Source organism: Streptomyces sp. NPDC097619 (genome assembly GCF_040302735.1).
In the GTDB taxonomy this organism is placed as follows: domain Bacteria; phylum Actinomycetota; class Actinomycetes; order Streptomycetales; family Streptomycetaceae; genus Streptomyces.
This window is the reverse complement of record NZ_JBEOSD010000033.1, coordinates 1-55,909: the sequence shown is the minus strand read 5'-3', so window position 1 is coordinate 55,909 and position 55,909 is coordinate 1. Positions and strand designations below refer to the sequence as shown.

Genomic DNA, 55,909 nt, shown 5'->3' with positions numbered 1-55,909 from the left:
TGCGATGACGATCGACCGGCCCGGCGGACCCGAAGTGCTCCGCTGGACCGACGTACCCGATCCGGTGCCCGGCGAGGGCGAAGTCCTCGTGGAGGTCGCGGCCGGCGCCGTGAACCGCGCCGACCTCCTCCAGCGCCAGGGCTTCTACGATCCGCCGCCCGGCACCTCCCCCTACCCCGGCCTGGAGTGCTCCGGCCGGATCAGCGCCCTCGGCCCGGGGGTCTCCGGCTGGTCCGTCGGCGACGAGGTCTGCGCCCTGCTCGTCGGCGGCGGCTACGCCGAGAAGGTGGCCGTGCCCGCCGGACAGCTGCTGCCCGTACCCGCGGGCGTGGGCCTCGTGACGGCCGCCGCCCTGCCCGAGGTGGTCTGCACCGTCTGGTCCAACGTGTTCATGGTGGCCCACCTGCGGCCCGCCGAGACCTTCCTCGTGCACGGCGGGGCCAGTGGCATCGGCACCATGGCCGTCCAGCTGGCGAAGGCCGTCGGGGCCCGGGTGGCCGTCACCGCGGGCGGCCCGGAGAAACTGGCCCGCTGCGCGGAGCTGGGCGCCGACATCCTGATCGACTACCGCGAGCAGGACTTCGTGGCCGAGCTGGAGAAGGCCACGGACGGGGCCGGGGCGGACGTGATCCTGGACATCATGGGCGCCAAGTACCTGGACCGGAACATCCGCGCGCTGGCCGTGAACGGCCGGCTGGCCGTCATCGGGCTCCAGGGCGGACGCAAGGCCGAACTGAACCTGGGCGCCCTGCTCGCCAAGCGGGCCGCCGTCACCGCCACCACCCTGCGCTCCCGTCCCCTGGACGAGAAGGCCGCGATCGTGGCCGGGGTCCGCGAGCACGTCTGGCCGCTGATCGAGGCGGGCCGGGTCCGGCCGGTGGTGCACGCGCGGCTGCCCGTCACCGAGGCCGCCGAGGCGCACCGGATCGTGGAGGCGAGCACCCACGTGGGCAAGGTGCTGCTCACCTTCTGAGCGCGGCGGGAGCGCCGGTGCCCTCCTCCCCGTCGGCGTGGGGGGAGGAGGGCACCGGCGCGATCCGGATCGGCTCAGAGGGTGCGGAGCAGGACCGCCGGGTTCTCCACGCAGTCGGCCACGTAGCGCAGGAAGCCGCCGGCGGTGCCGTCGCAGACGCGGTGGTCGAAGGTGAAGGAGAGCTGCACCACCTGACGGACGGCCAGTTCGCCTTGGTGGACCCAGGGCTTGGGGACGATCCGCCCGACGCCGAGCATGGCGGCCTCGGGGTGGTTCAGGATCGGGGTGGAGCCGTCCACGCCGAACACCCCGTAGTTGTTCAGGGTGAAGGTGCCGCCGGTCAGGTCGGCCGGGGCCAACTTGCCGGTCCGGGCCAGCTCCGTGAGCCGGGCGAACTCGGCCGAGAGGCCCTCCGGGCTGAGCCGGTCGGCGTCCCGGACCACCGGGACCACCAGGCCCCGTTCGGTCTGCGCGGCGAAGCCCAGGTGCACCGAGGGCAGCCGGACGATCTCGCGGGCCTCGGTGTCCACGGTGGAGTTGAGCTCCGGGTGGCGGGCCAGGGCGGCCGTGCAGATCCGGGCCAGCAGGGCGAGCACGGAGATCTTGGGTCCGCCGGCGGCGTTCATGGCGGCGCGGGCGGCCATCAGCTCCGTGGCGTCCGCGTCCACCCAGCAGGTGGCGTCGGGGATCTCGCGGCGGCTGCGGGAGAGCTTGTCCGCGACGGCCCCGCGCAGGCCCTTGAGCGGGATCCGCTCGGCGGTGGCCGGGGTCGGGGCGGCGGGCGAAGCGGCGGGGGCGACCGGGGCGGCGGCCTCGGCGAGGGCCCGCTCGACGTCGGCCCGCAGGATCAGCCCCTCGGGGCCGGTGCCGGTCAGCGCGCGCAGGTCCACCCCGTGGTCCCGGGCCAGCTTCCGCACCAGCGGGGAGATCACCGGCACGGGACCCGCGGGCACCACGGCCACGGGCGCCGGGGCAGGGGCGGCGGCCGGGGGGACCGGCGCGGGCGCGGCGGCCTGCGGCCGGATCCGACGGCGCCGGGCCGGGCGGGAGTGGTCGGTGCCGTAGCCCACGAGGACGTTCCCGGAGCCGGTCTCGGCCTCCGCCGCGGCGGTCTGCTCGCCGGCGGCCATGGCGGCGCCGGCGGCGGAGCCCACGGCCACCGTGATCAGCGGGGAGCCCACGGGCAGCTCGGTGCCCTCCTCGCCGAAGCGGGCCGTCACGACGCCGCCGTACGGGCAGGGCACCTCGACCATGGCCTTGGCGGTCTCCACCTCGACCACCGGCTGGTCCACGGCGACCACGTCGCCCACGTTCACCAGCCAGCGGACGATCTCGGCCTCGGTCAGCCCCTCACCGAGGTCGGGCAGCTTGAACTCCAGTACCTGGGGCATCAGTTCTCCCACTGCAGGCGGGCCACGGCGTCCAGGACCCGGTCCACGCCCGGCAGGTGGTGCTTCTCCAGCATCGGCGGCGGGTACGGGATGTCGAAGCCCGCGACCCGCAGCACCGGGGCGTGCAGGTGGTGGAAGCAACGCTCGGTGATCCGGGCCGCGATCTCGCCGCCGGGGCCCCCGAAGCCGGTGGACTCGTGGACCACGACGGCGCGGCCGGTGCGGCGGACGGAGGCGGCGACGGTCTCCTCGTCGAAGGGGACCAGGGAGCGGAGGTCCACGACCTCCAGGTCCCAGCCCTCCTCGCGGGCGGCCTCGGCGGCCTCCAGGCAGACCGGCAGGGAGGGGCCGTAGGTGATCAGGGTGGCGGAGGTGCCGGGGCGGCGGACCACCGCGCGGCCCACCGGCTCCACCGCGGCGGGTGCCGCGGGGTTCCAGTCCGCCTTGGACCAGTACAGCCGCTTGGGCTCCAGGAAGACGACGGGGTCGTCGGAGGCGATGGAGGCGCGCAGCAGGCCGTAGGCGTCCTCCACGGTGGCCGGGGTGACCACGTGCAGGCCGGGGGTGGCCATGTAGTACGCCTCGGAGGAATCGCTGTGGTGCTCCACGCCGCCGATGCCGCCGCCGTAGGGCACCCGGATGGTGATCGGCAGGGGCATGGCCCCGCGGGTGCGGTTGCGCATCTTCGCGACGTGGCTGAAGAGCTGCTCGAAGGCCGGGTAGGCGAAGGCGTCGAACTGCATCTCGACCACGGGCCGCAGCCCGTACATGGCCATGCCCACGGCGGTGCCGAGGATGCCGGCCTCGGCCAGCGGGGTGTCGGTGCAGCGGTCCTCGCCGAACTCCTTCGTGAGTCCGTCGGTGATGCGGAAGACCCCGCCGAGGGCGCCGATGTCCTCGCCCATCAGGTGGACGGTCGGGTCCTCGGCCATGGCGTCGCGCAGGGCCCGGTTGAGGGCCTGGGCCATGGTGGCGGGCTTGGCGGCGGTAGCCGTGGCGGCCATCACTCGGCCTCCGCTTCCAGTTCGGAGCGGAGGAGGGCGGCCTGCTCGCGCAGCTGGCCGGTCTGTTCCGCGTAGACGTGCGTGAAGAGGTCCATCGGGTCGAGGACCGGGTCGGCGTTCATGCTGTCGCGCAGGGCGGCGGCCATGGTCTCGGCGGCCTCCTTGGCCTCGGCGACGCCCGCCTCGTCGAGGATGCCGCGGGCGGTGAGCTCGCGCTCCAGGAGCCGGATCGGGTCGTGGGCCCGCCAGGCCTCCACCTCGGCGTCGGTGCGGTAGCGGGTGGCGTCGTCGGCGTTGGTGTGCGCGTCCATGCGGTAGGTGACCGCCTCGACGAGGGTGGGTCCGCCGCCGGCGCGGGCGGTGCGGACGGCCTCGGAGAGGACCTCGTGGACGGCGGCGACGTCGTTCCCGTCGACCAGGCGGCCCGGCATGCCGTAGCCCACGGCCTTGTGGGCCAGGGAGGGCGCGGCGGTCTGCTTGGCCAGCGGGACGGAGATGGCGAAGCCGTTGTTCTGCACCAGGAAGACCACGGGGGCCTTCCACACGGCGGCGAAGTTCAGGGCCTCGTGGAAGTCGCCCTCGCTGGTGCCGCCGTCGCCGACCAGGGCGAGGGCCACGACCTCGTCGCCCTTGAGGCGGGCCGCGTGGGCCAGGCCCACGGCGTGCGGCAGCTGGGTGGCGAGGGGGGTGCTGAGCGGGGCGATGCGGTGCTCGCGGGGGTCGTAGCCGGTGTGCCAGTCCCCGCGCAGCAGGGTGAGGGCCTGGACCGGGTCCAGGCCGCGGGCCACGGCCGCGAGGGTGTCGCGGTAGCTGGGGAAGAGCCAGTCCTGCTCCTGGAGCACCGCGGCGGCGGCGATCTCGCAGGCTTCCTGGCCGACCGTGGAGGGGTAGACGGCGAGCCGTCCCTGCCGGGTGAGGGCGGTGGCCTGGGCGTTGTAGCGGCGGCCGCGGACCAGCTCGGCGTAGAGCCGCCGCATCAGCACGGGGTCGAGGTGTTCCGCCGCGGGGGTGCCGAGGACCCGGTGGGGCTCGGGGTCCGGGAGCAGCGGCGCGGGGTCCGTGCGGGGCCTCCAGGCGGGCGGCGGGGTGGGACGGTAGTCCGCTCCGGCACCGGGCAGCTCTTGGACCGTCATGGCGGCGTACACCTCCTCGTGGGAAGCGGGCAGGTCGGCGCGTGTGTGAGGCGCCTCACCTACCGATTGTTCGGTGGGGGACGCATTTTGGCTACAGGCGGCATGAGGCTGTGGACATTCGGATATCCACAGCCTGAGATGGGTGCAGGACGTCCAGACGAGGGAGGCCGGGGGCAATGGCAGATGAACAAATGGCCGCGATGGGGGCGGGGGCGGCCGCGGCGGCTCCCGCTCCGGCCGCGCCGCCCGTCGTCCCGCCGCGCCCCCTGGACCCCATCGACCGCTCGATCCTCCGACTGCTCCAGTCGGACGGCCGGGCCTCGATACGTTCGGTGGCCGAGCAGGTGCACGTCTCGCGCGCCAACGCCTACGCCCGGATCAACCGGCTGCTCGACGACGGGGTGATCCGCGGGTTCACGGCGCGGGTGGACCACGAGCGGGCCGGGCAGGGGGCCTCGGCGTACATCACGCTGAAGATCGTGCAGAACTCCTGGCGGACGGTCCGGGAGAAGCTCCGGGAGCTGCCGGGGGCGGCGCACATCGCGCTGGTCAGCGGGGATTTCGACGTGCTGTTGTTGGTGCACACCCCGGACAACCGGACCCTGCGGGAGCTGGTGCTGACCCGGCTGCAGTCCATTCCCGAGGTGCTGTCCACCCGGACCCTGTTGGTCTTCGAGGAGACCGACCTGGCGGCGGATCCGCAGGAGGCCCCGGAGCTGTCCCGGGAGTGACGTACGGGCTCCGGGCCGCCCCGGAGGGGGCAGCGGGCCGGGGCGCGACGCGCGCGTGCCCGCCCCGGCGGACCGGGACGGGCACGGGGACGGGCACGGGACGGAGCGCGCGGAGGCGGCCGTACGGGCGGGCGATCGGGCCCGCGGCCGGCTCAGGCGTCGGGCCGGGGCGCCCGCAGTCCGTCGAAGGCCAGCCGCGCCACGGCCTCGGCCACGGCCTCGGGGTCGGCCCCCGTGTCGGAGTGCGGCCGGTACCACTCGACGAGCGAGTTGACCATGCCGAAGAGGAGCCGGGTGGCGAGCCGGATGTCCACGTCGGAGCGGAGGTCGCCGTCGGCGACGGCGGCCCCGAGCAGGTCCGCGACCCGGTGGTCGAACTCGCGGCGGCGCTCCAGGGCCCACCGCTCGGTGCGCGTGTTGCCGCGGACCCGCAGCAGCAGGGTCACGTAGGGCAGCTCCGCGACGAGCACCTCCACGGTGCGGCGGGTGACGTGCTCGACCCGGTCCACGGCCCGGCCGCTCGCGGCCCCGGGCTCGTCGAGGATGGCGAAGAGGCCGTCGAGGGCGCGGGTCACGGCCCGCCGGAGCAGTTCCTCCTTGCCCGCGACGTGGTGGTAGATCGAGGACTTGGAGATCCCGGCGGCCTTGGACAGGTGCTCCATGGAGGTGCCGTCGTAGCCGCGTTCGTTGAAGACCCGCACGGCCACCCCGAGCAGGGTCTCGGGGGTGTAGGTGTCCCGCCTGGGGGTGGTGGTCATGCCCCGTCGCCTTCCTCTTCCGCTTCCGCCGTTCCGTCGCCCGCGTAGCCCAGCCGGAACAGCGCCAGGGAGGGCGCGTACCGGCCGCCGGGACAGCGTTCGTCGAGGTGGTGGAGGAGGTCGTAGGCCCAGTCGGGGCCCAGCCGGTCGTGCCATTCGCCGGGTCCGAGGGGGTAGTTCACGCCGAGCCGCATGGCGGTGTCGATGTCGGCGCGGCTCGCGGCGCCCTTGGCCACGGCGTCCGCGGCCAGGTCGATCAGCATGGCGACGGTCCGGGCCACGATCATGCCGGGGACGTCCCCGATGACGCTGACCTTCTTGCCGAGCTTCTGGAAGAGGCCGACGGCCTCCGCGAGGGTCCGCTCGCCGGTGTCCTCGGACGCGGAGAGGGCGATCCGGCCCGCGCCTCGGTAGTCGAGGGCCAGGTCGAAGTAGACGACGTCGGTGAACTCCACCGAGGTCTTGCCGTCGGCGAGGACGAGCTGCCCCTCGCCGGGGAGCTGGATGTACGGGCCGCCGGTGCCGACCCGCTCGACCTTGACGCCCGCCTCCTCCATCAGCTCCACGAGCGCGGCGGCCGGACCGAGGTCGCCGACGACGGTGACCTCGGCGGGGGCCTCCTCGGGCGCGGCCGTGTGCGGCTCCGGGGCCGGCTCGCCGGGCCCGTGCGCGTACCAGCCGGAGCCGGACTTGCGGCCGAGCCGGCCGGACTGCACCAGCCGCCGCTGGGCCAGCGAGGGCAGGAACTTCGGGCTGCGGAAGAAGGACTCCCATACCGAGCGGGTCACGGCCTCGTTGACGTCCTGGCCGATCAGGTCGGTGAGCTCGAAGGGGCCCATCCGGAAGCCGCCGCTCTCGCGCAGCACGGCGTCGATGGTGGCCGGGTCGGCGCCCCGCTCCTCCAGGACGGCGAAGGCCTCCGCGTAGAAGGGGCGGGCGATGCGGTTGACGATGAAACCGGGGGTGTCGGCGCAGCGCACGGGGGTCTTGCCCCAGCCGAGCACCGTCTCCACGGCCCGGTCCGCGGCCGCGGGGGCGGTGGCGGCCCCGGAGACCACCTCGACCAGCGGCAGCAGCGGGGCCGGGTTGAAGAAGTGCAGGCCGAGGAAGCGGTCCGGGTGCCGGAGCACCGCGCCCAGCTCCGTCACGGAGAGGGAGGAGGTGTTGGTGGCCAGCAGGCAGTCCGCGGGGACCACCGCCTCCAGGGCCCGGAAGAGCTCCTGCTTGGCGGTGACGTCCTCGACCACCGCCTCGATCACCAGGCCGGCGCCGGAGAGCTCGGCGAGCTCGGCCGCCGCCCCGATCCGGGCCGTGGCGGCCGCGGCCTCGGCGTGGTCCAGCCGGCCCTTGGCGACGAGCCGCTCCACGCGGGCGGTCACCTCGCCCACGCCGGTCCCGGCCCGGCCGGGGGCCGCGTCGTAGAGGAGCACGTGGTGACCCGCGAGGAGGGCGACCTGGGCGATGCCCTGGCCCATGGTTCCGGCGCCGATGACCGCCACGGTCCGGGAGCGCTCGATTCCTGTCATGACCCCGATCCTCCCGCATGGATTGTCCACCGACCTCGCCGGGCCCTCTTGTCCCGACCGATCGTTCGGTTACTCTAGCTCCAGTCTGCTCCGCCGACCCCGCCCTTGCCCGATCCCGGTCCGGACCGGCCCGGGGGCCGGGGGTCACGCACCCGACCGTTCCAGCGCGAACCCGCCCGGCTCAACGAGGAGTTGGTCCCTGATGGCCGCCGAGCTCACCGTCCCCCAGCTGTCCGAGAAGCACCGCCCCGTGCTCGACCAGGCACTGGAGGCCATCCGTACCCGCGCCTACTGGTCCCCGCACCCGGAACACCCCAAGGCCTACGGCGAGACCGCCCCGGCCGACGGGCTCGCCGCCCACGAGGCCGTCCGCGGCACCCGGATCGACCTCGGACAGCCCGGCACGGACGGCTGGACCGGCGGCGAGGTCTCCCCCTTCGGACCCGAGCTGGGCGTCGAGTACCCGCACGTCGACCCCGAGGTCCTGCTCCCCGCGATGAAGGCCGGCATGGCCGCTTGGCGCGACGCCGGACCGGAGGTCCGCGCCCTCGTCTCCATCGAGATCCTGGCCCGCATCGCCGCCCGCACCCACGAGTTCGCCCACGCCGTCATGCACACCAGCGGCCAGGCCTTCATGATGGCCTTCCAGGCGGGCGGCCCGCACGCCCAGGACCGCGGCCTGGAGGCCGTGGCCTACGCCTACCGCGAGCAGACCCGCGTCCCCGAGAGCACCGAGTGGTCCAAGCCCCAGGGCAAGAAGGACCCGCTCCGCCTGGACAAGACCTTCACCGCCGCGCCCCGCGGCGTCGCCCTGGTCATCGGCTGCAACACCTTCCCCACCTGGAACGGCTACCCCGGCATCTTCGCCTCCCTGGCCACCGGCAACGCCGTCCTGGTCAAGCCGCACCCCCGGGCCGTGCTCCCGCTGGCGCTGACCGTGCGGGTGGCCCGCGAGGTGCTCGCCGAGGCCGGCTTCGACCCCAACCTGGTCGCGCTCGCCACCGAGCGCCCCGGCGAGGGCATCGCCAAAACCCTCGCCCTGCGCCCCGAGGTCCGGATCATCGACTACACCGGCTCCACCGAGTTCGGCGACTGGCTGGAGGTCAACGCCCGCCAGGCGCAGGTGTACACGGAGAAGGCCGGCGTCAACACCGTCCTCGTCGACTCCACCGACGACTACCGTGGCATGCTCTCCAACCTGGCCTTCTCGCTCTCCCTGTACAGCGGCCAGATGTGCACCACCCCGCAGAACCTCCTCGTGCCCCGCGAGGGCATCGCCACCGACGCCGGCCACAAGAGCTACGACGAGTTCACCGCCGACCTGGCCGGCGCCGTGGAGAAGCTCCTCGGCGACGACGCCCGCGCCAACGCCCTGCTGGGCGCCCTGGTCAACCCGGGGGTCAAGGAGCGCCTGGAGGCCGCGGGCCGGCTGGGCGAGGTCGCCCTGGCCTCCCGCGCCGTGCCCAACCCGGAGTTCCCCGACGCAGTGGTCCGCACCCCGGTGCTGGTCAAGCTGGACGCCGCCAAGCCCGACGACGCCGCCGCCTACCTCACCGAGTGCTTCGGCCCGGTGGCCTTCGCCGTCGCCGTGGACTCCACCGCGGACGGCCTGGAGCTGCTGCGCCGCACCGTCCGCGAGAAGGGCGCCATGACCGTCGGCGCGTACACCACCTCGGCGGACACCGAACGGGCCGTGGAGGAGGTCTGCCTCGACGAGTCGGCGCAGCTCTCGCTCAACCTCACCGGCGGGGTCTTCGTGAACCAGACCGCCGCCTTCTCCGATTTCCACGGCTCCGGGGGCAACCCGGCCGCCAACGCCGCCCTGTGCGACGCGGCGTTCGTGGCGAACCGCTTCCGGATGGTGGAGGTGCGCCGCCAGGCGTAAGGAGCCTGACGGATCCTCAGGGGAGGTCCGGCCCGGCCGGGGCCGGGCCTCCCCAGTGGAAGAGCGCCATGGCCACACTGGTGGCCAGGTTGTAGCTGGAGACCTGCGGGCGCATCGGCAGGGAGACCAGGTGGTCCGCCCGGGCCCGCAGCTCCGGCGAGATCCCGTGCCGCTCGGAGCCGAAGGCCAGCACGGCCCCGTCGGGCAGCTCGAAGGAGCGGATGTCCGCGCCCTCGGGGTCCAGCGCGAAGAGGGGCCCCGGCGGCAGCTCGGCGAGGGGCACCCGCTCCACGGCGGTCGCGTAGTGCAGCCCCGCGCCGGCCCGGACCACGTGCGGGTGCCAGGGGTCGAGGTCCCCGGTGGTGACCACCCCGGTGGCCCCGAAACCGGCCGCGAGCCGCACCACCGCCCCGACGTTGCCGAGGTTGCGCGGGTTGTCCAGGACGACCACGGGCGCCGGCCGCGGCGTGCGGTGGAGCAGGGCCAGGTTCTCCGCCCGGTCCCGGCGGGCCGCCAGCGCCGCCGTACCGGTCGGGTGCACCCGCAACAGCAGCTCGTGCAGCACCTGCGAGGGCACCTCGCGGACCAGCTCCGCCACCGGCCCGGACACGTCCGGGGCCAGCTCCGCCGCCAGCTCCCGGAGGGCCGCGGCGTCGTCCGTGAGCCCGAGCTCCACCCGCGCCCCGAACCGCAGCGCGTGCTTGAGGGCGTGGAAGCCGTCCAGCAGCACGGCGCCGGAGGCCGCGGTCTCCCGCCAGGCCAGGACGGTCTCCGCGAGGGCCGCGCCCCCGTCCGTCCCCGTACCGGGGCCGCCCCGGCCCTCCCGGCCGTCACCGTGTGCGTTCATCCCCCCAGCGTACGAGCCCCGGGGGCCGCGCCCCGCACGGCCGCGGCCCCGCCCCGGCGGGCCGGTCGGCAGCCCCGCCCGCCCCGCCGGGAGGCCCGCTCAGGACCCGCAGCGGGCCTCGAAGGCACGGGCGTAGGAGTCCCCGGCCAGCAGGGCGTCGGCCACCGTCTCCGCCGTCACCTCGAAGGGCATGTTGTGGGTGGTCTCGCCGGCGGCGGTGGCCGCCCGCCCGATCGCCAGCAGCTCCTCCCGCTCCGGGTCGGCCAGACCGATCCCGGCGAGGGTGGTCGGCAGCCCCACCGCCCGGCTGAACCGCAGGTAGGTGTCCAGCTCCTCGGTGCCTGCCCCCTCCAGCACCAGCTGGGTCAGGGTGCCCAGGTTGACCTTCTCGCCGTGCATCATCCCGTGGGTGCGGTGGGAGACCGTCAGACCGTTGTGGACGCCGTGCGCGGCGGCCAGGCCGCAGCTCTCGAACCCGAGCCCGGACAGCAGGGTGTTGGCCTCCACCACCTTCTCCAGGGCCGGGGTCACCACGTGCCGCTCGGCGGCGACCCGGGCCTGCGGGCCGTACTCCATCAGGGTCTCCCAGCACAGCCGGGCCAGGCTCAGCGAGGCCCCGGTGGCCAGTCCGCCGGCCATCGCGGTGCGGTGCGCGGCCACGCAGACCCGGGCCTCGTACCAGGTGGCCAGGGCGTCCCCCATGCCGGAGACGATGAAGCGGGCGGGGGCCTGGGCCACGTAGGAGGTGTCCACCAGCACGAGGTTCGGGTTGCGGCGGAAGAAGGCGTACCGCTCGAAGGCCCCCTCCTCCGTGTAGACCACGGCCAGGGCGCTGGTCGGGGCGTCGGTGGAGGCCACCGTGGGGGCGCTGACCACAGCGATCTCCCCGCGGGCGTGCCCGACGGCCTTGGCGGTGTCGATGGCGGTGCCGCCGCCGATGCCGACGACCACGTCGGCCCCCGCCTCCCGGGCCACGGCGGTGATCCGGTCGATCTCGCGCCCGGTGCACAGCCCGCCGAACACCTCCTTGGTGAGCTTGACCCCGGCGGCGGCCAGCGAGGCGGTGACGGTCTCGTCCACGAAGCCCCACACCCCGCGGTCGGCGAGCACGAGCGCGTGCTCGCCGAGCTGCGCGACGTGTTCCCCCAGGGAGTGCATCGCCCCCGCGCCCTGCACGTACTTCGGGGGGCTGATGAGCAGGCGCGGGGTGGGGGCGTGGGTGTTCACGGGGACTCCTCCGGTGGACGGGAAGGGGGGCGCGGCGGGACCGGGCCGATCGCGGGGCACGGCCGGACGGACCGTCCGCCGGCACGACCGGCCCGGGTCCGAGGGCCGGCCGTCGACGCGACCGGACGGGCCCTCGGACCCGCGGCCGGACGGACCGGACGGGTCGTCGGACCACGGCGCGGGCCGCGGCCGGGCCGGTGGGCGGACCGGCCGGCGAGCCCATGGGTGGGCCCGTCGGCGAGCCCGTCGCCGGGCCGTTCGGTGGGCCGCCGCGGCCTTCATCCGACCACGGGCCGACGGCACCGCGAGAGGGCCGTAAGTGAGGTGTTCGGTGACCAAGGTCCCGACCCCCGGGCCGCCTCCCGGGCACTAACCTCGGCCCTGCGCAACGGAATCCGCGGACCGGACCCTCCGCACCCGGCGGGCCCGTACGCGGTGTCCGCGCCGTCCCCGGGCCGTCCCCCGGACCGGCCGATCACCGGCGGATTCCCCGCGTGCCGTGTCGTCGTCGGCGCGGTGCGTGCGGTTCCGTCGGAGCGGGGGACGCGCGTCGTTCCCCGCCGGCGCCCGCCCGTGCCGGCCCGTGCCCTTCCCACCCTTCCGCGCCCCCGATCCCCCTCGCCCCCCTCGATCCCCGTCGGCGCCCGCCGCCGCGCACCGCGTCCCGTCCGGCGGCCCGGCGGCCCTCCTGTCCGGCATCCCCGTCCGTCCCGAACCGAAGGACTTCCGTGAAGAAGCTCATCAACTCCCCCGAGTCCGTGGTCGCCGACGCCCTGCGCGGCATGGCCGCCGCGCACCCCGAGCTCGCCGTGCTGCCGGAGGACGGCATCGTGACGCGGGCCGAGGGACCCGCCGCGGGCACCGTGGCCCTGCTCTCCGGCGGCGGCAGCGGCCACGAGCCCCTGCACGCGGGCTTCGTGGGCCGCGGCATGCTCGCCGGCGCGGTGGCCGGCCCGGTGTTCACCTCCCCGGTGCCCGACGTCATCGCCCGGGCCACCGTCGCCGTGGACCGCGGCGCCGGAGTGCTGCACATCGTCAAGAACTACACCGGCGACGTCCTGAACTTCACGATGGCCGCCGAGGACGCCGAGGACGAGGGCGTCGCCGTGGCCCGGGTCCTCGTGGACGACGACGTGGCCGTGGCCGCGGACGCCCCCGGCCCCGGTCGCCGCGGCACCGGCGCCACCCTCTTCGTGGAGAAGATCGCGGGGGCCCGGGCCGAGGAGGGTGCCCCGCTGGCCGAGGTGGCGGCGGTGGCCCGCAAGGTGGTCGAGCGCTCGCGCAGTTACGGCGTGGCCCTCAGCTCCTGCACCACCCCCGCCAAGGGCAGCCCCAACTTCGAGCTGGGCGAGGACGAGATCGAGCTGGGCATCGGCATCCACGGCGAGCCCGGCCGTGAGCGGCGCACCCTGATGACGGCCGCCGACACCGCCCGTACCCTCCTCGACGCCGTCCTCGACGACCTCCCCGAGTACGCGGGCGACCCGGTGATCCTGCTGGTCAACGGCCTGGGCGGGACCCCGCCGGCCGAGCTGTACGTGATGCGCGCCGAGGCCCAGCGGGTGCTGGACGAGCGCGGGGTCAGGGTGGCCCGCAGCCTCGTCGGCAACTACGTCACCAGCCTGGACATGGCGGGCTGCACCTTCACCCTGTGTCGGGCCGACGAGGAGCTGCTGCGCCTCTGGGACGCCCCCGTGGACACCCCCGCGCTCCGCTGGGGCCTCTGACCCCCGCCCTCCCCGGCTCCCTCCCCCTCCCTCGCCCGCACCTCTCCCCTTCCGGAGGACCCCCATGACGCCCACCCCCGCCCTCCCCGCCGACGCCGGATCCGGGGCGGCCGTGCTCGACGCCGCCTACTTCCGCCGCTGGCTCGCCGAGGCGGACCGGCTGGTCCGGCGGGACGGCGCCCGCCTCACCGAACTCGACGCCGTCATCGGCGACGGCGACCACGGGGCCAACCTGGTCCGCGGCTTCGGCGCCGTCCGCGCCGCGGTGGCGGAGGCCGACCCCCGGACCCCCGGGGCACTGCTCACCCTGGCCGGCAACACCCTCACGAACACCGTCGGCGGGGCCTCGGGCCCGCTGTTCGGGACCACCCTGCGCCGCACCGGCAAGGTGCTCGGCGAGGACCCGGCGGTCAGCCTCGCGGCCCTGGCCGAGGCCCTGACGGCGGGCCTGCGCTCGGTGCGGCGGCTGGGCGGGGCCGAGCCGGGCGACGCCACCATGGTGGACGCCCTCGACCCGGCCGTGACCGCCCTGACCACGGCCTCGGGGGAAGGACTGCCGCTCCGCGAGGCCCTGGACCTGGCCGTGGCCGAAGCCCGGTCCGGGGCCGACGCCACCGGACCCCTCCAGGCCCGCAAGGGCCGGGCCAGCTACCTGGGCGAGCGGAGCATCGGGCACCAGGACGCGGGGGCCAACTCCTTGGCCCTGCTCGTGGAGGCCCTCCGCACGGCCGTGGACGCCGGCCCGGAGGAGGAGCCGCCCGCCCCGGCGGCCATCCCGGAGCCCGCTCCGGCCCCGGCCCGCGAGACTCCGCCCACCACGTCGACGGCCCCCGCCGCTCCCGGTGTCTCCGGCGGCTCCGCCGGTCGGGTGGGCGTGGTCCTCGTCTCGCACAGCAAGGCGGTCGCCGAGTCCACCGCGGAGCTGGCCCTGGCCCTCCTCGGCTCCGCCGAACCCGCCGCCGTGGTCCCCGCGGGCGGTACCGCGGACGGCTCCGTCGGCACCAGCGCCGAGCTGGTCCGGGCCGCCGCGGCCCGGGTGGACGGGGGCGCGGGCGTGGCGGTGCTCTGCGACATGGGCTCGGCCGTTCTCACCGTGCAGGCCCTGCTCGGCGACCCGGACGGCGGCCTCCCCGGGGACACCCGGATCGTGGACGCCCCCTTCCTGGAGGGCGCCGTGGCCATCGTGCTGACGGCCTCGGTGGGCGGGGACATGGCCGCCGTCCTCGCCGCCGCCGAGGACGCCCGCCTCTACCGCAAGGGCTGAGCGTCCGGTCGGTCCCCGGGGAGCTCCCCCGCGGGACCGGCCGCACCGGCCTCCGGGCGCCCGGCCGTGCCGGGCGCCGTGTCCTCCGCCGCGCGCGCCGGTCCGGGCACCGCTCCCACCGGCACCGGTACGGGCTCCCCGGGCCCCTCCGCGTCCGGCCCGGAGCCCTCGTCGGGGCCCGCGCCGGAGCGGGTGTCCGCCGGGGCGGGCCGGGCGCGGCGCGGGAACGGCAGGCGGTGGGCCAGGCCTCCCAGCCACACCAGGAAGGCGGTGGGCAGGAAGACCGCGTCGGCCGCGATCATCGCCAGGGAGAAGAAGGGCAGTCCGAGCAGGACCGCGATCCCGGCGTGCTCCAGCATCATCACGGCCAGGAGCACGTTCTTGACCCGGCGGTTGAAGAGCGTGAACGGGAAGGCCACCTGGACCACCACCGTGCCGTACGACAGCAGCAGCACCAGCAGGGCACTGGACCCGAGCAGCCCGGACAGCGCGGGCCAGGGGGAGAAGTAGTCGAGGTTCAGCGGGTAGTAGAGCGCGGTCCCGTCCTGCCAGCGGGAGCCCTGCACCTTGTACCAGCCCGCCGTGGCGTAGATCAGGCAGACCTCGGCCATGACGATCAGCATCGCGGCGTTGTGGACGAGGTTGCCGACCACCTCGCACAGGGCCCGCGCCTCGCCCCGCGGATCCCTCCGCACGACCGCCCAGGCCACGCCGTGCGCGGTCCACAGGGCGGTGAAGAGCAGCAGCAGCGCCCCGCTGGTGGCCTCCTTCGCCCAGGTCACGGCGAGGACGGCGCCCAGCACCAGCCAGAGCACGGGGCCCGTGACGTCGCGGCCGCCCTCCGGGCGGGGCCTGCGGGAGTCCAGGGACCAGACCTGGGCGCAGCGGGTGAAGACCAGGTAGACGGCCATCAGGTGGATGACGTTGTCGCCGCCGTCGCCCATGAACACGGAGCGGTTCTGCAGGGACAGCACGCCGATCATGAAGAACACCGAGGTGGCGCGGGTCCGCCAGCCCAGGGCGAGCAGCGCGGAGGAGACCACGGAGAGCAGGTAGACCAGCTCGAACCAGAGCCCGCCTGAGCCCCACAGCAGCACGGTGAAGGCGTTGTTCGTGGCGATCAGCCGCTCCGCCAGTTCGAAGCTCCAGGGGCCGTCCGGCCCGTAGAGCTCGTGCCGGTGCGGGAACTCGCGGAGCAGGAACAGGAGCCAGACCCCGGCGAAGCCGATCCGCACCACCGCGCTCTGATAGGGACCCAGGGCGTGCGCGGTGATCTTCCGGAGGGCGGTCGCGGCCCGGGCGGAGAGCGGTTCGGCGACCCGCGCGCGGGGGCCCGGGCCCCCGCCCGTGCCGTTGCCGCCGCCGGTGTTCCCGCCGGCGTTCCCGACGTCGCTCGTGCCGGTGCTCGTGCTCATCGGGCTGCCTCCGTGACGCTCCACCAGGGCAGCTCGCGGTAGTAGGTCTGCGTGTCGGTCTTCTCGTCGCTCCACTCGGGGGCGGGGACCGAGCGGGTGGCGGAGCGCACCTGCACGCGCAGCAGCTCCCCTTCGGGGAAGCCCGCGGCGGGGCGCTGGTCGATGCGGCGGACGACGATCCGCTTCAGGTAGGACTCGGAGAGTTCGCCGCGCTCGCCCGTGGCCCGGTTCCGGTCGTCGTGGGAGCCGGTGAAGAAGTCCCAGGCGCGCCGGAGCTCGTTCTGGTGGACGTGGCTGGGGAGCGGGTTGTGGCGGATGTCGGCCCCGTCCTCGGCGGACAGGTCGCGCCAGCCGGTGGTGATCCGGTCGCCGTCGGCGCCGCGGATCTGGGCGCGGACCTCGACGGCGATGTTCTGCTGGAGCGGATTGGGGGCGAAGAGCTTCCAGTTCTGCTCGAACTCGGGATAGATCCACGCGTCGACCGTCGCGGCGTGCTCCTTGGTGAGCTGGTTCGAGGGCGCGACGTGCAGGAACACCATCGACAGGTGCCAGCAGGCACCGACGGTGACCAGCCCCAGGGCCAGGGCCGCGGCGATCCGCCCGGGCCGGGAGAGCCCGGCGATCCCGGGGGCGCGCGGGGCCCCGTGCTCGTTCGAATCCATCCCGCCCCGCTCCTCGGCCGTCCACCGGGTTGTCCACAGAGGTTGACACCCTACGGGCCGCCGTCTCACCATTGAAGAGCGTGGACCGAACGATCGGTCGGGAGCCCCCGGCGGTGATCGGAACACAGCGGGACCACAGCGGACAGAGCGGACCGACAGGAAGCGGCAGGGGGCCAGGATGACGGCAGTGACCCAGGACGCGGTGGCCGGACGGGTGCCGGACCCGGCGCTCGTCGCGGCCTTCGACGCGGCCGTGGCGGCCGACGAGCGCGTGGAGCCCCGGGACTGGATGCCCGAGGAGTACCGCGCCACCCTGGTCCGCCAGATGGCCCAACACGCCCACTCCGAGATCATCGGCATGCAGCCCGAGGCCAACTGGATCACCCGGGCGCCCTCGCTGCGCCGCAAGGCCATCCTGATGGCCAAGGTCCAGGACGAGGCGGGCCACGGCCTGTACCTCTACAGCGCCGCCGAGACCCTCGGCACCAGCCGCGACGAGCTCCTCGACAAGCTCCACTCGGGGAAGCAGAAGTACTCCTCGATCTTCAACTACCCCACCCTGACCTGGGCCGATGTCGGCGCCATCGGGTGGCTGGTGGACGGCGCGGCGATCACCAACCAGGTCCCGATCTGCCGCTGCTCGTACGGGCCCTACGCCCGCGCCATGGTCCGCATCTGCAAGGAGGAGTCATTCCACCAGCGGCAGGGCTTCGAGCTGCTGATGGCCCTCTCGAAGGGCACCGAGGCCCAGCACGCCATGGCCCAGGACGCCGTGGACCGCTGGTGGTGGCCCTCGCTGATGATGTTCGGCCCGCCGGACGACGAATCGGCGCACTCGGCGCAGTCCATGGCCTGGAAGATCAAGCGCCACTCCAACGACGAACTGCGCCAGCGGTTCGTGGACATCGCGGTACCCCAGGCCGAGGCCCTCGGCCTGACCCTCCCCGACCCGCACCTGAAGTGGAACGAGGAGCACGGCCGGCACGACTTCGGTCCGATCGACTGGACCGAGTTCTGGGAGGTCATCAAGGGCAACGGTCCCTGCAACGAGCAGCGGATCGGACAGCGCCGCAGGGCCCACGAAGAGGGCGCCTGGGTGAGGGAAGCGGCGGCCGAGTACGCCCGCAAGCACGGAGGGGTGAAGGCATGAGCCAGTCGACGTGGCCGCTGTGGGAGGTGTTCGTCCGCTCCCGGCGGGGCCTGTCCCACACGCACGCGGGAAGCCTGCACGCCCCCGACGCCGAGATGGCCCTGCGCAACGCCCGGGACCTCTACACCCGCCGCAGCGAGGGCGTCTCCCTGTGGGTGGTGCCCTCCGCGGCGATCACCGCCTCCTCCCCCGACGAGCGGGACCCCTTCTTCGACCCCGCCGCCGACAAGCCCTACCGGCACCCCACCTTCTACGAGATCCCCGAGGGGGTGCGGCACCTGTGACCACCACCGTGAACACCGCCGCCCTCGCCCTGGGCGACGACGCCCTCGTCCTCGCCCAGCGGCTCGGCGAGTGGGCCGGGCACGCCCCCGTGCTGGAAGAGGAGGTGGCCCTGGCCAACATCGCCCTGGACCTCCTCGGTCAGGCCCGCGTCCTGCTCTCCCTCGCGGGGGACGAGGACGCCCTCGCCTTCCTCCGCGAGGAGCGGGAGTTCCGCAACGTCCAGCTGGTCGAGCAGCCCAACGGCGACTTCGCCCACACCATCGCCCGCCAGCTCTACTTCTCCGTGTACCAGCACCTGCTGCACCGCGAGCTGGCCGCAGGTGACGGCCCCTTCGCCCCGCTGGCCGCCAAGGCGGTCAAGGAGACCGACTACCACCGCGACCACGCCGAGCAGTGGACCCTGCGCCTCGGCGACGGCACCGCCGAGAGCTCCCGCCGCATGCAGGCCGGCCTCGACGCCCTGTGGAAGTTCACCGGGGAGCTGTTCCGGCCGGTGGAGGGCGTGGCCGTGGACACCGAGGCCCTGGAGCGGGACTGGCTCGCCGCCGTCACCGCCGTCGTCGAGAAGGCCGGGCTCACCCTGCCCACCGGCCCCCGCACCGGGGCCTGGGCCGCCGGCGCGGGCCGCGAGGGCCTGCACACCGAGTCCTTCGGCCGGATGCTCGCCGAGATGCAGCACCTGCACCGCAGCCACCCGGGGGCGACGTGGTGACCGCCACCCGCCTCGAAGAGGAGCTGGCCGCCCTCGCGGGCTCCGTGCCCGACCCGGAGCTGCCCGTCCTCAGCCTCACCGAGCTCGGCGTGCTCCGCGGGGTCCACATGCGCGGCCCCGGCCACGCCGAGGTCGAGCTGACCCCCACCTACACCGGCTGCCCCGCCATCGAGGCCATGGCCGCCGACATCGAGCGGGTCCTCCAGGACCACGGCATCCCGCAGGTCACGGTCCGCACCGTGCTCTCCCCGGCCTGGTCCACCGACGACATCACCACCGAAGGGCGCCGCAAGCTCGCCGAGTTCGGCATCGCCCCGCCCCGCCCGCACGCCGCCGGCGGACCGGTCCCGCTGTCGCTGTCGGTGCGCTGCCCGCACTGCGGATCCACCGAGACCGAGCTGCTCAGCCGGTTCTCCTCCACCGCCTGCAAGGCACTGCGGCGCTGCGTCTCCTGCCGCGAACCGTTCGACCACTTCAAGGAGCTGTAGATGGCTGCGGTCCGCCACGGCGCGTTCCACCCGCTGACGGTGGCGGCGGTCGACCGGCTCACCGAGGACGCGGTGGCCCTCACCTTCACGGTGCCCGCGGAGCTCCGGGCCGCCTACCGGCACGCCCCCGGCCAGCACCTCACCCTGCGCACCGACCGGGACGGCACCGAGGTCCGGCGCACCTACTCGATCTGCTCGGCCGCCCCGGGCCCCGAGGGCCCGACCGCCCTGCGGGTCGGGGTCCGGCTCGTGGAGGGCGGCGCCTTCTCCACCTACGCCCACAAGGAGATCGCCGCCGGGGACGTCCTGGACGTGATGGTCCCCGCCGGGCGCTTCGTCCTGGAGCCCCGCCCCGGCCACTTCGCGGCGATCGCCGGCGGCAGCGGCATCACCCCGGTGCTCTCCATCGCGGCCACCCTGCTCGCCGCCGAGCCCACCGCCCGGTTCTGCCTGGTCCGCACCGACCGCACGGCCTCCTCGGTGATGTTCCTGGACGAGGTCGCCGACCTGAAGGACCGCTACCCGGAGCGCTTCCAGCTGGTCACGGTCCTCTCCCGGGAGGAGCAGGAGGCCGGACTGCCCTCCGGCCGGCTCGACGAGGAGCGGCTGACGGCCCTGCTGCCCGCGCTGCTCCCGGAGGGTTCGGTGGACTCGGTGGACGGCTGGTTCCTGTGCGGCCCGTACGGGCTCGTGCAGGGCGCCGAGCGGGCCCTGCGGGGCCTGGGCGTGGACCGCGCCCGGATCCACGAGGAGATCTTCCACGTGGCCGACGAGGCCGCCCCCGCCCCGCCCCCGGGCCTGGCCGCCGCCGAGCACAGCCGGGTCACCGCCCGCCTCGACGGCCGCTCCGGCACCTGGCCGGTGCAAGCGGGCGAGTCGCTGCTGGAGACGGTCCTGCGCAACCGCGCCGACGCCCCCTATGCCTGCAAGGGCGGGGTGTGCGGCACCTGCCGGGCCTTCGTGGTCCAGGGCGAGGTCCGGATGGACCGCAACTTCGCCCTGGAAGAGGAGGAGACCGAGGCCGGCTTCGTCCTGGCCTGCCAGTCCCACCCCCTCACCGACACCGTGGAGCTCGACTTCGACCGCTGACCGCCCCGGGGCCGTCCGACGACGGCCCCGGGCTCCGGGCCCCCCGCGCACCCGCCTCCCGCGCCGACCCGCGCACCCTCCGGGCCCGCCCGGCAGCGCGCCTTCCCCCGCCCCGCAGGGGTCCGTCCCGAGGCTCACCCCGTGGGCGCCCTGGGCAATTACAGGAACGTGTTCTATCTTGACCTGCCGTCAGATCGGACGGATTTCCGGTGCGCGCGGGAGGACAGGCAGTGGACTTCACCTTCACCGAGGAACAGCTGGCGGCCGTCGAGGCGGCCCGGGCGGTGTTCGCGGACGTGGCCCCGGACGGCGTCCCCAGCCCCGCCCTGACCCCCGGCGCCGTCGCCGAGGACTTCGACCGGCCCCTGTGGGCCCGGCTGGCCGGGGCCGACCTGATCGGCCTCGTCCTGCCCACGGAACACGGCGGTTCGGGGCTCGACACCGTCGCCCTCTGCCTGCTGCTGCGCGAATCCGCCAAGGTCCTGGCCCGCGTCCCGCTGCTGGAGCACTGCGCCACCGCGATGGCCGTACACAGCCACGGCACGCCCGAACTGGCCGCCGCCCTGCTGCCCGCCGCCGCCCGCGGCGAACAGGTCCTCACCGTCGCCGCCCACGGCCGCTCCGGTCACGAACCCGCCGAACGCGCCGTCACCGCCCGCCCCCACGGCGGGGAGTTGGTCCTGGACGGCCTCCAGACCGCCGTGCCCTGGGCCCACACCGCCGACCTGATCGCCGTCCCGGCCCACACCGCCGACGGGGACTCCCTGGTGGCCCTCGTCCCCCGTGGAGCCCCCGGACTGACCTTCGCCGAGCAGTACTCCACCAGCGGGGAACTGCTGGCCGAACTCACCCTGGACGGCCTGCGCGTCCCCGCGGAGCGGGCCCTCACCGCCCCCGGCGCCTGGGAACGGCTACACGGTCTGCTCGCCACCGGCACCTGCGCCCTGGCCCTCGGGCTCGGCGAAGGGGTCCTCACGATGACCAGTCAGTACACCAGCAAGCGCGAGCAGTTCGGGCACCCCGTGGCCACCTTCCAGGCGGTGGCCGTGCAGGCCGCCGACCGCTACATCGACCTCCGCGCCATGGAGGTGGTGCTCTGGCAGGCGGCCTGGCGCCTGGACACCGGCGCGGGCGGCCCGCTGCCCGCCGACGCCGACATCGCGGTGGCGAAGATCTGGGCCTCCGACGGGGTCCGCCGGGTGGTGCAGACCGCCCAGCACCTGCACGGCGGCTTCGGCGCCGACACCGACTACCCGCTGCACCGTTACCACGCCAGGGCCAAGCAGCTGGAGCTCGACCTCGGCCCGGCCGCCGCCCACGAGGAGGCCCTCGGCGACCTGCTCGCCGCCCACCCCCTCTCCTGACGGCTCCGGACACGGCTCCGGCCGGCCCCCACCCGCGGCGAACGCGGGGAGCGGGGACCGGCCGGAGCGGGTACGACGCCGCCGACGGAACGACGGCGGTGAGGCCGCGGCGAGGCGGCGGGGGCTCAGAGCACGTAGGCGGGGCTGCCGTCGTCGGTGACCATCGGACGCTTGGCGTACTCCCACGCCTGCATCCCGCCGTCGATGTTCACCGCGTCGACGCCGTGCTGGAGCAGGTACTGCGTGACCTGGGCGGACCGGCCGCCGACCCGGCACATCACGTGCACGCGGCGGCCGTCCTCGGCCGCCTCGGTCAGCTCGCCGAAGCGGGCGACGAACCCGCTCATCGGCAGGTGCAACGCGCCCTCGACGTGCCCGGCCGCCCACTCGTCGTCCTCCCGGACGTCGAGGATGAAACCGTCGGCGGGGACGGCGGCGGCGTCCACCGAGGGCAGCGGACCGAAGTTCATGGGGGGCCTTCTCTCCATCGAGACCGAACACAACGGGCAGGTGGGACGAACCTATCCGACGCCGTCGCCCGCGAGGGTCGCGAGTTCGGACTCCTTCTCGGCCACCTGGGCGAGCAACTGCTCGGCGATCTCCTCCAGCAGCCGGTCCGGGTCCTCCGGAGCCATCCGCAGCATCGACCCGATCGCGCTGTCCTCCAGCTCCGCGGCCACCACCGTCAACAGCTCCTTGCGGCGGGCCAGCCACTCCAGCCGCGCGTACAGCTCCTCGGCCTCGGTGAGCGCCGGGGGCTCGGCGGGACCGGCCGCCCACTCCTCGGCCAGCTCGCGCAGCTCCGCCTCGTCCCCGCGCGCGTAGGCGGCGTTCACCCGCACGATGAAGGCGTCCCGCAGCTGCCGGTCCGCGTCCTCCCGGGCCAGGTCGGGATGGGCGCGCCGGACGAGCTCCCGGTACAGCCGCCGGGCCTCGTCGGAGGGCCGGACCCGCTCCGGGGGCCGGACGGAGCGCCCGGTCAGCATCGACTCGGCGTCGTCGGAGATCCCGTCCGAGTCCAGCCAGTCCCCGAAGAGCTCCTCCACCCCGGGCATCGGCATCACCAGCGACCGGGCCTCGCGGGCCCGCCGCAGGTCCTCCGGGTCCCCGGTGCGGGCGGCCCGCGCCTCCGCGATCCGCGCGTCCAGCTCGTCGAGCCGCGTGTACATCGGGCCGAGCTTCTGGTGGTGCAGCCGGGAGAAGTTCTCGACCTCCACGCGGAAGGTCTCCACGGCGATCTCGAACTCGATCAGCGCCCGCTCGGCGGCGAGCACCGCCCGCGCCAGCCGCGCCTCGGGCGACCCCTCGGGGGCGTCACCCCCGGCGGCGGCGGCCTCGGGTGCCGGACCGTCCTGCGGGACCTCGTCCTGAGGGGCAGCCCCTCCAGCGTTCTCCTGACTCACCCGTCCACCCTAGGCCGGCGGCGGGCCGGACCGGCAGGCCCGCCCGCGACGCCCCCGACCCTGACCCGGCCCGGACCCGGCCCGCGCGCGGGTCCACCCCCGGCCCGCCCCCGGCACAGCACGGGGGACCACCCCCGGCCGGCATCCGCTCAGACGCCGGTCTCCGCCGCGATCAGCCCGTTGCGGACCGCCGCGGTCAGCTCCTCGTGGTCCGCCTCCGTCCGGTCCGCGTAGGCCACCGCGAAGGTCGCGACCGCCTCGTCGAGCTCCTCGTTCTTCCCGCAGTAGCCCGCGATCCGCCGCGGGTCCGCGCTGTGCGCGTGCGCCCGGGCCAGCAGGGCCCCGGTCATCCGCCCGTAGTCGTCGAGCTGCTCCGCGCTCAGCGCCGCCGGGTCCACGCTGCCCTTGCGGTTGCGGAACTGGCGCACCTGGAAGGGCCGCCCCTCCACGGTGGTCCAGCCCAGCAGCAGGTCGGAGACCACCTGCATGCTCTTCTGCCCGGCCACCACCCGCTGCCCCTCGTGCCGGACCGGAGCCGGCGCGAAGCCGACCGCGCGCAGGTGCGGCAGCAGCACCGAGGGCCGCGCCTCCTTCACCTGGAGCACCAGCGGCTCCCCCCGGTGGTCCAGCAGCAGCACCACGTACGAGCGGGTGCCCACGCTGCCGGTGCCCACCACGCGGAAGGCCACGTCGTGGATGGCGTACCGGGCCAGCAACGGCCGCCGGTCGGGCTGCACGGTCTCCAGGTACGGGCCCAGGGCGGCGGCCACCGCGGCGGCCTCCCCGTCACCGACCCGGCGCAGCACCGGCAGGGCGTCCACGAACCGGCGGCCCCCGTCCACGGCCTCCGTGGACTTCGCGGCGAACCGGGCGCTGGTGTTGTTCCGCGCCTTCTCCATCACCTGCCCCAGCAGCCCCACCAGGTCCTTGGCATCGGTGTGCGAGACCAGCCGCTCGTCCGCGATCGCGTTCCAGGCGTCGGCCACCGGCAGCTTCGCGAGCAGCCGCATGGTCCGCCGGTAGGCGCCCACCGCGTCACGGGCCGCGTCACGGCAGCGGTCCTCGTCCGTGCCCGCCACCCGGCCCGCGAGCACCAGGGAGGCAGCCAGCCGCTTCAGGTCCCACTCCCAGGGTCCGTACGCGGTCTCGTCGAAGTCGTTGAGGTCGATCACCAAGCCGCCGCGGGCGTCGCCGTACAGCCCGAAGTTCGCGGCGTGCGCGTCCCCGCACAGCTGGGCCCCGATCCCGGTGAGCGCGGTCCCCTCCAGGTCGTGGGCCATCAGCCCGGCCGCGCCCCGCAGGAAGGCGAAGGGGTTCGCGGCCATCCGACCCACCCGGATCGGGGTCAGCTCCGGGACCCGGCCCGCGTTGGACTCGACCACGGCCCGGACGGCCCCCGGCCGCGAGGCCGACGTCGCCGGCAGCGCGTGCGCGGAACGCGGCACCCGCTCCCGCAGGGCCTTGCCCTCGTCCCGGGGCGCGCCCTGCGCCCGTGCCGGCCCGAACCCGGCCACCTGAGGTATCCGCGTCACCATCGCCCGCCCCCGCCCTCTCGCTCATCCGACAGGCCGCGACGGTACCGCGCCCGCCCGGAGCGGCCGCCCGCGGGGAGGCACGACGAGGCCCTCGGCGCCCCCGCCGGGATCCTGGGGCCCCGCGGGCCCGGAGGACGCCCGCGGCGGCCACGCGAGGCCGCCGAGCGCGCCCTCCCGGGGAGACGCCCCCGGACCGGCTCCGCTACAGCCCCGCGTCCCGGGCCATCAGCGCGGCCTGCACGCGGTTCTCGCACTCCAGCTTGGCGAGGATCCGGGAGACGTACGTCTTCACGGTGGCCTCGCTCATGTGCAGCCGCCGCCCCGCCTCCGCGTTGGACAGGCCCTCGCCCAGCAGGGCCAGCACCCCGCGCTCCCGCTCGCCGAGCCCGGCCACCCGGCGCCGGGCCTCCGCCGTGCGGTCCGGGACCGCGCCGGTGCCGACGGCCCCCGCGGCCAGCTGGTCCACCACGTGCCGGGTGGCCGCCGGGGACAGATAGGCGTCCCCGGCGGCGGCCGCCCGGACCGCCCCGATCAGCTCGGCCGGGGCGGAGTCCTTCAGGAGGAAGCCGGCTCCGCCCGAGGACAGCGCCCGCAGCACGTTCTCCTTCTCCCCGAAGGTGGTCAGCACCAGGGCCCGCGCCCCGGGCACCGCCCGCCGCAGCTCCGCCAGGGCCGTCAGCCCGTCCATCACCGGCATCTGGATGTCCAACAGCACCACGTCCGGGGCGTGCGCCCGCGCCAGCTCGACGGCCTCGCGGCCGTTCGCCGCCTCCGCGACCACCTCGATCCCGGGGTCCGAGGTGAGGATCATCCGGATCCCGGCCCTGATCAACGGCTCGTCGTCGGCGATCACCACCCTGACCACACCGCTCACCACGCCGCTCCCGCCCTTCTCCACCGCCGGACCGCCCGGTCCGGCACTACCGCTCGGCCTCGTACGCGTCCTTGGCGATCAGCTTGCCGTCCTTGAAGCAGAACCGGAAAACCGGCTCCGCGTCGAGCTCCCCGCTGCCCTCCGAGGAGAGCAGCACCAGGCACCGGGAGCCGGCCGGTCGCTTCGGACCGCCGTCCGCCAGCCCCTGCGTCGCGAGGCCGCCGCCCTCCGGCAGCCCCGCCCGGACCTCCTGCTCGGACTGCCCGATCCGGACGGCGTCGTACTCGTCCCGCCCGATCATCGACTCCTGCGCGCTGCCGATCACCATGAACAGCAGCACCCCCATGCCGACGAGCAGCAGCATCCCGGCCGCCGCCGCGACCCCGCAGCCCAGGGCCAGCCCCCGGAACCGGCCGCGGCCCGCCACCTCCCGGTCCACGGCCGCCCAGTCCACCGGGGCGGCCCCGGTGCCCGGTGCGGCCGGCCACACGGCCTGCTGGCCGAAGTCGTCGACGGCCGCCACCGGCTCCACCACCGGACCGGCCTGCTCGGCCCCGTAGGGCAGCACTCCCGCGACGCGGAAGCCGCCGTCCGGCACGGGCCCCGCGTGCACCATCCCGCCGACCAGCCGGGCCCGTTCCCGCAGGCCCGTCAGGCCCTGTCCGCCGCTGACCACCTCGCCCGGCCCGGGCCCCGCGGCCGGGCCGTTGGCGATCTCCACGACCAGCGAGTCCTCCTCGTAGCGCAGCTCGACCCGGATCGGGGCGCCCGGCGCGTGCTTGTAGGCGTTGGTCAGCGCCTCCTGCACGATCCGGTACGCCGCGTGGTCGCAGGCCGCCGCGAGCGGGCGCTCCGTGCCACTGCGGGCCAGCGCCACCTCGGTGCCGGCGGACCGCGCGGCGGCCACCACCCCCTCGATGCCCGCCACCCCGCGGGCCGCGGGCCCGCCGTCCTCCCCGGCGGTCGGGGCCTCGACCCCGTCGCGCAGGATCCCGACCACCTCGCGAAGTTCGTGCATGGCCGCCACGGAGGCGTTCCGCAGCACCCCGACCGCCTCCCGCTGACGGTCGGTCAGGGCCGGGTCCACCTCCAGGGCCCCGGTGTGCACCGAGATCAGCGCGAGCTGGTGGCCGAGGCTGTCGTGCATGTCCTGGGCGATCCGCTGCCGCTCCCGCAGCCGGGCCTGGCCCGCCACCATGGCCCGCTCGCGCAGCAACTGGCCGTTGCGCTCCTGGAGGGCGTGCAGGAGGGTCCGGCGCTGGCCCCAGTACCGGCCGGTGAGTCCGGGCAGCACCGTGGTCGCCAGGAAGAACAGCACCGAGAAGAAGATCACCTGGAGCGGGCGGAGGGTGAAGCCCTCGGCCACCAGCGACGTCACCACGCTGCACGCGAAGGCCACCGTGAACCAGGCCAGCACCCGCCCCAGCCCGACCACCCTGCGGCCGGCGGTCCAGCCCGCGAGCATGGTCAGCGGGGCCATCCCGGCCAGGAAGCCGCTCAGCGCGCAGGACGCGACCAGCACCCCGCCGGGCAGGCGCCGCCGCAGCAGCGACAGCACGGCCACCGCCGCCCCGGAGAGCGCGACCTGCCAGTCCGGCTCCCGGAGCAGGTCCTCGATACCGGCGGCCAGCAGACCGAGCACCACGGCGAGCACGGCCTCGCCCGCGATCCGGCGCCGGGGCCACGGATCGGGGCCGGCCAGCCAGCGCAGCGCCCGCAGTGCCTTCTCCTTCACATCCACGCCCGAAACCCTAGGGACCGGCGCCCCCGGAATCGTCCCCCTTTGGTCGCGCGGCGCCCCGACGAAAGTCGCGCGGAGCATCCCGGGAGCCCCGTCCGCACCGCGCCCCCGGCTCCGCTCCGGGGCCCCGGTCCACCCCAAGTGACCTGCCTCACAAGATCGATGGGCCTCGCGACGGCCGGACCGGCAGGCCGCGTGAAGGAGTTCACAGCGGACGCTCCGGGCACACGAAGAAGCCCCGCGGATCTGTGATCCGCGGGGCTTCCGCTGTGGGCGAGGGGGGATTTGAACCCCCACGTCCCGAAGGACACTGGCACCTGAAGCCAGCGCGTCTGCCGTTCCGCCACTCGCCCGAGTAGCTACCGGGGTCTTTCCCTTGCGGGCCGTTCCCCTGGCGACATCGGAACATTAGCACGTCGGAGGGGGTGGAATCACATCGCTTCCGCCGGCCCCCCGCGAGGACCCCCCGCGGCCCCCCGCGTCCGGCCGCCGCCCCGTCCGCACGGCCCGCCGCGGGGCGCGGACCCGGCCGCATGCCGGCCACAGCGGGCGGGCATCCGCACGGCGGGGACGGCGGTCCGCTCCCGTCGTCCCCGCCGGGTGCGGGACACTGGCCCGGGGCCGCATCTACGATCCCTTGTGAGGGGCAACACTCGTCTGCCGGACAGATAAGGGGAACCAGCCGATTTCCCCACGCGTGGATACGATCAGTAAGCAGTACCAGGGCGACAACGACGGAGGAGGTGCCCCATGGGAGTCCTGAAGCGTTTCGAGCAGCGACTCGAAGGTCTGGTGAACGGCACCTTCGCCAAGGTCTTCAAGTCCGAGGTCCAGCCGGTCGAGATCGCGGGCGCGCTGCAGCGCGAGTGCGACAACAACGCGACGATCTGGAACCGCGAGCGGACCGTCGTCCCCAACGACTTCATCGTGGAACTGAGCGCGGGCGACTACGAACGCCTGAGCCCGTACTCCGGCCAGCTCGGCGACGAGCTCGCCGGGCTCGTCCGCGACTACGCCAAGCAGCAGCGCTACACCTTCATGGGCCCCATCAAGGTGGCCCTGGAGAAGGCCGATGACCTCGACACCGGTCTGTACCGGGTGCGCAGCCGCACCCTGGCCTCCTCCACCTCGCAGCCGCAGGCCGAACAGGACCGGGGCGGACAGCAGCCCGGCGGGTACGGATACCCGCCCGTGGGCGCCCCCCCGATGCCCCCGGGCCCGCCGCCCGGCGGCGGCCAGCGGCGCCCGGGCCCCGGCGGCCCGGCCCCCGTACCCGGAGGCGGCGCGGTCACGCGCCGCTGGATCGAGATCAACGGCACCCGCCATCAGATCTCCCGCCCGACTCTCGTGCTGGGCCGCAGCACGGAAGCCGACGTGCGGATCGACGACCCCGGCGTCTCCCGCCGGCACTGTGAGATCCGGACCGGAACGCCCTCGACGATCCAGGATCTCGGGTCCACCAACGGCATCGTGGTGGACGGGCAGCACACCACCCGCGCTACGCTCCGCGACGGCTCGCGGATCGTCGTGGGCAGCACCACCATCATTTACCGGCAAGCCGAAGGGTGAAGCGGGGGCAATGTCAGAGCTGACCCTGACGGTCATGCGGTTGGGTTTCCTGGCCGTTCTGTGGCTGTTCGTCATCGTGGCCGTCCAGGTCATCCGTAGCGACCTCTTCGGGACGCGGGTGACCCAGCGGGGCTCGCGCCGCGGCGGCGGGGACACCCGCGCGCAGACCCAGGGAGGCGGCGGCGGAGGCCGTCCCGCACCGCCCCAGCAGCGGCAGCGCCGCGGGGCCCCCACCAAGCTCGTGGTCTCCGAGGGCACGCTCACCGGCACCACGGTCGCCCTCCAGGGGCAGACCATCACGCTGGGCCGCGCCCACGACTCCACGATCGTGCTGGACGACGACTACGCCTCCAGCCGGCATGCCAGGATCTACCCCGACCGCGACGGCAACTGGATCGTCGAGGACCTCGGGTCCACCAACGGCACGTATCTCGACCGGGCCCGGCTGACCGTCGCGACACCCATTCCGCTGGGCGCCCCGATCCGCATCGGCAAGACCGTCATCGAGCTGCGGAAGTAGTACGAGAATGAGCGAGCGGAGCGAGCGAGCCGCGGCGGTCCCGACAGCGGACCAGAGCGCGCTCCCGACCGGAGGGTGGGCAGGGTGCATCGAGACCGGTTGTACCCGGAGGCGTCGTCGACTGGGCAGGTGCGCATGAGTCTGTCCCTGCGGTTCGCCGCCGGTTCGCACAAGGGCATGATCCGCGAGGGCAACGAGGACTCCGGCTACGCCGGTCCCCGGCTCCTCGCGATCGCCGACGGCATGGGCGGCCAGGCCGCCGGTGAGGTCGCCTCCTCCGAGGTCATCTCCACCCTCGTCCAGCTCGACGACGACATCCCGGGCTCGGACCTCCTCACCTCCCTCGCCTCGGCCGTGCAGCGGGCCAACGACCAGCTGCGCGTGATGGTCGAGGAGGACCCCCACCTGGAGGGCATGGGCACCACGCTCACCGCCCTGCTGTGGACGGGCCAGCGGCTCGGACTGGTGCACGTCGGGGACTCCCGGGCGTACCTGCTCCGCGACGGCGTCCTCACCCAGATCACCCAGGACCACACCTGGGTGCAGCGGCTGGTGGACGAGGGCCGGATCACCGAGGAAGAGGCCACCACCCACCCGCAGCGCTCCCTCCTGATGCGCGCGCTCGGCAGCGGGGACCACGTCGAACCCGACCTGTCGATCCGCGAGGTGCGCCCCGGGGACCGCTACCTGATCTGTTCCGACGGGCTGTCCGGGGTGGTCTCGCACCAGACCCTGGAGGAGACCCTCGCCGGGTACCACGGCCCGCACGAGACGGTGCAGGCGCTGATCCAGCTCGCCCTGCGCGGCGGCGGCCCCGACAACATCACCTGCATCGTCGCGGACGTCCTCGACAACGACAACGGCGACACCCTCGCCGCCCAGTTCACCGACACCCCCGTGGTGGTCGGCGCGGTCGCGGAGAACCAGCACCAGCTGTTCGACGGCGGCGGCGCCATGCAGACCCCCGCCGGCCGCGCCTCCGGCCTCGGCCGCCAGGCACCCCCGCCGCCGGCCCCCGGCTTCGGCCCGCCCGGCAGCGGCGAGGCCCCCGGCTACGGGGCCGCGCCGGACGCCTACGGCTACGGCGAGTACGGCGACCACGAAGGCTTCGACGACGAGGACGAGTTCGCCCCGCGGACCGGCCGCAAGTGGCTCAAGCGCTCCCTGATCCTGCTGCTCGCCTGCGGCGTCGTCGGCGGCGGCCTGTACGGCGGCTGGCGCTGGACCCAGGGCCAGTACTACGTCGGCGCGCAGGACCAGCACGTGGCCCTGTTCCGCGGCATCAGCCAGGACCTGGCCTGGATCAAGCTCTCGAAGGTCGACGAGGACCACCCCGAGATCGAACTGAAGTACCTGCCCGACTTCAAGCGGAAGCAGGTCCAGGAGACGATCAGCGCGGGCGACCGGGAGAAGGCCCTGGAGAAGATCCGGGAGCTGGGCACCCAGGTGTCCGCCTGCAAGAAGCAGGAAGAGCGGCGCAAGGCCGAGGAGACGGCCAAGCCCCCGCAGCAGGACGGCACCACCGGCACCACCGGTGCGACTCCGCCGCCCGTCCCGAAGCCCAGTCCGGGGCCCACCCTCACCGAGGACGAGCAGAAGCTCGCCGTGCAGTGCAGCAAGCAGTGAGACCCGGCGCAGTATCGCCACGCGGGCACAGGGGGCCTGCCACACCATGAGCGTTGTCACGAACACGACCACCATCGGAGCCATCGAGCTGCCGAGCCGGCGCAACACCGAGCTCCTGCTCCTCGCCTTCGCGGTGGTCATCCCGATCTTCGCCTACGCCAACGTGGGCCTGGCCATCAACGGCAAACTGCCCCCGGGCATGCTGATGTACGGCCTGGGCCTCGGGCTCCTCGCGGGCATCGGGCACCTCGTCGTCCGCCGGTACGCCAAGTACGCCGACCCCCTGCTGCTCCCGCTGGCCACCCTGCTCAACGGGCTCGGCCTGGTGCTGATCTGGCGCCTGGACCAGTCCGAGCGGCTCCAGAACCTCGCCAAGCGCGCCTTCGGCGGCTTCTCGCCCTCGGCCCCCAACCAGCTCTTCTACACGGCCGTCGGCATCGCCCTGTTCGTGGCGGTCCTGCTGCTGCTGAAGGACCACCGCACCCTCCAGCGGTTCACGTACATCTCCATGGCCGCCGCCCTGGTGCTGCTGATCCTGCCGATGGTCCCGGGCCTCGGCGCGAACGTCTTCGGCGCCAAGATCTGGATCAGCGTGGCCGGGTTCTCCATCCAGCCCGGTGAGTTCGCCAAGATCGTGATCGCGGTGTTCTTCGCCGGCTACCTCATGGTCAAGCGCGACGCCCTGGCCCTGGCCTCCCGCCGCTTCATGGGGCTTTACCTGCCGCGCGGCCGCGACCTCGGCCCGATCCTGATGATCTGGGCGATGAGCCTGCTCATCCTGATCTTCGAGAACGACCTCGGCACCTCGCTGCTGTTCTTCGGCATGTTCGTGATCATGCTGTACGTGGCCACCGAGCGGACCAGCTGGATCGTCATCGGCCTGCTGATGTCGGTGGGCGGCGCCGTGGTCGTGGCCTCCTTCGCCAGCCACGTGCAGGCCCGCGTCAACGCCTGGCTGGACCCCTTCGGCTGCTACACCACCTCCGGGGCCTGCGAGCAGGTCGGCCAGTCGATCATGTCCTTCGGTTCCGGCGGGGTGCTCGGCGCCGGCTGGGGCCAGGGCAACTCCGACCTGATCGGCTTCGCCGCCAACTCCGACTTCATCTTCGCCACCGTCGGCGAGGAGCTCGGCCTCACCGGCGTCATGGCCTTCCTGCTGCTCTACGGCCTGATCATCGAGCGCGGCGCGCGCACCGCCCTGGCGGCCCGCGACCCCTTCGGCAAGCTCTTCGCCATCGGGCTCTCCGGCGCCTTCGCCATCCAGATCTTCGTGGTCGCGGGCGGGGTCATGGGCCTCATCCCGCTCACCGGCATGACGATGCCCTTCCTGGCCTCCGGCGGCTCCTCGATCATCGCCAACTGGGCCCTGATCGGCATCCTGATCCGGATCAGCGACACCGCGCGGCGCCCCGCCCCGGCTCCCGCCCCGTCCCCCGACGCCGAGATGACCCAGGTGGTCCGTCCGTCATGAACAAGCCCCTGCGCCGCATCTCGATCTTCTGCGGGCTGCTCGTCCTCGCCCTGATGATCCGGACCAACTGGCTCCAGTACGTCCAGGCCGACGACCTCAGCACCCGCAAGGAGAACCGTCGGGTCGCCATCGCCCAGTACGCCACCGAGCGCGGCAACATCATCGTGGGCGGCAAGCCGATCACCGGCTCGGTCGAGACCGACGGCAGCGACTACAAGTACAAGCGCACCTACATCGACGGACCCATGTGGGCCCCCGTCACCGGCTTCGCCTCCCAGGCCTTCGGCTCCACCCAGCTGGAGAAGCTGGAGGACGGCATCCTCACCGGCAACGACGACCGGCTCTTCTTCGACCGCACCATCGGCATGTTCACCGGCGAGCAGAAGGCCGGCGGCAACGTCGTCACCACCCTGATGCCCGCCGCGCAGAAGGCCGCCTTCAAGGGCCTGGGCTCCAACAAGGGCGCCGTGGTGGCCCTGGACCCGCGCACCGGCGCCATCCTGGCCCTGGCCAGCGCCCCCTCCTACGACCCCTCCGTCTTCGCGGGCAACTCCAAGTCCGACGAGAAGGCGTGGGTGGCCCTCAAGGACAGCAAGAACAAGGAGCTGGTCAACCGCGCCCTGCGCGAGACCTACCCGCCGGGCTCCACCTTCAAGGTGGTCACCGCGGCCGCCGCCCTGGAGCACGAGGTCGTCACGGACGTCGACGCCCCCACCGACACCCCCGAGCCGTACATCCTGCCCGGCACCCAGACCCGCCTGATCAACCAGCACGGCGGCTGCGAGAAGGCCAGCCTCAACGAGGCGCTGCGGGTCTCCTGCAACTCGGTCTTCGCCAACATGGGCCACAAGGTGGGCCGGGACAAGATGGTCGAGACGGCCGAGAAGTTCGGCTTCAACGACCCCGAGATCGACACCCCGGTCCGCGCCTTCGCCAGCGTCTACGACAAGACGATGAGCCCCGACGGCAACGCCCAGTCGGCGATCGGCCAGTTCAACACCGCGGCCACCCCCCTCCAGATGGCCATGGTCGCCGCGGCGGTCGCCAACGACGGCAAGCTGATGAAGCCGTACATGGTCGACCAGCTCACCGCCCCGAACCTGGACGAGCTGGAGCGCACCGAGCCCAAGGAGATGAGCCGCCCGCTCACCCCGGAGAACGCCCAGAAGCTCCAGAAGATGATGGTCGAGGTCGTCGAGAAGGGCACCGGCACCAACGCGCGGATCGACGGGGCGACCGTCGGCGGCAAGACCGGCACCGCCCAGCACGGCGAGAAGAACAAGAAGCGCCCCTACGCCTGGTTCATCTCCTACGCCAAGACCGACAAGGGCTCGGTCGCGGTGGCGGTGGTCATCGAGGACAGCGGCGCGACCCGCGAGGACATCAGCGGTGGCGGCCTGGCCGCCCCCGTGGCCAAGGCCGTGATGGAAGCGGCCCTGAAGGCCCAGGGCTGACCCGAGGAGCTGATCCCGTGCGCCGCCGGCCCCGTGACGGAGCTCACGCTCCCCGGGCCCGGCGGCGCACGGTACCGGTCCGGTATCAGCCTGCGGTCACGGACGGCAGACACACACCAGCCCGGTAGCCTTTGCGCGAACAGCACACCGCCGGACCACACACGGGTGCGGTCGGGACTGACGGAGAGGGCTGGAACGTTATGGAAGAGCCGCGTCGCCTCGGCGGCCGGTACGAGCTGGGCTCGGTGCTCGGCCGTGGTGGCATGGCCGAGGTCTACCTCGGGCACGACATCCGGCTCGGCCGGACCGTCGCCGTGAAGACGCTCCGGGCCGACCTCGCCCGCGACCCGTCCTTCCAGGCCCGGTTCCGCCGCGAGGCCCAGTCCGCCGCCTCGTTGAACCACCCGGCGATCGTCGCGGTCTACGACACCGGCGAGGACTACGTCGACAACATCTCCATCCCGTACATCGTGATGGAGTACGTGGACGGCTCCACCCTGCGCGAGCTGCTGCACTCCGGCCGGAGGCTGCTGCCCGAGCGGACCCTGGAGATGACCACCGGCATCCTCCAGGCGCTGGAGTACTCGCACCGGGCCGGGATCGTCCACCGCGACATCAAGCCCGCCAACGTCATGCTGACCCGCACCGGTCAGGTCAAGGTCATGGACTTCGGCATCGCGCGCGCCATGGGCGACGCGGGCATGACCATGACGCAGACCGCGGCCGTGATCGGCACCGCCCAGTACCTCTCCCCGGAGCAGGCCAAGGGCGAGACCGTGGACGCCCGCTCCGACCTGTACTCCACCGGCTGCCTGCTCTACGAGCTGCTGACCGTGCGACCGCCGTTCGTCGGCGACTCCCCGGTGGCCGTCGCGTACCAGCACGTGCGCGAGGAACCGCAGCCGCCGAGCAACTTCGACCCCGAGATCACGCCCGAGATGGACGCCATCGTCCTGCGCGCGCTGGTCAAGGACCCCGACTACCGCTACCAGTCCGCCGACGAGATGCGCGCGGACATCGAGGCCTGCCTCGACGGGCAGCCCGTCGCCGCGGCCGCCGCCATGGGCGCGGCCCCCGGCTACGGCTACGACCAGGGCTACGGACACCCGCACGGCGGCCCCGGCTACGACCAGCCGACCACCGCCCTGCGCCAGGCCGAGCCGGGCCAGACCTCGATGATGCCGCCCATGTCCCCCGGCGACGGCGGCTACCCGCCCCCGCACGGCTACGACGACGGCGGTCGCGCGGGCCGCCGCCAGAAGAAGGGCCGGGCCTCCACGGTCCTGCTCGTGGCGGCCGCGGTGCTGGTGCTGATCGGCGCGATCCTCATCGGCCGGGCCCTCACCAGCAAGACCGACAACACCTTCGCCGCCCCCAACCTCGTCGGCACCACCTTCGAGCAGGCGGTGAAGAACGGCGACAACGCCGGGGTGAAGGTGGCCAAGGCCAAGGAAGAGCCCTGCGAGGACCAGCCCAAGGGCAGCGTCTGCAGCCAGGACCCGACCGCGGGCACCGACGTCTCCCGGGGCGACACCATCAACGTGGTCGTCTCCACGGGCGCCCCGAAGGTGCTCGTCCCCGACGTGCTGAACGTCTCCTTCGACGAGGCCGAGAAGACCCTGAAGGACAAGGGCTTCCAGGTCGTCCGGAAGAACAAGGAGTCGGAGCGCACCTCGGGCACCGTCCTCGACCAGGACCCGGCGGGCAGCACCTCCGTGCAGAAGGGCTCCACGGTGACCCTGACGGTCGCCAAGGAGGCCGCGAAGTCGGACGTGCCCGACCTCAAGGGCAAGAACATCGACGAGGCCAGGAAGGCCCTGGAGGACGCCGACCTCCAGCTCGGCAGCACCACCGAGGTGGACTCCGGCGAGAAGGCGGGCACGGTCGTCGGCCAGAGCCTCAACCCGGGCGACAAGGTCGCCCCCGGCTCCACGGTCAACGTCCAGATCGCCAAGGCGGCCCAGCAGGTCCAGGTCCCGCAGCTCTTCAACAAGACCGTGGGCGAGGCGAAGCAGATCCTCCAGCAGAGCAACCTGAGCTTCGGCGCGGTGCTCTCCGGCCCCGCCGAGGACAGCGCCATCATCCTCACCACGGACCCGGGCGCCGGCCAGCCGGTGGCCCCCGGCACGGTGGTCAACGTGAACACGGTCCAGGGCCAGCAGGACGGCGGCAACAACGGTGACAACCGGGGCGGAGGCGGCTTCCTGGAGGGCCTCCGCGGCGGCCGCGACTGACGCTGACGCCCGAACCGACGCTGACGGCCGAGGGGCCCGGCTCCCCCAGGGGAACCGGGCCCCTCGGCGTTGCCTCCGCCGTCCGGGCGCGAGCCACCCGCGGGCCGCGCAGGACGCCCGGGCCGAGGGCACGACAAGCCCCGCCGGCGTTTGAGGCGCGGGGGTCCGGGGGCGGAGCCCCCGAAAGGGGTCCGGGGGCGGAGCCCCGGTTCGGGAAGGGGCGGGGTGGGGTGGGGAGGAGGCCCCGGCGCAGCGGCACCCCGGCCCCCACGGGCACTCACCCCCGCACGACCTCCCACCCCGCCCCCACGGGCACACCCCCGGCCCCCCACACGACCCCGGCCTCCCCCCGCACCGCCGCGACCAGCTCGGCCCCCCGCGGCCCCGCCCCCCGCTCCACGCCCCGCTCCAACCCCCGGAACAGGGCCTCCAGCGCCCGGTGCGCCCGCGTCGCGGCACACGCGTGCGGCCGTACGAACCACAGGTCGAGCCCCGCCCCGGCTCCGGCCCCGGCCCCGGTCCCGGCTCCGAAGGGCACCGTCCCCAGCCCGCTCTCCCCGGGCACGAGCACGGGCCCCCGGCCCCCCGCGGCCCGCGCCAGCTCCGGACACCGGTGCGGGGCGGCGAGCACCACGGAGACGGTCCCCCCGTCCTCACCGTCACCCTCACCCGCCCCGGCAGGAGCCCCGCCCCCCGGTGCCGGTACCGGCACCGGCACCAGCCCCGCCGCCGCGGCCCGCTCCGCCACCTCCCGGGCCGGCCCCTGCCACGGCGGCTCCGCGTCGTGGAGGATCCGTACCCGCCGCGCCCCCAGCCCCGCCGCCGCTTCGACCGCCGCGCGGGCCGCCCCGGCCCCGTCGGGGGCCCAACTGAGCACCCCGGCAAGGCCCTCGGCCCCCGCCCCGGGCCGTACGAAGGGCAGCAGACAGGGCAGCCCCGCCGCGGCGTAGCGGGGGACGGCCCGCTCCGCCCCGGCGGGGTCGGCGTGCCCGACGACGGCCGCGTACCCACCCCCCGACACGTCCGCGACCTCCCCCCTGGTCTCGTCGTGCACCCGCCAGTCCGCGACCTCGGGCCGGGTCGCCCGCAGGGCTTCCAACCGGCCGAGGAGCACCGCTCCCCAGGCGGCCCGGGGTCCCGTGAGTGGGGCGACCACGGCGACCTTCGGGAGCAGCCCGGCCATCGGGTCAGCCCCAGATGAAGGAGAAGGGCGAGACGCCCGTGACCGGCGGCGGCGGCGCCTGGGTGGTGCCGAAGGCCGGCGGGCCGTCGGCGAGGGCGGCGGGGGCGGGCGCCAGCAGGAGGACGGCGGCGGCCGCCCCCGCCGGCACGGTCCGGAGGGACGCGCGGAGGACTCCTGACGCACGGAGGACGGCTGACGCACGAGCGGTGGCGGACACGGAAGGGACCCCCCAAGGATCGGTACCGAACGGTGCGCGGCCTCCCCGACCGCGTCCTGACCAGCATGTTCCCGGCGGTGGCACGGCGGGAAGCGGTGCCGACTGTCCGCACCCGGTCATGGCCGGGTGCGGACAGGAGACGGCGCCGTCTCACGGATGGTCCGCATGTCGGACGGTTCTGGCCCCCCCGTGGACCCCTTCCTACAGTGGCCGTCCGGGACCGCGGGGGACGGTCCCCCAGCACGCGGGAGGCACGGGGTGGACGCACGGACCAGGGCCCAGGAGCTCTACCGGATCGCCCTCGACGACGCCGCCTGGCGGCCGGACGCCGTCACCGGGTCCCACGGCTGGAGCGACACCGAGTTCGCGGAGGCGCTGCGGCTGCTGCAACGGCTGGGCCTGTTCAGCCCGGCCCCGGAGAGCCGGAACGGCTGGACCGCCCTGGCCCCCGACACCGCCCTGCGGAACCTGCTCCTGGCCGAGGAGGAACACACCGAGGCCCTGCTGGGATCGGTGCGGCGGACCCGCTCGGCCCTGGCCCAGGTGGTCGCGGACTTCCAGCCGGTGCACGCCCGCGAGCTGTCCGCCGTCCGGATGGAGGTGGTCCGGGGTGCCGCCAACGTCTCGGCGGCCCTGGAGGACGCCTGCCGGCGTGTGGAGCACGAGGTGCTCTCCCTGCATCCCGGGCGCGCGCTGCCCGCCGGGATGGTGGAGGCCGGACTGGAGCGGGACAGGCTGGCCCTGGGGCGCGGGGTGCGGATCCGTACCGTGCACCTGTCCTCGGCGGCGGCCGTCCCGCACATGGCGGGCTACCTGCGGCGGCTGGGCGCCGCGGGGGCGCAGGTGCGGACGGCGCACACCCTGCCGCTGCGGCTGATCGTGGTGGACGACTCCCTGGCGATCGTGCCCGCTCCGCAGGCCGTGGAGGGGGAGATCGCGGCGGTGGTGCTGCGCGGCGAGACGCTGGTCGGAGTGCTGCGCGGGATCTTCGAGCACTGCTGGGCCGGGGCGGCCGTCCTGGGCGAGACGGGGGCCTCAGCGCCGCGGGCCGCCGCCGGGGACGACTGGCAGCCCACCGGACGCCACCGGGAGCTGCTGCGCATGCTGGAGGGCGGACTGACGGACGAGGCGATGGCCCGCAAGCTCGGGGTGTCCGAGCGCACGGTCCGCCGGCTCGTCTCCGAGCTCACCGAACGGCTGGGCGCGGCCAGCCGGTTCCAGGCGGGGGTCTGCGCCGTCCGTCTCGGCTGGCTGGACGACTGAGCGGAGGCCGGAGGGGGCGTCGGCGGGGAGCTCCGGGGGCCGGCCGGCCGGGGTCCCTCCGGTCGCGTCCCAGCCGGAGTCCGGTACCGACTCCGGCGCCGCGTTCCGCCCCGCCCCGCCCCGCCCGGCCCCGCGCGTACCGGCTTCGGCGGGCCCGGCGGGCCGAGCGGGGCCCACAGCGGCCCCGGCACGGCCCGTGGCGGCCTCCGACGCCGCCTCCGGCACCCCGGCCGCCCCTTGCGGTCTTCCCCGCCCCTCCGGCCCCCCAGCGGGCTCCTGGCCCTCCCGGCCCTCCCGCTCCCGCCGTCCCTCCTGGCCGGCCGGGGCCCCCGCGGCGACCGGCGGAACGGGAACGTCGGTCGGCACGGCGGGGCGGACGGCGGGGACGGTCATCGGGGTTCCTCCGGTGGGGCCTGGACACGGCACAGGAGGAGAGGGTGCCCCGGCGGCGGGCCCCGCGGAAGGCGTCCCGGGCGTCCCCTCCCGGACATGTCCGGTCCCGGAAACCCGCAGGCCGGAGCCGGTGCGGTGGGAAAGACCCGGCCGGAGGGACCCGGGAAGGGCCGGGCTCAGCGCAGTTCGGCGGGCGGGGTGCGGTCGGCGTCGACCTTCTCGGTGCGGACCAGCTCCGCCCACACGATGTAGCGGTACTTCGAGGTGTAGACGGGGGTGCAGGTGGTCAGCGTGAGGTACCGGCCCGGCCCGCTCACCCCGGCCTCGCGGGGCACGGGGTCGAGGACGGCGGTGTTGTACTTGGAGGTCTCGGTGAGTCGGGCGAAGACCTTGTAGACGTACCAGGTGTCGCGGGTCTCGAAGACCACCGGATCACCGTCGCGGAGCCGGTGGATGCCGTGGAAGCGGGCCCCGTGGCCGTCGCGGTGCGCGGCGAGGGAGAAGTTGCCCTGCCGGTCCCAGGGCAGCGCGGACTTCACCGGCTCGGTGTAGTAGCCGGCGACGCCGTCGTTGAGGACTTCGGGGGTGGTGCCGCGCTTGACCAGGATCTCGGCGGCGGACATGGCGGGGGCGTGCAGGAAGCCGATGCCGTCGCGGGTGTCGAGGGCGCCGGGTCCGGCCGCCGGCGGGGCGGCCTTCCACACCTGGCGGACGGCGTCGCCGCGTTCGGCCGCGGTCCGGTCCGCGAGGACGTTGGTCCACCACAGCGAGTACACGACGAAGAGGCCGAGCAACAGCCCGGCGGTGATGAGCAGTTCCCCGGTGAAGGCCAGGACGGCGGCGAGCCGGTTCCGCCTCGGTGCTCCCATCACTCCCGTCACTCCCGTCCCGCTCCCGTCACGCCCGCTCCGTCCACCGATCCACCGTGCCGTCCCACCCGGCCGTTCCACCGTTCCGCCGGGCCCGCGTCCCGGCGTCCGGCCTCAGCCGGTGAGGGCGGCGGGTTCGCCCGCGCTGCGCGGCCGTTCGTCGACCATCCTGCCCCACACGACCATGCGGTAGGTGCTGGTGAACTCGGGGGTGCAGGTGGTCAGCGTCAGGTACCGGCCCGGTTTCGTGAAGCCGGACCCCACGGGCACCGGGTCGAGGACCGCGACGTTGGAGGGCGGGGTCTGCGGCAGGATCGAGGTCATCTCGTACGTGTAGTACGCGTCCCGGGTCTCCACCACGACGGGATCGCCGGGGTTGAGCCGGTTGATGTACCGGAAGGGTTCCCCGTGGGTGTTGCGGTGCCCGGCCACGGCGAAGTTGCCGGTGCGGTCCCCGGGCATGGCCGTCTTGAGGCGGCCTTCGGCGTAGTGGCCGACGAGTCCGCGGTCGAGCACCTTGGGCTTGCTGACGCCCTCGGCGACCGGGACCACCACGTCCAGTTTGGGGATGTGCAGGACGGCGAAGCCCTCGCCCGGTTCGAAGGCCTTGGGGGCCGGTGCGGCGCCCGGGTCCCGCCAGTCCCGCTGGAGGCTCCCGGTGGCGTCGCGGGCCGTGCGGTCGGCGACGAGGTTGGTGTACCAGAGCTGGTAGGCCACGAAGAGGAGCATGACCACGCCGAGCGTGATGAGCAGTTCCCCGGCCGCGCGGCTGGCGACCACCAGGGGCCCGCCGCGCGCCCGCCTGCGGGCCCGCCTGGCCGCCTCCTGTGCCGCCCTGCGCCGCGCGGCCCGGCCCCCGGTGGGGACGGGCGGCGCGACGGCGGTCACGCGACGGCCTTGCCCACCACCGGCGCCAGGCCCGCCGAGCGGGCCACGGCGTCCGCGTCCCCGCAGCGGACCAGCCAGTTCGCGAGCATCCGGTGGCCCCACTCGGTCAGCACGGACTCGGGGTGGAACTGCACGCCCTCGACCTCGTGCTCGCGGTGCCGAAGACCCATGACGATGCCGTCCTCGGTCCGGGCGGTGACCTCCAGGACCTCGGGCAGGGTGAGCGGTTCGGCGGCCAGCGAGTGGTACCGGGTGGCGGTGAAGGGGGAGGGCAGCCCGGCGAAGACGCCCAGGCCCTCGTGCAGCACCGGGGAGGTCTTGCCGTGCAGCAGCTCGGGCGCGCGGCCGACGACCCCGCCGTAGGCCACCGCCATGGACTGCATGCCCAGGCACACCCCGAAGACGGGGACGGCGGTGGCGGCGCAGTGCCGGACCATGTCCACGCAGATCCCGGCCTCTTCCGGGGTGCCCGGCCCGGGGGAGAGCAGCACCCCGTCGAAGCCGTCCTGGGCATGGGCGAGCGCGACCTCGTCGTTGCGCAGCACCTCGCACTCGGCACCGAGCTGGTACAGGTACTGGACCAGGTTGAAAACGAAACTGTCGTAGTTGTCCACGACCAGAATGCGCGCGCTCACCGGGTGGCTCCCGATCCTTCGTCGACGGTCACATCGTTGAACGGGAGCAGGGGCTCGGCCCAGGGGAAGACGTACTGGAAGAGCACGAAGACCACGGCGAGGACGAGGACGAGGGCGATCAGGGCGCGTACCCAGGTGTTCCCGGGCAGGTGCCGCCAGATCCAGCCGTACATGCCGTCCTTCCGTCCCTTCCGTGCGGAGCCTTTCCGGCCACGGTCCCGCGCGGGGCCGTTCCGTTCCGGACCAGACTACGGGCTGGTCCGGCCCACCGGCCGGGTCTCGGCAAGTTCCGCCCAGACGATCAGCCGGTGGCTGTGCCCCCATTCCGGATCACATGTGGTGAGCGTGAGATAACGCCCCGGAGCCGTGAACCCGGACTTCGCCGGGACCGGATCCACCACGGCGGTGTCGGTGGGCAGGGTCCGCACCGGCCCCTTCCGCACCACGTACGTGTAGACGGCCCGGCCGTCCTTCACGAGCACCGGGTCGCCGGGGCGCAGCCGCGGGAAGTCCTTGAAGGGGTCGCCGTGGGTGCGGCGGTGTCCGGCGACGGCGAAGTTGCCCGTCCCACCGGGCGGGGCGGTCCCCGAGTAGTGCCCCAGACCGCGCTTGAGAGTGCCCGCGGCGGTGCCCTCCAGGACGGGTTTGCGCCAGGTGGGGCCGAAGCGGGGGACATACATCTCGGCGAAGGCCCGGCCCGGGGCGGCGGGGGCCGGGACGGCCGAGGGGGAGGCGGAGGTCCCGCCGGCGGGGCGGGGGGAGCCGCCGGTCCCGGGGGCGGCGGACTGTTCGCGGGCCCAGCGGTCGCGGAGTCCGTCCAGCTCCCCGGCCATGGCCCGGTCGGCTTCGAAGCCCGTCCAGAAGAGGACGTAGGCGGTGAAGAGCAGGATGACCGTGCCGACGGTCAGGCAGAGCTCGCTGAGCGCGCGGACGAGGAGCCGCAGCGCCGCGTCGGCGCGGGCCCGGTCAGGACGCCTCTCCCACGGGCTTCGCATAGTGGAGGTCCACTGTGCCGGAGTACCCGTCGAGAGTCAGCGCCCTGTGCTCGTCGACTTTCCAGCCGAGCCCGTAGGCGTTGACGTACATCTGGTAGTTCTGCAGCGCCGGGGACTCGGCCAGGGCCCGCTTCAGCGGCCCGGGGTCGCCGACGGCGGTGACCTTGTACGGGGGCGAGTAGACCCGCCCCTGGAGGATCAGGGTGTTGCCCACGCAGCGCACGGCGCTGGTGGAGATCAGCCGCTGGTCCATGACGCGGATGCCCCGGGCCCCGCCCTGCCACAGGGCGTTCACCACGGCCTGCAGGTCCTGCTGGTGGATGACCAGGTCGTTGGGGCTGGGCTCGGGGACGTTGGGGATGCGGGCCTTGGCACCGGGCGGGGCGTCGTTGAGAGTGACGGTCACGGCCCGGCCGCTGATCGGGTCGGTGCCCGCGGCCTTCTCCAGGGCCTTCAGCCGGGCCTCCTCGGCACGGCTGCTGCCGTCGTCCCGCTCGGCGAGGGCGTCCACCTCGCGGCGGGCGGCGCTGGTGGTGGCCTCCAGGTCGGCGTTCTCCTGGCTGCGGGTGTGGATGAGGTCCGACAGCTTCAGGAGCGAATCGTCCGTCCGGATGTTCGTACCCTTGGAGGTGTTGAAGCTGGTCACGAAGATGAGACCGGCGAGGGCGAAGACGGCGAGGGTGAGGAGCCGTACCGGCCTCCGGTGGGAGCGCTCGGAATTGCTCAACGTACCCTTCTCCTTCAACGCCGCTAGAAGCACTACGCTAACGGACGCCCGGGGGAGGCAGAGTCCCCAGCGCATCGACAGGAGAGACCCTCGTGCCGAAGTCACGGATCCGCAAGAAGACCGACTACACGCCGCCGCCCGCCGGTAAGCAGGCCCAGGCCATCAAGCTGACCAACCGCAGCTGGGTGGCCCCGGTGATGTTGGCGCTGTTCCTCATCGGTCTGGCATGGATCGTGATGTTCTACGTGACGGACACCCGGATGCCCGTGGAGTCCCTGGGCAACTGGAACATCGTGGTCGGTTTCGGCTTCATCGCGGGTGGGTTCGGCGTATCGACCCAGTGGAAGTAAGTCAAGCTCTCCGCAGAGTTATCCACAGCGCTATCCACAGCTGAGGATAAGGACGAAGATCTGTGGATAACTTGGACCCAGGTTGACGCCGGTGTGATTGATACCGCCGCTCACCTGGGTCCTTGTCGTTCTCCACGAGTTATCCACACCACGCACAAGATCCGGCACGCACTGTGGACAACCACCCGCTCAGGTGAGCGCGGCGGTCCTCAGCAGCACGATCACCAGCACCGCCGCGAGCAGCAGCGCACAGCTCCCCCACTGCCACAGCGCCCGTGACTCCTTGGGCGCGTGGACCATCCCGAAACCGATCAGCGCCCCGCCCACCAGACCGCCGATGTGGGCCTGCCAGGAGATCCCGCCCCAGCCGAAGGTCAGCACCAGGTTCAGCACCAGCAGGACGATCATCGGGCGCATGTCGTAGCGCAGCCGCCGCATCAGCACGGCGGTGGCGCCGAACAGCCCGAAGATCGCTCCGGAGGCCCCCAGGGTCAGCTGGTTCGGCGCCTCCAGCCAGTAGACCAGCGCACTGCCGGCCAGCCCCGAGCCCAGGTACAGGGCCAGGAAGCGGGCCCGCCCGAGTGCCGCCTCCAGCGGCGGGCCGAGGAACCACAGGCTGAGCATGTTGAAGCCGATGTGCCAGAACTCCTCGTGCAGGAAGACCGAGGTCAGCAGCCGGTACCACTGTCCCTCCGCCACCCCCTGCACGGTGCCCGAGGCCGGGTCGAAGTAGCGCCCGATCAGCGCCAGCGGCTCCACGAAGGAGGCCCCGGAGACCCGCGCCCCCAGGAACACCGCCAGGTTCAGCCCGATGATCACCTTGGTGACCAGGCTCGGATCCGCGGCGACCGCTCCGCCCGCCACGGTCCGGGGCACGCTCGCCGAGGCGGGATGCCCCGTTCCGGAACCGGTCCGGACGCACTCCGGGCACTGGAAGCCCACGGAGGCGTCCACCATGCACTCGGGACAGATCGGCCGCTCGCAGCGGGTACAGCGGATGCCCGTCTCCCGCTCGGGATGCCGGTAACAGCCGGGAAGGCGTGTGGTGTCCATGGCCCCCGCCCGGATCAGCGCGTCTCGATGACGACCGAGTGGAGGACCACGTCCTCCAGCGGAGCGTTCGTCCGCGGGTCCACGGCGGTCTCCGAGATCGCCGTGACCACCTTGCGACCGGCCTCCGAGGAGACCCGACCGAAGATCGTGTGCTTGCGGGTCAGCCAGGCCGTGGGCGCGACGGTGACGAAGAACTGGGAGCCGTTGGTGGCCGGACCCGAGTTCGCCATGGCCAGCAGGAAGGGCTGGGTGAAGTCCAGGTCGGGGTGGAACTCGTCCGGGAACTTGTAACCCGGCCCGCCGGTGCCGTTCCCGAGCGGATCCCCGCCCTGGATCATGAACCCGCTCATGACGCGGTGGAACCGCGTGCCGTCGTACAGCGGGGCGGTGGTCTTCTCCCCGGTCTCCGGGTTGGTCCACTCCCGCTCGCCCCGGGCCAGCTCCGTGAAGTTGCGGACGGTCTTCGGGGCGTGGTTCGGGAGCAGCTCGATCTCGATGTCGCCCTGGCTGGTCTTGAGAGTGGCGTAAAGCTTCTCTGCCACGGATCCGCCTTCCTCGTGTCCGCGGGCGCGGACGATTCCTGCCTGGAATCCGATACTCGCACGGCGCGGCGGGGTACCCGCAGGAACACCCGGATGCCATTCCACTCCCCAGGACGGGCGATTTGACGCGCAAGTTCAGGGAAAGGGTGGAAAAGTGAACTCTGTCCACCACCGAGGAGGAGGAAACACGTGACCCGCATGGACAGCGTGCGAGCCGCCGGTCATTCCGCACGGGAAACGGTGAAGCACGCCGCGGAAGTGGTGGCACCGTACGCAGAAACCGCCCGGGACGCCGCGGTGCACTACGCACACGAGGCCAACGACCGGCTCGCCCCCAAGGTCAGCCACGCCGCACACGGAGCAGCCCGGCAGGCCCGGGCCCAGTACGGGACCCACGTGGCCCCGTACCTGGTCCAGGCCCGTGGCGCGCTGCCCCCGCAGGTGGACCAGACCGCGGTCCGCGTCGTGCACGGCACCCGCCGCGCCGCCCGCCAGGCCGCCGACTACGCCCAGCCCCGGCTGGAGCACGCGGTGGCCGTGGCCCAGCCCGTGGCCGAGGAGGCCGCCGCCCGTTCCACCGCGGCCCTCGCCGCCCTGCGCGGCCAGGTCTCGGCCGAGGAGGTCCGCAAGCTGGTCCGTCGCCACGAGCGCCGCGCCCGCTGCGGCCGCTTCGCCAAGGGCGCGGCCGTGACCGGACTGCTCGCCGGCGCCGCCTTCCTCGCCTGGAAGTGGTGGGACCAGCAGTCCAACCCGGACTGGCTGGTGGAACCGCCCGCGGCCACCGAGGTCAGGCCCCCGGAGGCGGCCCCCCTCGCCCCCGTGGACGAAGAGGGCGGCACCCCGGTCGACGGCAACGGCAAGGGCGCCGTGGCCTGAAGCCCGCACCGCGGCGGCATCCCCGCCCGCACCACCGGCAACCCCTCCCCGGGCCCGGACCCGCGCCCCGGGTCCGGGCCCGGGGCGCGTCCCCGGCCGCGGCACTCCGGGAGGAGGCGCGGCCGGGCGGGGCGGCCGGGCGGAATCCGGTTGGCGGCGGCCCCGGCCGACGGCTTGGATGGCAGCTCGTCACCGGAACACCCCGCAGGAGCACGCCCCCATGGCACAGGAACGAACCCCGGCATCCGCCCGGGTCCAGCGCATGTCCCGACTGATGGTCAAGACCCTCCGGGAGGACCCGGCCGACGCCGAGACCCTCAGCCACCGCCTGCTGGTCCGCGCCGGCTACGTCCGCCGCAGCTCCGCCGGGGTCTGGACGTGGCTCCCGCTCGGCAAGAAGGTCCTGGACAACGTCTCCCGCGTGGTCCGTGAGGAGATGGACGCCATCGGCGGCCAGGAGGTGCTGCTCCCGGCCCTGCTGCCCCGCGAGCCCTACGAGACCAGCGGCCGCTGGTCCGAGTACGGCGACCTGCTCTTCCGGCTCCGCGACCGCAAGGGCGGGGACTACCTGCTCGGCCCGACCCACGAAGAGGTCTTCACCCAGCTGGTGAAGGACCAGTGCGGCTCCTACAAGGACCTGCCCGTGATCCTCTACCAGATCCAGACCAAGTACCGGGACGAGGCCCGCCCCCGCTCCGGCGTGCTGCGCGGCCGCGAGTTCCAGATGAAGGACGCCTACTCCTTCGACACCACCGACGAGGGCCTCGCGGAGGCGTACGCCCTGCACCGCGAGGCGTACCGGCGGATCCTCACCCGGCTCGGCGTGGACTTCCGGATCTGCTCCGCCGTCTCCGGGGCCATGGGCGGCTCCGCCTCCGAGGAGTTCCTGGCCCCGGCCGCCGCGGGCGAGGACACCTTCGCCGACTGCCCCTCCTGCGCGTACGCCGCCAACACCGAGGCCGTCACCTTCCCCCTGCTGCCCGTCACGGCCGAGCACCCCGCCACGGAGGAGGTCGACACCCCCGACACCCCCACCATCGAGAGCCTGGCCGCCCACCTGGACGTGCCCGCCTCCGCCACCCTGAAGAACCTCCTCGTCCGCGTGGACGGCGAGATCACCGCCGTCGGCGTCCCCGGCGACCGCGAGGTCGACCTCGGCAAGCTCGCCGAGCACCTGGCCCCCGCCGTCGTGGAGCTGGTCACCGAGGAGGACTTCGCCACCCGGCCCGACCTGGTCCGGGGCTACGTGGGACCGCAGGGCCTGACCGGGGTCCGCTACCTGGCCGACCCCCGGATCGCCCCCGGAACCTCCTGGATCACCGGCGCCAACCGCCCCGGGGTGCACGCCCGCCACGTAGTCTGCGGCCGGGACTTCCAGGTGGACGCCCACCTGGACGTGGTGACCGTCCGGGACGGCGACCCCTGCCCCTCCTGCGGGGCCGGCCTGGTCCTCGGGCGCGCCATCGAGGTCGGCCACATCTTCCAGCTCGGCCGCAAGTACGCCGACGCCTTCGGGCTCGACGTGCTGGGCCCGGAGGGCAAGCCCGTCCGCGTCACCATGGGCTCCTACGGCATCGGCGTCTCCCGGCTGGTCGCCGCGCTCGCCGAGCAGACCGCCGACGACCGCGGCCTGTGCTGGCCGGCCGCCGCCGCCCCCGCCGACGTCCACGTGGTCGCCGCGGGCAAGGCCGCCCAGATCGAACTGGCCCTCGACCTCGCCGACCGACTGGCCGCCCGCGGACTGCGGGTCCTGGTGGACGACCGCGCCGGGGTCTCCCCCGGGGTCAAGTTCACCGACGCCGAACTGATCGGCGTCCCCCGCGTCCTGGTGGCGGGCCGCCGCACCGCCGAAGGCGTGGTGGAACTCCGCGACCGCCGCACCGGCGAGGCCGTGGAACTGCCCGTCACCGAGGCCCTCGACCGCCTCGCCGGTCCCGCGGTCTGAGCCCCCGCTCCACAAAAAAGACCCTTCCGACCAGCGTTTCCGCAGGTCGGAAGGGTCTTCCGGATGTGGAGCCTAGGGGAGTCGAACCCCTGACATCTGCCATGCAAAGACAGCGCTCTACCAACTGAGCTAAGGCCCCGTACGACGGAGGAGGCCGTTGCCGCTTCCGGCCCGGCCACTCCGCTGACCAGAATACCGGGTCATCCCCGGGATACCGCAAAATGATGGGGACTCCCGGTCCGCGACCACGCTCCGTAAGATGCTCGCGAGGTTCGCACCAGCGAAGGGGAGTACGTGGTGGACGCAGTACAGCAAGAGGCGACGGCGAGAGCCAGAGAGCTTCAGCGCAGTTGGTACGGGGAGCCGCTGGGCGCGCTGTTCCGCCGGCTCATAGACGACCTGGGCCTGAACCAGGCCCGCCTCGCTGCCGTCCTCGGCCTTTCGGCGCCGATGCTCTCCCAGCTGATGAGCGGTCAGCGCGCCAAGATCGGCAACCCGGCCGTGGTCCAGCGGGTCCAGGCCCTCCAGGAACTGGCCGGACAGGTCGCCGACGGCAGCGTCAGCGCCGCCGAGGCCACCGACCGCATGGACGAGATCAAGAAGACCCAGGGCGGTTCGGTGCTCATCAACACCGCGCAGACCAGCACCAGTTCCGGCGCCCCCACCGTCAAGCGCGTGGTCCGCGAGATCCAGTCGCTGCTCCGCTCCGTCGCCGCGGCCGGGGACATCATCGATGCGGCGGACACCCTCGCCCCGACCCACCCGGAACTGGCAGAGTTCCTCCGGGTGTACGGCGCCGGACGCACCGGGGACGCGGTGTCCCACTACGAGGCGCACCAGGGCTGACCTTCTGAGGGGGACGGGCGCAGCGCGATGGGTGAGTTCTTCGGCGGACGGTACGAACTGATCGATCCGATCGGCCGGGGAGGAGCGGGCGCCGTATGGCGCGCCTGGGACCACCGGCGGCGGCGGTACGTGGCCGCCAAGGTGCTCCGGCAGAGCGACGCCCACACCCTGCTGCGCTTCGTGCGCGAGCAGGCGCTGCGCATCGACCACCCCCACGTCCTCGCCCCGGCCAGCTGGGCCGCGGACGACGACCAGGTGCTCTTCACCATGGACCTGGTGCGCGGCGGTTCCCTGGCCCATCTGATCGGGGACTACGGCCCGCTGCCGCCCCGGTTCGTCTGCGTCCTCCTCGACCAGCTGCTCTCGGGGCTGGCCGCGGTGCACGCCGAAGGGGTGGTGCACCGTGACATCAAGCCGGCGAACATCCTGCTGGAGGACACCGGCACGGGCCGCCCGCACCTGCGGCTGTCGGACTTCGGGATCTCGATGCGCAAGGGCGAGCCCCGCCTCACCGAGACCCACTACGTGGTGGGCACCCCCGGCTACTTCGCTCCCGAGCAACTGCTCGGGGCGGAACCGGACTTCGCCGCGGACCTGTACGCGGCCGGGCTGGTGGCCCTGTACCTGTTGCGGGGTCAGAAGCCGGATTCCCAGGCCCTGGTGGACCTGTTCCTCACCCAGGGCAGGCCCGCGGCCCCCCAAGGCGTCCCTGAGCCCCTGTGGCAGGTCGTGGCCACCCTGCTCCAGCCCGACCCGTACGCGCGCTTCCGGACCGCCACGGGTGCCCGCAGGGCCCTCGCGGAGGCCGTGGAGCTCCTGCCCCCCGGACAGGCGGACGAGGAGTCCGTCGAGGTCTTCGATCAACTCGGTCCCCTGCCGGAGGGCTTCGGTCCCGAAGGGCCGCCCCCGCGCGGCACGCACCCGCCCGAGCCCGTACCCGCCGGGGACCGCACCGTGGCGACGACGGGCCCGCCCACGGTCTTCTCCCCGGGCGAGCCGACCTGGACGGCGCCGGGCGGTGTTTCACGTGAAACGTACGCCGCGGCCCAGCTGGACACCGCCACCGCCCGGCCACGCCCGGGTGCCGCACCGGTCGCCGTACCGAGCTCTGTGTCCGGCGACGCATCGGGGGCCGCGTCGAGTGCCGATGTTTCACGTGAAACCGACTGCTCGGAGACGGGCAGCTTCCACCTGGCGCCGCCCGCACCGGGACCGCAGGCCCCCTGGCCCGGGGCCTCGGCGCCCGGCCCGGAGGGCACCCGGCCCTACACGTACCCGCGGGGAGTCCCCGGGCCGGACCCGAGCGCCCCGAGTCCCGTCGCGCCGGCCGCCTCCCCCTCGGCGGGGGTGAACGGCGCGGCCGCGAAGCCCGGCCCGCCCGCGAAGGTGGCGGTTCCGGTGCTGTTGGTGGCGTTGCTCTGCTTCGCCGTGGGCTTCTGGGCGCTCAGCCAGACCTGAGCCGGGTCCGCCGGGCCAGCACCGCCCAGGCGCCCAGTCCCAGGACCAGGGCGCTGCCGGTACCGATCCCGCCCACGGCCAACAGGCCCATCCGGTCGCGGCGCGCCCCCGCCGCCGTGCTCTCGGCCGGGGTCAGCCCCTCCGCGGCCGCCTCCCGGTCCGTCTCCGCCAACCCGAACCCGGCGGCGATCGCGGCGGCCGGGTCCCGGTAGGGCGGGGCCGGGGCCGTGCCGCCCTCGACGCGGACCCTCAGGGTGAGCGGCAGGGGCTCCGCGTCGGCCACGAACTCCCCGACCTTCCGGTCCACCGTGACCGCCAGGTAGTACCAGCCCGCGGACCGGGCGTGCCGCACCCAGGGGTCCGTGGAGTAGCGGTTGGCGTGGGCCACCGGCGGGGTCTTCTCCAGCCCGGCCATGGCCTGCTTGCCGTCGTAGGTGGCGCTCTCGGTGCCGAGCAGGGCCCGGACGGGGCTGTAGAGGCGCAGGGCCAGCCCGGACCCGGCGTAGCCGAAGTCCTTGGTCATCCGGGGGGCCTTGGCCAGCTCGGCGGAGGCGCTCAGCTGTTGTCCCCAGTCCACGGGGACCCGGTAGAAGCGGGTCTCCCCGGGGTGGAGGGCGTCCTGCCAGACGCCGGTTCCCAGGGCCCGGGCGTCGTTGAAGCCGGTGCCGCCGGGCCGGGGCTCCCCCTGCCCGGAGGGGGCCACGGGGGGCTGCGAGGGCCAGGTGCTCGGCGCGGGTTCGGGGGCGTCCCCCGTGGCGAGGCCGGGCTCCCGGAGCAGGGTCAGCTCCACCGGCCAGGGCTCCCGACCGGAGGCCGGGGCGGAGGCCCGCTCCAGCTTCACGTAGTACGGACCGGCCTCCTGGCAGTCACCGTCCTCCTGGAGGCGGCGGACGGCCACGTCCGTCAGCGGGCGGGGCTGGGTGGATCCGAAGGTGCCGCGGTCCCCGCTGCCGCACTGCCGGCCCGCCCGGTCCATCAGGACCACGTCGATCCCGTCCCCGTAGGCCACTTCGGCCCCGGGTGCGGGCCGCGCCACCGCGGAGACGTACACGCTGGAGGCGTCGTCCAGGTCCACCTGGTAGAAGCGCTCACCCGGGGCCAGGTCGTCGGCATAGGCGCCGCCCACCGCCAGGCGGGGCGCTCCGGCGGTGCTGTCGGCGCCGCGGACCTGCCGGGCGCCCGGAGCGGTCGCGTACGGCTCCGCCGGTGCCGCCCCGGCGGCCGTGCCCGGGACCAGTACGGCGGTCAGCGCCGCCCCCGCCAGCAGGGCCCTCCGGCCCCGCGTCCACGCCGTCCCACCCATCGCGGCACCCCCCGCGTCCACGCGCGGAGGCGCTCCGCGCGAACGAAACCACCGCCCGCGCGGTGCGCGGACTCCCACGGGGCACGGTGCGCGGCCCCGCACCACGGACCTCAGCGGCCCGGGACAGCACGAAGCCCCGGCCGCAGCGGCAGCCGGGGCTCCATGAACTCAGCCTTGGGTCTCACACACCGGAACCGGACGGCACGGAGTCGGTCGCCTCCGTCCACAGGTCCTGCTCGGCGCGGTCCGCCTGGATCTGGCGGTACACGAGGAGCCCGCCGATGGCGGCCAGTGCGACCAGGAGCAGCTTCTTCACCGCGCGACCTCGTCTTTCGTTGACGTAGGGGACTTCTGGCGCCCGACTATACACACCGACCGATACCGATCGGTTATCTGGGAACCCCCTGAAGCAGCAACGGCAGAGGCCCGGCGGATGTGATCCGCCGGGCCTCTGCCGATTGTGGGGCTAACAGGATTTGAACCTGTGGCCTCATCCTTATCAGGGATGCGCTCTAACCAACTGAGCTATAGCCCCTCCGCGCTGCGCGCTGACTCCTGAAGATTAGCGCACAGACCCGGGAGTTCCCAAATCGCAGGTCAGGGGCCCCTGAGGGCCCCCGACCGGAAGGTCACTCGTCCTCGGCGAGGGTCAGCTCGACGCCGCCCACGAACCCGGCGGACAGGTTGTAGATGAAGGCCCCGAGCGTGGCCAGCGCGGTGGCGAGCACCACGTCGATCACGGCGATGACCGAGGTGAAGATCAATACCCGCGGCAGCGAGAGGAAGGACTGGAGGTCGAATCCGTTGGACTCGTTCGACCCGGTCGCCTCGCTGATGGTGCCGCCGACGGTCGAGAAGACGCCCATGGCGTCCATGACCATCCACAGCACCGCCGCCGCCACGATGGTGCAGATGCCCAGCGCGATGGAGAGCAGGAAGCTGACCTTCATGACCGACCACGGGTCGGCCTTGGCCACCCGGAGCCGGGCCTTGCGGGTCCGCGGCAGGGTGCGGGCGGCACCCGTGCGCGGGGCCCGCTCACCGGCGCGCTGCGCCCCCGGGCCGGTGCCCGGGGTCGCGTACGCCTGCGGCGGGTGGTACGGCTGCGCAGCCTGCGTCTGAGGCTGCGGACTACGCGGGTCCGTCACGGTTCCCCCCTTGGAGTCCGCGGCGGGGCCACGGGCACCGTTCGCTCCAGACGTGGCCGATCCGGCGCCCGTGGCTCCACTCACGCTCTACTCCTCGTGCTCCCCAGCCGGGGCTTCGGTGCCCTCGGCGGCCTCGCCGGCCTGTCCTTCGACCGCCTCGGTCTCGTCGACCTCGTCAGCGTCCTGACCGGCCTCGGCGTTACGAGCGATGCCGACCACGGCATCGCGCTTCCCCAGGTTGATCAGCTGGACGCCCATGGTGTCACGGCCCGTCTCCCTGACTTCGTTGACTCGCGTACGAATCACCCCTCCACCGAGGGTAATTGCCAGGATTTCGTCCGTTTCGTCCACCACCAGCGCCCCGACGAGAGACCCACGGTCCTCCACGATCTTGGCAGCCTTGATACCCAGGCCGCCTCGACCCTGGACGCGGTACTCGTCCACCGGCGTCCGCTTGGCGTAGCCGCCATCGGTCGCGGTGAAGACGAAGGTACCCGGCCGGACGACGCTCATCGACAGCAGCTCGTCCTCACCGCGGAAACTCATGCCCTTCACACCGGACGTGGCACGGCCCATCGGGCGCAGCGCCTCGTCGGTGGCGGTGAAGCGGATCGACTGCGCCTTCTTGCTGATGAGCAGCAGGTCGTCCTCGGCGGAGACCAGCTCGGCGCCGATCAGCTCGTCGTCGCTGCCGTCCTCCTGCGAGCGCAGGTTGATGGCGATGACACCACCGGACCGCGGGGAGTCGTAGTCCTTGAGCGGGGTCTTCTTCACCAGACCCGCCTTGGTGGCGAGGATCAGGTACGGGGCCGCCTCGTAGTCGCGGATCGCCAGGATCTGGGCGATCTGCTCGTCCGGCTGGAAGGCCAGGAGGTTGGCCACGTGCTGACCGCGGGCGTCCCGACCGGCGTCCGGGAGCTCGTACGCCTTGGCCCGGTAGACCCGGCCCTTGTTGGTGAAGAACAGCAGCCAGTGGTGCGTGGTGGAGACGAAGAAGTGGTCGACGATGTCGTCCTGCTTCAGCTTCGTGCCGCGCACGCCCTTGCCGCCGCGCTTCTGCGAGCGGTAGTCCTCGGTCTTGGTGCGCTTGACGTAGCCGCCGTTGGTGATCGTGACGACGATGTCCTCTTCGGCGATCAGGTCCTCGATGGACATGTCGCCGTCGAAGGGCACCAGCTTGGAGCGGCGGTCGTCGCCGAACTTCTCCACGATCGCCGCCAGCTCCTCGCTGACGATCGCGCGCTGCTTCTCCGGGGAGGCCAGGATCCCGTTGTACTCGTTGATCTTCGCCTGGAGCTCGTCGTGCTCGGCGACGATCTTCTGCCGCTCCAGGGCCGCGAGCCGCCGCAGCTGCATCTCCAGGATCGCGTTCGCCTGGATCTCGTCGATCTGCAGGAGCCCCATCAGGCCCTCGCGGGCCACGTCCACGGTGTCGCTGCGCCGGATCAGCGCGATGACCTCGTCGATGGCGTCCAGGGCCTTGAGCAGGCCGCGCAGGATGTGGGCGCGCTCCTCGGCCTTGCGCAGGCGGAACCGCGTCCGGCGGACGATGACCTCGATCTGGTGGTGCACCCAGTGGCGGATGAACGCGTCCAGGGAGAGGGTCCGCGGCACCCCGTCGACCAGCGCCAGCATGTTCGCGCCGAAGTTGGTCTGGAGGTCGGTGTGCTTGTAGAGGTTGTTCAGCACGACCTTCGCGACGGCGTCCCGCTTCAGGACGATCACCAGGCGCTGACCGGTCCGCGAGGAGGTCTCGTCGCGGACGTCCGCGATCCCGCCGACCCGGCCGTCCTTCACCAGGTCGGCGATCTTCTGGGCCAGGTTGTCGGGGTTGACCTGGTACGGCAGCTCCGTGACCACCAGGCACTGGCGGTTCTGGATCTCCTCGACCTCGACCACCGCGCGCATCGTGATGGAGCCGCGACCCGTGCGGTACGCCTCCTCGATGCCCTTGCGGCCGACGACCAGCGCACCGGTCGGGAAGTCCGGGCCCTTGATCCGCTCGACCAGCGCGTCCAGCAGGTCCTCGTGCGAGGCCTCCGGGTTGGCCAGGTACCACTGGGCGCCCTCGGCCACCTCGCGCAGGTTGTGCGGCGGGATGTTGGTGGCCATGCCGACCGCGATGCCCGCGGAGCCGTTGACCAGCAGGTTCGGGAACCGCGCCGGCAGGACCGTGGGCTCCTGGTTGCGGCCGTCGTAGTTGTCCGTGAAGTCGACGGTCTCCTCGTCGATGTCGCGGACCATCTCCATCGACAGCGGCGCCATCTTGCACTCGGTGTAGCGCATGGCGGCGGCCGGGTCGTTGCCCGGGGAGCCGAAGTTGCCGTTGGAGTCCACCAGCGGCATCCGCATCGACCACGGCTGGGCCAGTCGGACCAGGGCGTCGTAGATGGAGGAGTCACCGTGCGGGTGGTAGGTGCCCATCACGTCGCCGACCACGCGGGCGCACTTGTAGAAGCCCTTCTCGGGCCGGTAGCCGCCGTCGTACATCGCGTACAGAACCCGGCGGTGCACCGGCTTCAGGCCGTCGCGCACGTCGGGCAGGGCACGGGACACGATGACGGACATCGCGTAGTCGAGGTAGGAGCGCTGCATCTCCGTTTCGAGCCCCACGGGCTCGATCCGCATCTGCTGCCCCTCTTCCTCGGGGTTCTCGGTGGAGACCGGGGTGTTCTCGTCGGCCATTGCTGGGATTCAGTCCTTTCAGGCGGTCAGCGACCGACTCAGATGTCGAGGAAGCGGACGTCCTTGGCGTTGCGCTGGATGAAGGAGCGTCGGGCCTCGACGTCCTCACCCATCAGCACCGAGAACAGGTCGTCGGCTTGCGCCGCGTCGTCCAGGGTGACCTGGCCGAGCACGCGGTGGTCCACGTCCATCGTGGTGACGCGCAGCTCCTCGGCGTTCATCTCGCCGAGGCCCTTGAACCGCTGGATCGAGTCTTCCTTGATCCGCTTGCCCTGCTGCTTGCCGAGCTCCACCAGGGCGTCGCGCTCGCGGTCCGAGTAGGCGTACTCGAAGTCGTCCCGACCCCACTTGATCTTGTAGAGGGGCGGACGGGAGAGGTAGACGTGCCCGGCCTCGACCAGGGGGCGCATGAAGCGGAAGAGGAAGGTCAGCAGCAGGGTGTTGATGTGCTGACCGTCGACGTCGGCGTCCGCCA

General features: G+C 73.6%; 51 protein-coding genes, 3 tRNA genes and 2 pseudogenes (1 of these 56 cut by a window edge). 24 read left to right on the top strand and 32 right to left on the bottom strand.

What is annotated here, in order from left to right:
• Positions 1-973 carry the 3' portion of an NAD(P)H-quinone oxidoreductase gene (locus tag ABTZ17_RS12355; RefSeq protein WP_352195507.1) on the top strand. The gene continues 5 nt to the left of window position 1, outside the view, so the window shows 973 of its 978 coding nt (coding positions 6-978); its start codon lies off the left edge, out of view; the stop codon is at positions 971-973.
• Positions 974-1,047: 74 nt separating this feature from the next.
• Here the strand turns inward: ABTZ17_RS12355 and ABTZ17_RS12350 are convergent, their stop codons facing one another.
• From ABTZ17_RS12350 to pdhA, 3 genes are read right to left on the bottom strand one after another with little or no spacing between them, the layout of a single operon-like run.
• Entirely contained in the window at positions 1,048-2,364 is a 1,317-nt protein-coding gene (locus ABTZ17_RS12350) for a dihydrolipoamide acetyltransferase family protein (protein ID WP_352195506.1), read from the bottom strand.
• Positions 2,364-3,368, bottom strand: a complete 1,005-nt coding sequence (locus tag ABTZ17_RS12345) for an alpha-ketoacid dehydrogenase subunit beta (protein WP_352195505.1) — start codon at positions 3,366-3,368, stop codon at positions 2,364-2,366. The genes ABTZ17_RS12350 and ABTZ17_RS12345 overlap by 1 nt, the downstream gene beginning before the upstream one ends.
• Positions 3,368-4,501 (bottom strand): pyruvate dehydrogenase (acetyl-transferring) E1 component subunit alpha, encoded by a 1,134-nt coding sequence (gene pdhA / locus ABTZ17_RS12340; RefSeq protein ID WP_352195504.1) that lies wholly within the window; start codon positions 4,499-4,501, stop codon positions 3,368-3,370. Before pdhA ends, ABTZ17_RS12345 begins: the two co-directional genes overlap by 1 nt.
• Before the next feature lie 176 nt (positions 4,502-4,677).
• Between pdhA and ABTZ17_RS12335 the strand changes: the two genes are divergently transcribed.
• Complete coding sequence (locus ABTZ17_RS12335) at positions 4,678-5,232, top strand: Lrp/AsnC family transcriptional regulator (RefSeq protein ID WP_502994650.1); 555 nt, start codon at positions 4,678-4,680, stop codon at positions 5,230-5,232.
• Between the two features lie 152 nt (positions 5,233-5,384).
• Here ABTZ17_RS12335 and ABTZ17_RS12330 read toward each other — a convergent pair whose 3' ends face one another.
• Positions 5,385-5,990, bottom strand: a complete 606-nt coding sequence (locus ABTZ17_RS12330; RefSeq protein ID WP_352195503.1) for a TetR/AcrR family transcriptional regulator — start codon at positions 5,988-5,990, stop codon at positions 5,385-5,387.
• Complete coding sequence (locus ABTZ17_RS12325) at positions 5,987-7,516, bottom strand: 3-hydroxyacyl-CoA dehydrogenase (protein ID WP_352195502.1); 1,530 nt, start codon at positions 7,514-7,516, stop codon at positions 5,987-5,989. Before ABTZ17_RS12325 ends, ABTZ17_RS12330 begins: the two co-directional genes overlap by 4 nt.
• Before the next feature lie 202 nt (positions 7,517-7,718).
• On the opposite strand from ABTZ17_RS12325, the gene paaN reads away from it, so the two are divergent.
• A complete protein-coding gene (gene paaN, locus ABTZ17_RS12320; protein ID WP_352195501.1) occupies positions 7,719-9,401 on the top strand; it encodes a phenylacetic acid degradation protein PaaN in 1,683 nt (560 codons plus the stop codon).
• A 16-nt stretch (positions 9,402-9,417) separates the two neighbouring features.
• Here the strand turns inward: paaN and ABTZ17_RS12315 are convergent, their stop codons facing one another.
• Positions 9,418-10,248: a TrmH family RNA methyltransferase gene (locus tag ABTZ17_RS12315; RefSeq protein WP_352195500.1), complete on the bottom strand. Its 831-nt coding sequence runs from the start codon at positions 10,246-10,248 to the stop codon at positions 9,418-9,420.
• Between the two features lie 99 nt (positions 10,249-10,347).
• Positions 10,348-11,475 (bottom strand): glycerol dehydrogenase, encoded by a 1,128-nt coding sequence (locus tag ABTZ17_RS12310; RefSeq protein ID WP_352195499.1) that lies wholly within the window; start codon positions 11,473-11,475, stop codon positions 10,348-10,350.
• Between the two features lie 728 nt (positions 11,476-12,203).
• Here ABTZ17_RS12310 and dhaK point away from each other — a divergent pair.
• The 3 genes and pseudogenes from dhaK to ABTZ17_RS12295 all read left to right on the top strand — a co-directional run bounded on the left by dhaK (position 12,204) and on the right by ABTZ17_RS12295 (position 14,466).
• Complete coding sequence (gene dhaK, locus ABTZ17_RS12305) at positions 12,204-13,202, top strand: dihydroxyacetone kinase subunit DhaK (RefSeq protein ID WP_352195498.1); 999 nt, start codon at positions 12,204-12,206, stop codon at positions 13,200-13,202.
• 112 nt (positions 13,203-13,314) lie between these two features.
• A pseudogene (gene dhaL / locus ABTZ17_RS12300) lies at positions 13,315-13,923 on the top strand (dihydroxyacetone kinase subunit DhaL); the annotation flags it as partial.
• Complete coding sequence (locus tag ABTZ17_RS12295; protein ID WP_352195514.1) at positions 13,912-14,466, top strand: PTS-dependent dihydroxyacetone kinase phosphotransferase subunit DhaM; 555 nt, start codon at positions 13,912-13,914, stop codon at positions 14,464-14,466. The pseudogene dhaL and the gene ABTZ17_RS12295, both read left to right, overlap by 12 nt.
• Here ABTZ17_RS12295 and ABTZ17_RS12290 read toward each other — a convergent pair.
• The gene (locus ABTZ17_RS12290) at positions 14,451-15,881 is read right to left on the bottom strand and encodes an HTTM domain-containing protein (RefSeq protein ID WP_352195497.1); all 1,431 of its coding nucleotides are present in this window, start codon (positions 15,879-15,881) and stop codon (positions 14,451-14,453) included. The genes ABTZ17_RS12295 and ABTZ17_RS12290 overlap by 16 nt on opposite strands.
• Entirely contained in the window at positions 15,878-16,543 is a 666-nt protein-coding gene (locus tag ABTZ17_RS12285; RefSeq protein ID WP_352195496.1) for a DUF5819 family protein, read from the bottom strand. The genes ABTZ17_RS12290 and ABTZ17_RS12285 overlap by 4 nt, the downstream gene beginning before the upstream one ends.
• Positions 16,544-16,721: 178 nt before the next feature.
• Between ABTZ17_RS12285 and paaA the strand changes: the two genes are divergently transcribed.
• The 6 genes from paaA to ABTZ17_RS12255 all read left to right on the top strand — a co-directional run bounded on the left by paaA (position 16,722) and on the right by ABTZ17_RS12255 (position 21,631).
• Positions 16,722-17,693 carry a 1,2-phenylacetyl-CoA epoxidase subunit PaaA gene (gene paaA, locus ABTZ17_RS12280; RefSeq protein ID WP_352195495.1) on the top strand — a complete coding sequence of 324 codons (972 nt, stop codon included), beginning with the start codon at positions 16,722-16,724 and terminating at the stop codon, positions 17,691-17,693.
• Positions 17,690-17,977 (top strand): 1,2-phenylacetyl-CoA epoxidase subunit PaaB, encoded by a 288-nt coding sequence (paaB, locus tag ABTZ17_RS12275; protein WP_352195494.1) that lies wholly within the window; start codon positions 17,690-17,692, stop codon positions 17,975-17,977. The genes paaA and paaB overlap by 4 nt, the downstream gene beginning before the upstream one ends.
• Positions 17,974-18,690, top strand: a complete 717-nt coding sequence (gene paaC, locus ABTZ17_RS12270; protein WP_352195493.1) for a 1,2-phenylacetyl-CoA epoxidase subunit PaaC — start codon at positions 17,974-17,976, stop codon at positions 18,688-18,690. Before paaB ends, paaC begins: the two co-directional genes overlap by 4 nt.
• Positions 18,684-19,178, top strand: coding sequence for a 1,2-phenylacetyl-CoA epoxidase subunit PaaD (paaD, locus tag ABTZ17_RS12265; RefSeq protein WP_352195492.1), 495 nt, complete (start codon positions 18,684-18,686; stop codon positions 19,176-19,178). Before paaC ends, paaD begins: the two co-directional genes overlap by 7 nt.
• Positions 19,179-20,267: a 1,2-phenylacetyl-CoA epoxidase subunit PaaE gene (gene paaE, locus ABTZ17_RS12260; RefSeq protein WP_352195491.1), complete on the top strand. Its 1,089-nt coding sequence runs from the start codon at positions 19,179-19,181 to the stop codon at positions 20,265-20,267.
• A gap of 230 nt (positions 20,268-20,497) precedes the next feature.
• Positions 20,498-21,631: an acyl-CoA dehydrogenase family protein gene (locus tag ABTZ17_RS12255; RefSeq protein WP_352195490.1), complete on the top strand. Its 1,134-nt coding sequence runs from the start codon at positions 20,498-20,500 to the stop codon at positions 21,629-21,631.
• Between the two features lie 125 nt (positions 21,632-21,756).
• Here the strand turns inward: ABTZ17_RS12255 and ABTZ17_RS12250 are convergent, their stop codons facing one another.
• The 6 genes from ABTZ17_RS12250 to ABTZ17_RS12225 form a co-directional block, all read right to left on the bottom strand.
• Positions 21,757-22,101, bottom strand: coding sequence for a rhodanese-like domain-containing protein (locus tag ABTZ17_RS12250; protein WP_352195489.1), 345 nt, complete (start codon positions 22,099-22,101; stop codon positions 21,757-21,759).
• Between the two features lie 51 nt (positions 22,102-22,152).
• Positions 22,153-23,034: a hypothetical protein gene (locus ABTZ17_RS12245; protein ID WP_352195488.1), complete on the bottom strand. Its 882-nt coding sequence runs from the start codon at positions 23,032-23,034 to the stop codon at positions 22,153-22,155.
• Between the two features lie 149 nt (positions 23,035-23,183).
• Positions 23,184-24,569 carry a DUF2252 domain-containing protein gene (locus tag ABTZ17_RS12240; RefSeq protein ID WP_352195487.1) on the bottom strand — a complete coding sequence of 462 codons (1,386 nt, stop codon included), beginning with the start codon at positions 24,567-24,569 and terminating at the stop codon, positions 23,184-23,186.
• A 202-nt stretch (positions 24,570-24,771) separates the two neighbouring features.
• The gene (locus ABTZ17_RS12235; protein ID WP_352195513.1) at positions 24,772-25,434 is read right to left on the bottom strand and encodes a response regulator; all 663 of its coding nucleotides are present in this window, start codon (positions 25,432-25,434) and stop codon (positions 24,772-24,774) included.
• 55 nt (positions 25,435-25,489) lie between these two features.
• Positions 25,490-27,184 carry a sensor histidine kinase gene (locus ABTZ17_RS12230; RefSeq protein ID WP_352195486.1) on the bottom strand — a complete coding sequence of 565 codons (1,695 nt, stop codon included), beginning with the start codon at positions 27,182-27,184 and terminating at the stop codon, positions 25,490-25,492.
• 270 nt (positions 27,185-27,454) lie between these two features.
• A tRNA-Leu gene (locus ABTZ17_RS12225) sits at positions 27,455-27,537 on the bottom strand.
• Between the two features lie 397 nt (positions 27,538-27,934).
• Between ABTZ17_RS12225 and ABTZ17_RS12220 the strand changes: the two genes are divergently transcribed.
• The 6 genes from ABTZ17_RS12220 (at position 27,935) to pknB (ending at position 36,058) form a co-directional block, all read left to right on the top strand.
• The gene (locus tag ABTZ17_RS12220; RefSeq protein WP_352195485.1) at positions 27,935-28,753 is read left to right on the top strand and encodes an FHA domain-containing protein; all 819 of its coding nucleotides are present in this window, start codon (positions 27,935-27,937) and stop codon (positions 28,751-28,753) included.
• 10 nt (positions 28,754-28,763) lie between these two features.
• The gene (locus tag ABTZ17_RS12215; RefSeq protein WP_352195484.1) at positions 28,764-29,273 is read left to right on the top strand and encodes an FHA domain-containing protein FhaB/FipA; all 510 of its coding nucleotides are present in this window, start codon (positions 28,764-28,766) and stop codon (positions 29,271-29,273) included.
• Positions 29,274-29,408: 135 nt separating this feature from the next.
• Positions 29,409-30,899: a PP2C family protein-serine/threonine phosphatase gene (locus ABTZ17_RS12210; protein ID WP_352195512.1), complete on the top strand. Its 1,491-nt coding sequence runs from the start codon at positions 29,409-29,411 to the stop codon at positions 30,897-30,899.
• A 46-nt stretch (positions 30,900-30,945) separates the two neighbouring features.
• Positions 30,946-32,370 (top strand): FtsW/RodA/SpoVE family cell cycle protein, encoded by a 1,425-nt coding sequence (locus ABTZ17_RS12205; RefSeq protein ID WP_352195483.1) that lies wholly within the window; start codon positions 30,946-30,948, stop codon positions 32,368-32,370.
• Positions 32,367-33,824: a peptidoglycan D,D-transpeptidase FtsI family protein gene (locus tag ABTZ17_RS12200; protein ID WP_352195482.1), complete on the top strand. Its 1,458-nt coding sequence runs from the start codon at positions 32,367-32,369 to the stop codon at positions 33,822-33,824. The genes ABTZ17_RS12205 and ABTZ17_RS12200 overlap by 4 nt, the downstream gene beginning before the upstream one ends.
• A 200-nt stretch (positions 33,825-34,024) precedes the next feature.
• Positions 34,025-36,058 (top strand): Stk1 family PASTA domain-containing Ser/Thr kinase, encoded by a 2,034-nt coding sequence (pknB, locus tag ABTZ17_RS12195; protein ID WP_352195481.1) that lies wholly within the window; start codon positions 34,025-34,027, stop codon positions 36,056-36,058.
• A gap of 277 nt (positions 36,059-36,335) precedes the next feature.
• On the opposite strand, the gene ABTZ17_RS12190 is transcribed toward pknB, so the two are convergent.
• Positions 36,336-37,241 (bottom strand): hypothetical protein, encoded by a 906-nt coding sequence (locus ABTZ17_RS12190; RefSeq protein ID WP_352195480.1) that lies wholly within the window; start codon positions 37,239-37,241, stop codon positions 36,336-36,338.
• 4 nt (positions 37,242-37,245) lie between these two features.
• Positions 37,246-37,389: a hypothetical protein gene (locus ABTZ17_RS12185; protein WP_352195479.1), complete on the bottom strand. Its 144-nt coding sequence runs from the start codon at positions 37,387-37,389 to the stop codon at positions 37,246-37,248.
• Between the two features lie 327 nt (positions 37,390-37,716).
• Between ABTZ17_RS12185 and ABTZ17_RS12180 the strand changes: the two genes are divergently transcribed.
• Entirely contained in the window at positions 37,717-38,721 is a 1,005-nt protein-coding gene (locus tag ABTZ17_RS12180) for a LuxR C-terminal-related transcriptional regulator (RefSeq protein WP_352195478.1), read from the top strand.
• Between the two features lie 569 nt (positions 38,722-39,290).
• On the opposite strand, the gene ABTZ17_RS12175 is transcribed toward ABTZ17_RS12180, so the two are convergent.
• The 6 genes from ABTZ17_RS12175 to ABTZ17_RS12150 form a co-directional block, all read right to left on the bottom strand.
• The gene (locus ABTZ17_RS12175) at positions 39,291-39,983 is read right to left on the bottom strand and encodes a class E sortase (RefSeq protein ID WP_352195477.1); all 693 of its coding nucleotides are present in this window, start codon (positions 39,981-39,983) and stop codon (positions 39,291-39,293) included.
• A 114-nt stretch (positions 39,984-40,097) separates the two neighbouring features.
• Entirely contained in the window at positions 40,098-40,871 is a 774-nt protein-coding gene (locus tag ABTZ17_RS12170; RefSeq protein WP_502994649.1) for a class E sortase, read from the bottom strand.
• Entirely contained in the window at positions 40,868-41,506 is a 639-nt protein-coding gene (locus ABTZ17_RS12165; RefSeq protein WP_352195476.1) for an aminodeoxychorismate/anthranilate synthase component II, read from the bottom strand. Before ABTZ17_RS12165 ends, ABTZ17_RS12170 begins: the two co-directional genes overlap by 4 nt.
• Positions 41,503-41,679 (bottom strand): hypothetical protein, encoded by a 177-nt coding sequence (locus tag ABTZ17_RS12160; RefSeq protein WP_352195475.1) that lies wholly within the window; start codon positions 41,677-41,679, stop codon positions 41,503-41,505. The genes ABTZ17_RS12165 and ABTZ17_RS12160 overlap by 4 nt, the downstream gene beginning before the upstream one ends.
• 75 nt (positions 41,680-41,754) lie before the next feature.
• On the bottom strand, positions 41,755-42,501 hold the full coding sequence (locus ABTZ17_RS12155) for a class E sortase (protein ID WP_352195474.1): 747 nt from the start codon (positions 42,499-42,501) through the stop codon (positions 41,755-41,757).
• Positions 42,473-43,228 carry a DUF881 domain-containing protein gene (locus ABTZ17_RS12150; protein ID WP_352195473.1) on the bottom strand — a complete coding sequence of 252 codons (756 nt, stop codon included), beginning with the start codon at positions 43,226-43,228 and terminating at the stop codon, positions 42,473-42,475. The genes ABTZ17_RS12155 and ABTZ17_RS12150 overlap by 29 nt, the downstream gene beginning before the upstream one ends.
• A 92-nt stretch (positions 43,229-43,320) precedes the next feature.
• On the opposite strand from ABTZ17_RS12150, the gene crgA reads away from it, so the two are divergent.
• Positions 43,321-43,578, top strand: coding sequence for a cell division protein CrgA (gene crgA / locus ABTZ17_RS12145; protein WP_352195472.1), 258 nt, complete (start codon positions 43,321-43,323; stop codon positions 43,576-43,578).
• 189 nt (positions 43,579-43,767) lie between these two features.
• On the opposite strand, the gene ABTZ17_RS12140 is transcribed toward crgA, so the two are convergent.
• Positions 43,768-44,631 carry a rhomboid family intramembrane serine protease gene (locus ABTZ17_RS12140; RefSeq protein WP_352195471.1) on the bottom strand — a complete coding sequence of 288 codons (864 nt, stop codon included), beginning with the start codon at positions 44,629-44,631 and terminating at the stop codon, positions 43,768-43,770.
• A 14-nt stretch (positions 44,632-44,645) separates the two neighbouring features.
• On the bottom strand, positions 44,646-45,173 hold the full coding sequence (locus ABTZ17_RS12135) for a peptidylprolyl isomerase (protein ID WP_352195470.1): 528 nt from the start codon (positions 45,171-45,173) through the stop codon (positions 44,646-44,648).
• 189 nt (positions 45,174-45,362) lie between these two features.
• Between ABTZ17_RS12135 and ABTZ17_RS12130 the strand changes: the two genes are divergently transcribed.
• Both ABTZ17_RS12130 and ABTZ17_RS12125 read left to right on the top strand, forming a co-directional pair.
• Positions 45,363-46,049 carry a DUF5324 family protein gene (locus ABTZ17_RS12130; protein WP_352195469.1) on the top strand — a complete coding sequence of 229 codons (687 nt, stop codon included), beginning with the start codon at positions 45,363-45,365 and terminating at the stop codon, positions 46,047-46,049.
• 220 nt (positions 46,050-46,269) lie between these two features.
• Complete coding sequence (locus tag ABTZ17_RS12125) at positions 46,270-47,994, top strand: proline--tRNA ligase (RefSeq protein ID WP_352195468.1); 1,725 nt, start codon at positions 46,270-46,272, stop codon at positions 47,992-47,994.
• 66 nt (positions 47,995-48,060) lie between these two features.
• Here the strand turns inward: ABTZ17_RS12125 and ABTZ17_RS12120 are convergent.
• A tRNA-Ala gene (locus tag ABTZ17_RS12120) sits at positions 48,061-48,133 on the bottom strand.
• A gap of 158 nt (positions 48,134-48,291) precedes the next feature.
• Here ABTZ17_RS12120 and ABTZ17_RS12115 point away from each other — a divergent pair.
• Together ABTZ17_RS12115 and ABTZ17_RS12110 are read left to right on the top strand one after the other, a co-directional pair.
• Positions 48,292-48,840 (top strand): helix-turn-helix domain-containing protein, encoded by a 549-nt coding sequence (locus ABTZ17_RS12115; protein WP_352195467.1) that lies wholly within the window; start codon positions 48,292-48,294, stop codon positions 48,838-48,840.
• Between the two features lie 27 nt (positions 48,841-48,867).
• Complete coding sequence (locus ABTZ17_RS12110) at positions 48,868-50,298, top strand: serine/threonine-protein kinase (RefSeq protein ID WP_352195466.1); 1,431 nt, start codon at positions 48,868-48,870, stop codon at positions 50,296-50,298.
• Here ABTZ17_RS12110 and ABTZ17_RS12105 read toward each other — a convergent pair.
• From ABTZ17_RS12105 to ABTZ17_RS12080, 6 genes and pseudogenes are all read right to left on the bottom strand, one after another.
• Positions 50,285-51,601, bottom strand: a complete 1,317-nt coding sequence (locus tag ABTZ17_RS12105; RefSeq protein WP_352195465.1) for a hypothetical protein — start codon at positions 51,599-51,601, stop codon at positions 50,285-50,287. The genes ABTZ17_RS12110 and ABTZ17_RS12105 overlap by 14 nt on opposite strands.
• A 181-nt stretch (positions 51,602-51,782) precedes the next feature.
• Positions 51,783-51,917 (bottom strand): DLW-39 family protein, encoded by a 135-nt coding sequence (locus ABTZ17_RS12100; protein ID WP_208809277.1) that lies wholly within the window; start codon positions 51,915-51,917, stop codon positions 51,783-51,785.
• Positions 51,918-52,062: 145 nt separating this feature from the next.
• Positions 52,063-52,136 (bottom strand) — tRNA-Ile (locus tag ABTZ17_RS12095).
• Positions 52,137-52,230: 94 nt separating this feature from the next.
• Positions 52,231-52,833: a DUF3566 domain-containing protein gene (locus tag ABTZ17_RS12090; protein WP_352195464.1), complete on the bottom strand. Its 603-nt coding sequence runs from the start codon at positions 52,831-52,833 to the stop codon at positions 52,231-52,233.
• 3 nt (positions 52,834-52,836) lie between these two features.
• Positions 52,837-55,434 carry a DNA gyrase subunit A gene (gyrA, locus tag ABTZ17_RS12085; protein ID WP_352195463.1) on the bottom strand — a complete coding sequence of 866 codons (2,598 nt, stop codon included), beginning with the start codon at positions 55,432-55,434 and terminating at the stop codon, positions 52,837-52,839.
• 38 nt (positions 55,435-55,472) lie between these two features.
• A pseudogene (locus ABTZ17_RS12080) lies at positions 55,473-55,909 on the bottom strand (DNA topoisomerase IV subunit B); the annotation flags it as partial.

What these genes read in the sequence shown, in the direction of transcription:
- ABTZ17_RS12200 (WP_352195482.1), top strand. Translation starts at nt 32,367, where the DNA reads ATGAACAAGCCCCTGCGCCGCATCTCGATCTTCTGCGGGCTGCTCGTC.
- paaE (WP_352195491.1), top strand. Translation starts at nt 19,179, where the DNA reads ATGGCTGCGGTCCGCCACGGCGCGTTCCACCCGCTGACGGTGGCGGCG.
- ABTZ17_RS12105 (WP_352195465.1), bottom strand. Translation starts at nt 51,601, where the DNA reads ATGGGTGGGACGGCGTGGACGCGGGGCCGGAGGGCCCTGCTGGCGGGG.
- ABTZ17_RS12125 (WP_352195468.1), top strand. Translation starts at nt 46,270, where the DNA reads ATGGCACAGGAACGAACCCCGGCATCCGCCCGGGTCCAGCGCATGTCC.
- paaA (WP_352195495.1), top strand. Translation starts at nt 16,722, where the DNA reads ATGACGGCAGTGACCCAGGACGCGGTGGCCGGACGGGTGCCGGACCCG.
- ABTZ17_RS12110 (WP_352195466.1), top strand. Translation starts at nt 48,868, where the DNA reads ATGGGTGAGTTCTTCGGCGGACGGTACGAACTGATCGATCCGATCGGC.
- ABTZ17_RS12330 (WP_352195503.1), bottom strand. Translation starts at nt 5,990, where the DNA reads ATGACCACCACCCCCAGGCGGGACACCTACACCCCCGAGACCCTGCTC.
- ABTZ17_RS12350 (WP_352195506.1), bottom strand. Translation starts at nt 2,364, where the DNA reads ATGCCCCAGGTACTGGAGTTCAAGCTGCCCGACCTCGGTGAGGGGCTG.
- ABTZ17_RS12325 (WP_352195502.1), bottom strand. Translation starts at nt 7,516, where the DNA reads ATGACAGGAATCGAGCGCTCCCGGACCGTGGCGGTCATCGGCGCCGGA.
- ABTZ17_RS12205 (WP_352195483.1), top strand. Translation starts at nt 30,946, where the DNA reads ATGAGCGTTGTCACGAACACGACCACCATCGGAGCCATCGAGCTGCCG.
- ABTZ17_RS12240 (WP_352195487.1), bottom strand. Translation starts at nt 24,569, where the DNA reads ATGGTGACGCGGATACCTCAGGTGGCCGGGTTCGGGCCGGCACGGGCG.
- gyrA (WP_352195463.1), bottom strand. Translation starts at nt 55,434, where the DNA reads ATGGCCGACGAGAACACCCCGGTCTCCACCGAGAACCCCGAGGAAGAG.
- ABTZ17_RS12160 (WP_352195475.1), bottom strand. Translation starts at nt 41,679, where the DNA reads ATGTACGGCTGGATCTGGCGGCACCTGCCCGGGAACACCTGGGTACGC.
- ABTZ17_RS12285 (WP_352195496.1), bottom strand. Translation starts at nt 16,543, where the DNA reads ATGGATTCGAACGAGCACGGGGCCCCGCGCGCCCCCGGGATCGCCGGG.
- ABTZ17_RS12215 (WP_352195484.1), top strand. Translation starts at nt 28,764, where the DNA reads ATGTCAGAGCTGACCCTGACGGTCATGCGGTTGGGTTTCCTGGCCGTT.
- ABTZ17_RS12335 (WP_502994650.1), top strand. Translation starts at nt 4,678, where the DNA reads ATGGCAGATGAACAAATGGCCGCGATGGGGGCGGGGGCGGCCGCGGCG.
- paaN (WP_352195501.1), top strand. Translation starts at nt 7,719, where the DNA reads ATGGCCGCCGAGCTCACCGTCCCCCAGCTGTCCGAGAAGCACCGCCCC.
- ABTZ17_RS12345 (WP_352195505.1), bottom strand. Translation starts at nt 3,368, where the DNA reads ATGGCCGCCACGGCTACCGCCGCCAAGCCCGCCACCATGGCCCAGGCC.
- paaB (WP_352195494.1), top strand. Translation starts at nt 17,690, where the DNA reads ATGAGCCAGTCGACGTGGCCGCTGTGGGAGGTGTTCGTCCGCTCCCGG.
- ABTZ17_RS12315 (WP_352195500.1), bottom strand. Translation starts at nt 10,248, where the DNA reads ATGAACGCACACGGTGACGGCCGGGAGGGCCGGGGCGGCCCCGGTACG.
- ABTZ17_RS12210 (WP_352195512.1), top strand. Translation starts at nt 29,409, where the DNA reads ATGAGTCTGTCCCTGCGGTTCGCCGCCGGTTCGCACAAGGGCATGATC.
- ABTZ17_RS12175 (WP_352195477.1), bottom strand. Translation starts at nt 39,983, where the DNA reads ATGGGAGCACCGAGGCGGAACCGGCTCGCCGCCGTCCTGGCCTTCACC.
- pdhA (WP_352195504.1), bottom strand. Translation starts at nt 4,501, where the DNA reads ATGACGGTCCAAGAGCTGCCCGGTGCCGGAGCGGACTACCGTCCCACC.
- ABTZ17_RS12250 (WP_352195489.1), bottom strand. Translation starts at nt 22,101, where the DNA reads ATGAACTTCGGTCCGCTGCCCTCGGTGGACGCCGCCGCCGTCCCCGCC.
- pknB (WP_352195481.1), top strand. Translation starts at nt 34,025, where the DNA reads ATGGAAGAGCCGCGTCGCCTCGGCGGCCGGTACGAGCTGGGCTCGGTG.
- ABTZ17_RS12155 (WP_352195474.1), bottom strand. Translation starts at nt 42,501, where the DNA reads ATGCGAAGCCCGTGGGAGAGGCGTCCTGACCGGGCCCGCGCCGACGCG.
- ABTZ17_RS12190 (WP_352195480.1), bottom strand. Translation starts at nt 37,241, where the DNA reads ATGGCCGGGCTGCTCCCGAAGGTCGCCGTGGTCGCCCCACTCACGGGA.
- ABTZ17_RS12140 (WP_352195471.1), bottom strand. Translation starts at nt 44,631, where the DNA reads ATGGACACCACACGCCTTCCCGGCTGTTACCGGCATCCCGAGCGGGAG.
- ABTZ17_RS12290 (WP_352195497.1), bottom strand. Translation starts at nt 15,881, where the DNA reads ATGAGCACGAGCACCGGCACGAGCGACGTCGGGAACGCCGGCGGGAAC.
- ABTZ17_RS12220 (WP_352195485.1), top strand. Translation starts at nt 27,935, where the DNA reads ATGGGAGTCCTGAAGCGTTTCGAGCAGCGACTCGAAGGTCTGGTGAAC.